This window comes from Photobacterium nomapromontoriensis, from assembly GCF_050336815.1.
GTDB lineage: Bacteria > Pseudomonadota > Gammaproteobacteria > Enterobacterales > Vibrionaceae > Photobacterium > Photobacterium nomapromontoriensis.
Genome location: NZ_JAKJSL010000026.1, coordinates 1 through 57,671 on the forward strand (window position 1 = coordinate 1; position 57,671 = coordinate 57,671).

Consider the following 57,671-nt stretch of genomic DNA (forward strand, 5'->3'; position numbering starts at 1 on the left):
TCATCCAAGCATCCAAGGTCACTTAAACTACTACGGTGTACCAATGAACTCAAAATCACTTAATACGTTCGTTAAAGAAGTCACGAATGCGTGGCTAAAACAACTTCGGAGACGAAGCCAAAGACACGCAATGACATGGCAAAAGTTTCGACGCTTGGTTGATTATTGGATCCCAAAAGTTCAAATTACACATCCTTACCCAGAGAAGCGTTTTGACGTTCGACCCAAGGTAGGAGCCGTATGCGTTAGTAGCGCACGTACGGATCTGTGCGGGGGGTAGCGGGTAACCGCTATTCCTACCGCGACCGAATATTTTGCCTCATCTATTGCAATATCTAGCATGATTTCCTCACCTGGCGGACGTGTTTACCTCGCTACTGGGGTGACAGACATGCGACAGTCTATCAACACGTTAGCCTTGTTGGTCGAAGATGTGTTGGAGCTTGATCCTGTTGGGCCTCATTGGTTTGTATTTTGTAACCGAGGTCGAGATAAGCTGAAAATCCGGCAATGGGATACCAATGGCTTTGGGCTTCATTATCGACGACTAGAAAAAGGGAGGTTCAAATGGCCTCGTCACCCGCAAGACACTCAAGCGTTAGAGGTAACAGCGAGGCAATTACAGTGGTTACTCGATGACCTAAACTGGACAAATGCGGTTGCTCATGAACCTATAAAGGGCTTGAAAATATCATGAAAAGTAAGCGAAAATCGCGCATAACCTGATGTTTTTAATATGCTTATAGTATGCAAGCGGAATTAAAAAATCCTGCGGGCATCACCTCAGAAATCCAAACCTATATCGATGGCTTGGTTCAAAATACGACGCAGCAAATGACTCAGCAATATGAATCTCGTATCGCTGATATGTGGGAGCAGTTTCGACTTGCGCAAGCTAAGCGCTACCTGCCACAAAGTGAGAAGTTCCCAGCCCAAGGAGGCTTGTTCAATGAAGCCGAGTTACTCGCCGATACCCCTCCAAGTAATGATGAACCTGAAACGGGAACTATCACCTATACACGTAAACGAGGGCGTAAACCTATCAACCCAGATCTACCGCGTGAAGTCATTGAGTATGACTTGTCTGAAGAAGAAAAGATCTGTGGCTGTTGTCAGAGAGCATTACATAATATCGGTATAGAAACATCAGAGCAGCTTGAGATCATTCCCAAACAGGTTAAAGTGTTACGTCGTGAGCGTAAAAAATATGCGTGCCGCTACTGTGAAAACCAAGGTGAAGACAGCAAAATTATTACCGCCGCCATGCGTAAACAACCGCTACCGGGCAGCATCGCAACAGCTGGCACATCGTCATGCCGACGGCCTCCCTCTGTATCGTATTGAAAAAGAACTCTCACAGGTCGGGGTTGATATCCAACGAGCCACCCTTGCTCGTTGGATGATAAAAACAGCTGAGCTACTTTCACTCGTTTACCGGCCCATGCACGAAGCCCTCCTCAAAGAATCCGTTATCCACGGTGATGAGACAACGTTGCAAGTTCTTAAAGAACCTGATAAAAAGCGCAAAGTAAGTCCTATTTATGGGCGTACACTAGCCCCGAGCAAAGCACTAACACTGTCGTCTTATTCGAATATCAGCCTGGCGAATGCTGGAAAAGATCACGCATCTTGGTTGTTGGGCCCACTCACGGCGCAAGTTCAAAGATGCATTCGACCTAAGCCCTAAAAAAACAGGGCAAGTCCAGCAAGCACTCAGCTATATCCAAAAGTTGTACGCGATAGAGAAAAAAGCAAAATCTTTATCGGCATCAGAACGGTATGCGCTGCGACAAAGATAGAGCATCCCAATACTCACCGGATTCCATACTTGGTTAGTGAAAGCGGCGGCCAAACTTCTACCACAAAGCCCGATGGGAAAAGCCGTCAGCTATGCGCTAAAGCAATGGCCTTATCTAGAAAGGTACGTTGAAGATGGTGGTTATCCGATAGACAACAATCGGGTTGAATGAGAGATCCACCCGGTCGCCACGGGTCGTAAAGCTTGGATGTTCAGTTATACCCAAAGCGGGACAAATGCCAGTGCGGTCTTGTTCAGTTTGATATTGACCAGCAGAGCGAACAACGTAGAGCCTCATGCTTATCTGCGTAATTACCTCTGCGAGATGAAGATAGTGATGTTGGCGATCTTTTTCCTTATACGTTCAAGTCTTCTCAGTAGCTAGGTGGGTAGAAATACCCGCGACCATTAGCTCCTTTGCCAATTACATTAAGCGTTACGTCAATCTCTGCTTTTTTCTGAAACACATTATCATCACTTTTGTTGGCTTAGAGATATAGTCATTCCAAGCATCCGTATAAACTCGAGGATATCGTCATATCCTTGGAAAGATCGATTAGAAAGGTGGTGTTGATGTAATCAGCACCAAATAAATAGGCGTACTCAAGTTGTTGTTGTCGAACAACTTGTGGACGTGTTCCTTTTTTGCCCATATACCCATATGCCGGTTGTCGTATTTTGTTGTCCAAATTGAGCTTCATCTTGAAACTAAATATCCACTTGAGACAGTGATATGTGAGTTGGAATATTAAGGCTCGTTGTCAGTGAGCGGTATTTTAAAAGCATCGTGCTTGTGCTTGATTTTATTTTGAATGCTTTGGGTGGTTGGTGATCTACGAGAACCCTAGTTCTTTGAGCAAGCGGTAAATATTGGACAGCTTATAATCGACATCAAATACAGATGTCATATAGATTTGGATATGGATCCGTCCACCATTATTTGATTGACTGCATATTATCAATATAGATGGACAATTGTTGTCACTGTCCTGCTGTTAACTGTGATGCCTTCCTTAAGGCTACGAATTTCTATCCTAGCTAAACCGTCACTGAGCTAACTGCTCAGGGTGAGAGCATGAATGCTCACTTTTTACCCACTGCATTGAAGCCAGCCAGTAAAACTTTCTCCAGATAGGGACTGCTCATGGCTGCAATCTTTTGTTTGCGTCGGATACTGGCTTTCTTTGAGCTTTCAGCACGCAGCATGTTCAGAGCCATATGACGCATGCAAGCCATAATTTCGGCGGCATCACCCCGATAAATCTGGCAATCGTCCTCATTCATGGTTGCATCAAGAACCCAGTGCAAGCTATTTTCTATGCCCCAATGACCACGAACTGCCGCAGCAAAACGCTCATTGCTCAGCTCTGCTGAGCTGATGTAATAACGGTACTCCAGCGATTCTTTGCCTGATTTATCAATGCGATAACCAATAGCAACACCAATGCTCGTTAGACCTTTCCAATCAGGAAATTGCTGTGCCAGATCTTTTGCTGGGAGCACATGGTATTCTCTGGCTTCAATGCGCCCATGCTCCTGTTCTATTGCCACATCGGTGGCGACACTTGCAACGGTAGTCTTCTCTGACAGCGCCTGACGCACGGCTTTCGCTAGTGTTTCTTGATTGCCTTTAACCGCTAGCAGGTAGTCACCGCCGTTATCAATGATGGCTGAAGCAATGTTTGTCTGGCAGGCGATTGCATCAATTGATACCAGACAGCCTTTGATATCCAGTAATTTAATAAGCTCCGGTATGGCTGTAATTTCATTCGACTTAGCATCGGTTTTCAACTGGCCGATAACCATGCCATTAGCTGTGGCAAATGCACTGACCATATGAATAGTCGACTGGCGGCTTTCGCGGTCGTAGGAGCCACGCAGGACTTTACCGTCGATAGCGATAAGTTCGCCTTCAGAGCGCTCAGATATCACTTGCATCCAGTTTGTAAAGCACGCCTGAAACTCTGCTGGGTCGAGGCGTGAAACAATACGGGCGATGGTGTCGTGAACCGGCATGCCGCCTTTAAATAGACCTTTTTGCTGGAACCAATCGAGGTGAACTTCACCGAAGTCTTCGATGTCTTCCCTACCCTCGGCACCAGCGATGATGGCGCATACTGCCAAGAATAGAACATCGAATAATGGGTAACTGATTTTGGCTGACTGGCGCGGATCTTTCAGGTCGCCGAAATACTTAGAAAATGCGTCGATGCTCATGGTTATACTCCTGAAAAAGGGAGTATAAGATCACAACTCGATCAGCGGGTCAAATCTGCTGTGATTGGTCGGAAAACGTTCGCGATCTGACCCTGGCTAACGGCTCTTGTGGCTGAGGTGCCAAATCACTTAGGCCATTAGTTTGCTGTTACTGTGCCGAATGAAGTTTGGAGGGTGACGTATGTATGGACGGGTAATCACAGGATGTATTTGGCGGTAGTAATGGATCTTTTCGCTAGAACAGTGATTGGTTGGGCGATGTCGTTATCGCCTGATAGTCGATTGACAGGGAAAGCACTATCGATGGCCTTTGAGTCTCGTGGTAATCCTAAAGGGATCATGTTCCATTATCTGAAATCAGGGTTAAGACGAGGCGGTTGTTCAGTTGGTTAGTTTCTTTACTTTGACGGTGGGTGGCGTCTGATACGTCGGGGGGACATTTTTTCTATAAGAGCAGCGTCTGTTCAGCCATTTATCCTTAGCCTGATTCGAAAGGCTTGGACTTATTTTACGAATGAAATCTATGACGATTTTAATGGAGCCGTCGTTAATAGTCTTATTGATGTTCTACAATAAAGTGTGAGTTTATCAATTCTAAAATACTTTCTCGGAATGGTTCATGAGCTTTGCTGCCCAGCAGTTCTGCGATTTCTTGGCCTGTTGGTGATAAACGATAATAGGTAAAGCTAATCCCCTTTTGCTGGGCTGAAAGTCGGTAGCTGTGATTTTGATAATGGAAGGACAGGAGGGTTGAACAAGCAAATTCTCCTGATTCTAATTCACTTCTAAGAATAAGACCTAGCTCAATTAATATCAGCAGGTCAGAGTAAGGTAAATGAAAATTACCGAGGTTAATCTTCTTTAATGTTGGTGGAAGTAGTGTTGGTAGGTAGTTATGTTTAATTTTGATGGCGGTAAGTAATTTTTTACTTTTATCTATGCCAAAATAACAAGTTAACGTGGATGCTTTATGGAATACTTGTGCTTCTTTATTGGTCATACTTTTAAGTGTATCCAATGTCTTTAGCGATATTGACCCGGGATATGTACATTCTTGTTTTAAAATTCGGCTCCATAGGCGTTGCATTGATGGATTTCGGATGTGTTTGGCTATCAACATGAAGTGTGCTAGCCAGTCTGGATCGATCTCTACCGCTTTTTCTGCATTGCAGCTATCATAGGCAAGTTTGAATATTCTCTCGAGATTTTCTTGTTGGTTAATCTGTTCTTTATTTATTCGTAAGTTACATCGGTCTGATAGTGATACCTTGTCATGTGGTGTAATCAAATGTCCCACAACGATATCTTTTGCGATATGTTCAATTGCTTGTTTGACAGTTTTTTTCTGTCGACGTTGTTCTTCTTTTTTGGGTTCGATAACCTTAACAATCGTGTCAATATCATCTTCGTTCATGGCTAGTCTTCCTTAGACGTGGATGATGTTGTTGTGCCAACCACTTTTAGCTTATGTAATCAAATCAGTGCTAAAGCATGGTTATTCACTATCATTTTTTGATACATTATTATCTTTGATCTCACTGTTAAAATGAGTGAGCCAGTTTAAAAAAATTAAATTTATTATGTTTAGAGTTGTGGATTGTAGGGGCTACTTTGTTGGCATACATATACCAGACCCGCTTAATCCGCAATATCCATTAGGGTTCTTAGCTAAGTATTGCTGATGGTGATCTTCTGCAAAGTAAAATTTGCTGGCTGGTTCAATATCTGTAGTTATACGACGTTGCCCTAAGGCCTGCTGATAGCGTGTTTGACTTTCTAGCGCCGCATGATGTTGTTTAGGTGTGTGTGTATAGATAGCTGAACGATATTGAGTTCCTATATCATTACCTTGGCGCATGCCTTGTGTAGGATCGTGATTTTCCCAAAAGAGCACTAATAATGAATTCAGTGATATGATGGTAGGATCAAAAATCACTCTGACTACCTCGGTATGGCCAGTCTGGCCCGTGCAAACGTCTTTATAGGTCGGATTAGGTGTTAGTCCACCACTGTAACCTACTGCTGTGCTAAATACGCCATGTTGTTGCCAAAATAATCGTTCTGCACCCCAGAAGCACCCCATGCCAATGGTTAGTATTTCCATTCCGGCCGGAATATCATGATTAAGTTTAGTCCCATTCACCGCATGTGTGCTATTGGGGATGATAAGGGGGGTACTTCCTTGCAGGGCCTGATCGGCAGACGGTATCTGGTGTTTGGCGGATGGCATATATGATTTCCCGATTATGTTTGCATGTTCTTTTAACGTAGAAGAAAGATGAGTGACAATCAATGAACATATTTAATCCATTAATTTGTCGGTAAAAGGTTGGCAGTTGAGGCTGTGCTTTGTCAGAATTAACCGAGTTAAATGATAAATAGTAATGATGCGCTTACTGATGAAGTAATAAACAAATGAATAAAGTTATACTGAGATATTGCCTTGCTGCTCTTGTATTAGTTGTGACCTTACCAGTTTCAGCTAAGACAACATTGAAAATTAAGGGATTAAAAGGAAGTTTAGACAGAAATGTTGAAGCTTATGTTTCTGCTATTCCTAAACAGGACTACAGTACCTCGTTGCGTTTTCAGATGCAGTTGGAGAAAGAAATCCGCGATGCACTTAAGGCCTTAGGTCGTTATAACCCAACAATTTCTTTTACTGAGTCTATTGATGGCAAAGATCGTCAACTAATTGTCGACGTTAAAGCTGGTCCCAAAACAGTGATAACTCGTAGTGATATTGTTATCACAGGGATGGCTAAGGATGATCCTGACTTTATTGCTCTGGTTAGGGAAAGTGGTCTTGGGATCGGAAAAACACTTAATCAGGGCAAATATGAAAGTCTGAAATCCTCATTCAGTAGCTTAGCTTTGCGTAAAGGGTATTTTGATGCTGAGCTTAAAGTCAGTAAGTTAGAAGTGGTACCGAGTCGAAATGAAGCCTTTATCATTCTTGAGTATGCTTCAGGCCAGCGTTATAACTTCGGTAAAACCTCTTTCGAAGGGAGTCAAATTGAACTCGACAGGCTTGAGTCTCTTATCCCCTATGAAGAAGGTGACCCCTACTTAGTCTCTTCTTTAGGTGAGTTTAATCAACGTTTATCTAATGTTGGATGGTTTTCATCTATTTTCGTGGGAGGAGATTCCTCCCATCTCGCTGACGGTAGTATCCCTATTAATGTAGCGCTTTCCCCACAAGTAAAAAACCAAGTTGAAACCGGTATCGGTTATTCTACAGATGTTGGTATGCGTCTGAAGTTAAATTGGCGTAAACCATGGCTAAATAGTGCTGGCCACAGTTTGAATGTTAATACTGAAATTTCTAAAATCCAGCCTAAAATTGAGGCGAGTTACAAAATACCGCTGGAAGATGTCCTGAATAATTACTATCAGGTGATAGGTGGGATCCGTTATGTAGATAATCATGACACAGTCAGCACTGAATATAGCCTTGGTCTTGAGCGGCATTGGCGATTGGAGTCAAGCTGGAAGCGCGTAGCCTCGCTTCGATTACTTTATGAGAATTACACTCAAGGCAAGGATGAAAGTGGCGTCTTACATATGGTCGTGCCTGGAATTAGTTACGATAGGATCCGATTGCGCGGTGGTGCTATGCCTACATGGGGAGATAGCCAGCTGATATCGGTGGAATTTTCTGACCCCGCGTTGGGTTCTGATTCGAAGCTGGCTCGCCTACGTGGTCGTACCGCTTGGATTCGAAGTATTGGTGATAATCATCGTGGCATCTTGCGTTTAGATGGTGGTGCCGTTTTTGCAGATCGCCTTGAAGATGTACCGCCATCAATGCGATTCTTTATTGGTGGCGATAATAGCTTGCGAGGCTATAGCTACCAGTCTATCGCGCCAAGAAATGACAAAGGCCTCCTTATGGGAGGGAAGTATATGGCTACCTCAAGCCTAGAGTATCAGTATCGTGTTTACGGTGATTGGTGGGGCGCGATTTTCTATGACTATGGTTCCGCTTGGAATGACAGTCCCGACTGGCTGGCGGGGACCGGGGTGGGTGTTCGCTGGGCGTCACCAGTAGGTCCTATTCGGCTTGATTTTGCTTGGGGTCTAGATAAAGAAAAAGATAAGTTCCAGATCCACTTTATTTTAGGGCCTGAGATATGATTTGGGTAAAACGCGTCACCATTGCAATATTGGCGCTATTATTGGTGTTGGTTATTGCTATCGCTGCTTTGCTGTATACCCCTGCTGGTGTGAAAATTGCTATATGGGGAGCAGAGAAAGCCTTGCCTGCACTATCTGTTGGTGGGAGCCATGGTAGTTTGCTGAAAGGATTCACTCTTGAACAGGTGAATTATCAGGACGAAGCACTCAGACTTGCTGCAAATTCATTAACACTCGATATTGATGACAGTTGTTTGCTTAACTCTGCAGTATGTATTTCAAATTTGACTGTGCAGGGCGTTGATTTCTCGATGCCGACCCTTCCTGCATCGAGTGATAGTGAGGACGAAAGTTCTGAGCCCATCACAGAAATTGCACTGCCATTACCTGTAACTCTTAACCGTCTTGTACTCAATGATATCTCTTTAGATATCCTTGGTAACAAGGTGACATGGCAGTCCTTTTCAACCGCCGCCAGTATGGAAGGAAGCCACCTCACGCTGAAACCGACGGATTGGGAGGGGGTTGAGCTAACATTGGCAAAGTCTGAACCTGAGACTACATCTTCCGTCAAAACAGCCGATCCAGAACCAGCCAAAGCGATAGCCTTACCCAACGTTGTACTACCTTTGGATATTGATGTGCAACGCTTTACTGTCAAGGCATTCAAGCTTAATGGGGATACGCCACAGCAGATTAACTTGTTGGAGTTAGTCGCTCGTGGGCAAAAAAGTGATATCGCTATTGACCAGTTGTTGCTGGATATACCCCAAGCTAAGTTAAATGCAAAAGCTAACGTGACACTGACAGGTGATTATCCATTATCGTTAGATGCTGGGCTCGATATTGCGATGGCTCCACTGAGTGGGCACCACCTTAGCCTGCATGCTGGGGGGAGTGTTGCTGAGTTAAGTATTAATGCTCAGTTGAAAGGTACACTCGACGCGCTTTTGACTGGGCGACTCGAACCGCTGGTCCCGGACTTGCCTTTTGATCTTAACCTAAAAAGTAATCACCTTCAGTGGCCTATCAAAACGAAACCTGATTTTGAGGCGTCAAATTCTCAGTTAGCGGCTAAGGGAAGTCTTAAGTCATATTCATTTACGCTTAAGAGTCAGATTGATGGTAAACCCATGCCTGTCGTTGGTGCGAATCTACAGGGTAAAGGCAGTTTAAGCGATATTAATCTTACCCTGTTAGCCCTCGACTCACTGGGGGGAACCGTCACTGGAAGTGCCAGTGCTAGCTGGAAAGACTTGGTGAATTGGAAAGGAAAGCTAGCATTTAGTCATATTCAACCAGGCCTCGAATGGCAGGGGGTACCCGGAGATCTCAGTGGTCATTTAATCACCTCTGGTGGTTTGACCCGAAAGGGAGGGTGGTATGTCAAATTACCCGACTTAGCCGTTGATGGTACGGTGATGGGGCAACAGCTTGATTTAAATGGTCAGTTGGATGCGAGTGATGTAACCGGAAAAGGTAATCTGGCACTTAAGACTGAAGGGTTATCTATTGCTCATGGGCCGAATAGTTTGACTGCACAGGGCCAGTTGACCAATAACTGGGATATGACCGCAAAGATTAATGCGCCAGATCTGTCGAAATCATTGCCGGATTTACGAGGTAACGTGAAAGGTAAGATCACCATGAGTGGCAAAATGGCAGAGCCTGATCTGGTTGTGGACTTGGTTGGTCAGGCATTAGGCTGGCAAGGTTTAGCCTCATTGTCACAGTTGAAGCTAACTGGGTTTATAAAACCCATGCCGGATCTGCGAGCAGATATTCGCTTAATCGCTTCTAACGGTCATTATGACAGTTTTAAGCTTGATACTTTGTCAATGCAACTGAATGGCACAGAGCAGCACCATCAACTAATGCTTAATCTTAATGCCGAGCCAGTGGGAACTGACCTTCGTCTTTCTGGCTCTCTTGATCGTAAGCATGGATGGCAAGGTATGTTGGAGCAAGGTGTTGTTGAGACCGATATCGGCCCATGGCGACTGAACCATCCAACGGCATTAGGGTATCGCTTTAAAACGCAAATGGTCAGCGTTGCGGCTCACTGCTGGCAACAGAAGCAGGCCTCCTTGTGCTTAACCGATAATTTAGAGGCAGGAACGAGTGGACACGCGAAAGTCGCAGTGAATGGTTTTGATTTTGGCTTAATTGCTAAATACCTTCCCAGTAATATTAAGCTATCCGGCTCTGTTGGCGCGAATGCTGAAGCGACCTGGGCGCCCCAATCTGCACCTTATTTTAAGGCCGCTGTGCGTTTTCCTGCAGGATCGGTGATACAGCAAGAAGAGCCGGATTTTGAACCGCTGACAGTAGGCTGGGACAGTATTACCGTCAATGCTGAGATGAAGCAGGATGTACTGAATGCTGATTGGTTGGTTGCGGTAAAAAATAATGGTGACTTGAGTGGGCGAGCTACGGTGAGTCAGCTGACTGGGGATAAGCAGCTTGAAGCCAACCTCAAGCTAGATCGTTTTATGCTTGGCTTCCTTAAACCTCTACTGATCGATTACCACACCTTTGATGGACAAGTGGATGCTAACCTGATGGTTTCTGGGCCAGTGATGCACCCTGCAGTCAATGGCTTGCTGAAAGTCAGTAATGTAAAAGCGGTAGGGCGTACTGTGCCTCTTGATGTTGAGAAAGCTGACATTACCGCGACCTTCAATGGTTATCAGGCGGTACTGAATGGTGAGGTGATCACCCCGGATGGTAAGCTAAACCTGAAAGGTGACGGGGACTGGCATGATCTTAGCGAGTGGCGAACTCAGCTTAAGGTTAACGGCCGGGAGCTGGAGGTAACGGTGCCACCAATGCTTGCGGTAAAAGTGTCGCCAGATCTGACCATCAAGGCGACCCCTAAACGGGCCGAAGTAACAGGCAGCATTGCTATACCGTGGGGGAGAATCACGGTGGATCAGTTGCCTAAATCAGCTGTCGCGGTATCCAAAGATGAGATTCTATTGAATGCCAATTTGCAACCGATCAAGGAAAAGAAAAAATCCCCCTTTGCAATCAAGACTAATATCTTGGTTCGGATTGGTGATGATGTTCAATTGTCCGCGTTTGGTTTGAAATCCGGGTTAGTGGGTGATTTGAATATTCGTCAGAGTGATAAAGGGCCGTTGGTTTACGGCGAGATCAATCTACGTGATGGTACTTATCGTTCATTTGGCCAGGAATTAGTGATCCGTAAAGGACAGATTTTATTTAATGGTCCCGCTGACCAACCTTATCTATCGATTGAAGCGATCCGAGATCCTAACAATATTGAAAATGATGTAATTGCTGGGATCCGTGTGACTGGGCCGGCGGATGCGCCAAAAGTCGCGATTTTTTCTGATCCAGCAATGCCGCAACAAAATGCACTGTCATATATTTTGCGTGGAAAAGATCTGGACAGCGAATCAGGCGACAGCGGTGATGCGATGACAACAGCGCTGATCAGTATGGGCTTAGCTCAGAGCGGACAGTTGGTTGGCAGTGTCGGAGAGGCTTTCGGGGTCAAGGATTTAGCATTAGACACGGCAGGTTCGGGATCTGAATCTCAGGTAACCATCAGTGGTTATATCGCACCAGGGCTGCAAGTAAAGTATGGCGTAGGGATCTTTGATTCTATTGGTGAATTTACAGTGCGTTATCGTTTGATGAAAGGCTTGTATGTTGAGGTAGTGTCAGGGTTAGATAGCGCGGTTGATCTGTTATATCAGTTTGAATTTAACTAAATCAAATCGGACGGCATTGATAATCGGAGGAGAGACAACGGCGTGAAGGTATTTGTATACGGTACGCTGAGAAAGGGGGAGGTAAATGCCTCCCTCTTAGATGGGGCAATATGCTTAGGAGCCTGCACCCTGCAATCTGGTTTTCGGTTGTTTGATTTAGGTGACTATCCGGCTGCTATTATCAGTTCTGGTGCTCCTGCTTTGGTGGGAGAGGTGTATGAGATCACTGCTGAGACACTGCAAGTACTTGATGCATTAGAAAGGTACCCAGATCTTTATGATCGGGTACCCGTTATGACACCGTTGGGGGAGAGTTGGGTATATACCTATAATGGCTGCCTCGCCAATATTGCACCGATCAGTAACGGTGATTGGTGTCAGACCAAGCACCGTGCTAGTTGAACCTTGGTTGTCGCATTTCCTCGAGCTGGGATCTTTGCGTTGGTTTGGAAAGAGGCGGATTATCTATAACTTATCGGTATCGCATTAAGCAGTGCCTGATAGCTCTCACCATTAAATATATTTTCATAGCCCTGCTTTTTAAGGGCTTGTTCTGCGATACTTGCGCGATGGCCGGAGCGGCAGTAGATGAATATAGGTTGGGTTTTATCGGGGGCGATCTTCTCTAACTGTTCAATATCGTCATGAGGAATATTGATCGCATTTGGTAAATGCCCGTCAATAAATTCCTGATTCGTACGGACATCGACGATCAGCGCTTTCCCCTGCTGGGTTTGTTGATGCTGATGCCAGAACTGTTTTGGCGTCACAACCTCCGCAGTGGCAAGCCCTGAATATGTAGTACAACAAATGATGGCGGCTGCCAATAGCTTTTGCATTGCTATTACCTCTTAATCATATTCCCAAGCTGCAAGTCTCAGGAACATGGATAACTCTCAGAGCGGAGTCAGATTACTTTTTCTGAGCACGCTCGAATGACTCAAGAATTTCATTTCTCGCGGCTGCAGCATCAGCCCAGCCTTCAACTTTAACCCATTTCCCAGGCTCAAGCTCTTTGTAACGCTCAAAGAAATGCGTAATTTGTGCTTTAAGCAACTCTGGAAGATCGTGAATATCTTGAATATGATCATATTCCTTGGTCAGTTTGCTATGTGGTACCGCTACAACTTTTGCATCCTCTCCTGACTCATCGCTCATTTTGAGTACACCTACGGGGCGGCAGCGGATCACTGCTCCTGGAATCAGAGGATGGGGCGTAGGAACCAGTACATCGACAGGATCGCCGTCTAAAGATAAAGTATGGTTTACATAGCCGTAGTTGCATGGGTAGAACATAGGCGTCGACATAAAACGATCGACGAATATGGCTCCAGAGTCTTTGTCCACTTCATATTTGATTGGATCCGCATTAGCTGGGATTTCAATGACAACATAAATATCGTTGGGAAGTTCCTTTCCTGCTGGTACCTGATTAAGGCTCATTGCTTCTTCCTTTTCTTGGTTGATTAATTGTTAATTGCGTTGCAATTATAATAGCAATATCGTTAATTATTTGTCTAACACCAACGGTCGGTAAGTTGCTATAAGCCAAGTACTGCGATTGATATAGGAAAGAACTTCAGGATGGAAAGCAGGCTGCAATACAGCCTGCGGGGATGAAATGGTTTTATTCTGGAAACTCTTTGAGAAACGCGATGACTTTATGGACCATATTGGTTGAGCCAACAAAGAAAGGTACTCGCTGGTGGAGCTCGATTGGTTTGATATCCATGATACGCTGGTTACCGTCAGATGCTTCGCCTCCAGCCTGTTCAATCAGGAAAGCCATTGGATTGCATTCATATAGTAAGCGCAGTTTACCGTTGGGGTATGTTGCCGTACTCGGATATAGATAGATCCCACCTTTTAATAGATTGCGGTGGAAGTCCGCAACCAGAGAGCCGATATAGCGCGAGGTATAGGGGCGGTGATCGTCAGGATTATTTTCCTGACAGTACTTGATATATTTCTTCACCCCCATAGGGAAGCGGATGTAGTTGCCTTCATTGATGGAGTAGATTTGGCCGTTTTCTGGGATTTTCATGTTTTCATGCGATAAGCAGAAGACCCCTAGAGAGGGATCATAGGTAAAGCCATGCACACCGTTGCCTGTGGTATAGACCAACATGGTGGATGAGCCGTATATCACATATCCGGCAGCAACTTGCTGATGGCCCGGTTGGAGAAAGTCCTCTTCTGTTGGCGGGGTACCCACGGGGGATACTCGGCGATAAATTGAAAAAATTGTACCGACAGACACGTTGACATCAATATTTGATGATCCGTCAAGTGGATCCATCAGTACGACGTATTTCGCATTGCGGTTTAGCTCTTTGTTGAAAGTGACGGCTTCGTCTTCTTCTTCACTGGCTACGCCGCAGACTTGGTCCCGGGCTTCGAGGGCGGCTTTGAATTTATCGTTGGCGTATACATCGAGCTTTTGCTGCTCTTCACCTTGGATGTTTTCACCACCGACAGCGCCCGTTATATCAACAAGACCGGCTTTATTGATTTCACGGTTGACGATTTTCGCGGCAAGTTTAATTGAGCCGAGTAGTGAAGAGAGTTCGCCACTGGCATGGGGGAAGTCATTTTGTTTCTCGACAATGAATTCACCAAGGGTTCGGATCTTGGACATATACAATCCTTGCATCATGTTGTCATTGGGGTCGTTAAGTCAGGTACAATGTCTCTAACGGACAATTAAGGTACCCATATTGGCTAGACGCCGAGTTAGTGTGTGTGGTCTATTGGTGTATAAAGAATTGTATATAAAGATCTTTTTTATGGTAACGAAGTAATGCAGAAGCGTGAAGTTATCAAAAACCACCGAGTGAGCCGACAGTTATGCATATCCATATTTTAGGAATTTGCGGCACATTTATGGGCGGAGCGGCAATTCTTGCACGCCAGCTTGGCCATAAAGTGACGGGTTGCGATGCCAACGTCTATCCACCAATGAGTACCTTATTAGAATCTCAAGGTATTGAAATAATTCAGGGTTACGACCCTTCTCAGCTCAATCCTGCCCCTGATCTGGTTGTGGTGGGGAATGCGATGAGCCGTGGCAATCCTTGCGTGGAATACGTACTAAATCATAATCTTCGCTATACCTCTGGTCCGCAATGGCTGCAGGAAATATTACTTCACGATCGCTGGGTACTGGCTGTTGCAGGTACCCATGGTAAAACAACAACGGCAAGTATGCTCGCCTGGATCTTGGAAGACTGTGGTTATCAACCTGGTTTTTTGGTCGGGGGAGTACTTGGAAACTTCGGTGTTTCCGCGCGGTTAGGTGAAAGTATGTTCTTCGTCGTTGAGGCGGATGAGTACGACAGTGCTTTTTTTGATAAACGTTCTAAGTTTGTCCATTACCACCCTCGTACGTTGATCATGAATAATCTCGAATTTGATCACGCTGATATTTTTGATGACTTAAAGGCGATCCAGCGCCAATTCCACCACTTAGTGCGCACTGTTCCTGGTAATGGGCGTATTTTTGCGCCAAAAGGTGTTCAGGCGATTGATCAGACATTAGATATGGGTTGTTGGAGTGAGTTGGAATTTATCGGTGATGATGGCCACTGGCAGGCAAAAAAACACGATGAAGCGGGAAGCTGCTTTGATGTTTATCTTGATGGAACAAAACTCGGCACCGTCGACTGGGCATTGATCGGCGATCATAATGTTAATAATGCACTGATGGCGATTGCTGCAGCCCGCCATGTCGGTGTTACACCAGATCTTGGCTGTGAGGCGCTTGGCTCATTCATTAATACCAAGCGTCGACTTGAGCTTAAAGGTGAGCATAATGGTATCAGGGTTTATGATGACTTCGCCCATCACCCGACAGCGGTCGAGCTGACACTGGGTGGCTTAAGGGCGAAAGTGGGAGAGCAACGGATCTTGGCTGTTCTTGAGCCCCGTTCTAATACCATGAAGCTTGGTGTGCATAAGCATGATCTCGCTCCGGCGCTGGCTGCGGCCGATGAAGTCTTCATTTATCAGCCTGATAATATTCCTTGGTCTGTGGACGAGATCGCTCAGTTATGTCATCAACCAGCTTACACAGAGGCTGACTTAGATGCATTAGTTGCCAAAATTGTGGCGTCGGCTCGTCCGGGGGACAATATCCTAGTGATGAGCAACGGTGGCTTTGGTGGGATCCATGGTAAGTTACTTACCGCATTGGAGGATGCTAGTGGGCACTAATCAGCATGATAGGCGGATTACGCTGGCATGGACAGGAGCGTCAGGTGCGCCGTATGGTCTGCGTTTGCTGGAGTGTCTGTTAGCGGCAGATTATCAGGTCTACCTTCTGATTTCATCAGCTGCACGCGTGGTGTTGGCAACAGAGCATGGCCTTAAGCTTCCATCTGGTCCAGAAGCGGCCAAGCAGGTTTTAGTTAAGCATCTTGGATGTGAGACTGAGCGGCTGGTGGTTTGTGGTAAGGATGATTGGTTTTCTCCCGTAGCTTCTGGCTCCGCCGCACCTAAACAGATGGTGATCTGTCCATGTTCAGCGGGGACGTTGGCTTCCGTTGCCCATGGTTTATCGGATAACTTGTTAGAGCGTGCGGCAGATGTGGTGTTGAAAGAGCGGGGGCAGTTATTGCTGGTGGTGCGCGAAACCCCGTTTTCGACGCTACATTTAGAGAACATGCTGAAGTTGTCTCAGATGGGGACCACGATCATGCCTGCTGCACCGGGGTTCTACCATCAACCTGAAAGTATTGACGATCTTGTCGATTTCATGGTCGCAAGGATCTTGGATCATCTTGGGATTAAGCAGGGATTAGTGCCACGCTGGGGGTATGATCACCGCCAGTGAGTGATAGGCCCGCCATCAATGGTGGGCTTTTTTATCGCTGTCAAATCGTCTTATTCGTCAGAGCTAGTTGTCAGGGAGAGTGTGTTATTTGATCACCAGCACATTGATTGGTGAGTTCTCCACGATCTTCGCCGCAACAGACCCAAGCATAACCTTGTCGAATGTTGATCGTTGATGACTCGGGATGATAATCAGATCGGCCCCGATACCTTTAGCATAATCAAGGATCGTGGTCCAGGTTTTACCTTCGGTAACCGAGTGATGGTGAACTATTTCTGGCGGAATATGTTGTTCAGCAAATACCTTTAACCGATGTTGGGAGTCTTGCAGCATTTTGCGGGCCGCATCTTTAGGAAAGTAACTAGACACCATTGCCATATGAATACCTGGCAGGACATTGAGTAGGTGAATAGTTGCATCGGTATTTTTGGCATGCCAAATTGCAGCTTCGATGGCTTTGTCGGCGAACCCCGGATCATTGAGATCGACTGGAACTAAGATTTGCTTATACATAGCGCCCTCTTTGCTCAAAAAGGAAGGTAACTCTAGATAGAGTGTATACCATTTCGCTGGGCAGGCCTTTTCGTGAAAAAAAAGCCTGCGATATTAAGCAAAGCTAGAGGGTGGCCAGACTAGAGGTGGCCGAGCTGTCTTGCTCGTCGGCGCTGGTTCCAGCCAAACGCACCTAGCAGTATAAGAGTGGGTACGAATACCCACTCTTTTATTGGGCGGTTTGCGGGGAGGCTGACCGTGGTGATCTCCCAATCAAAATCAATGCCAGCCTGTTCAGCAGGGCTATCAAATTCAACCATGTCGACTAATATCTGTTTACCATCCTGACGGAGTATTAAGCCCGTTGATGCGATTCGCTCATCCGGGGAAATTGCCTCTTCGGCAAAAGGCAGCAGAACAGATTTCGATACTAGCTTGCCTTCTAGCGTTTCCCCGTTGACTAAAAGCGCCAGTGGTTGGCCGATATCGAGCTGACCTGCGACATCCGTGATCATCATGCCTGGCATATCATGCTTGGGTGGGTAAACCTTATCCCACCAGAAGCCCGGACGAAACAGGGTAAAGGTGATCAGTAGCAGCGCGATCACCTCCCACCATCGCGTTTGGGTAAACCACCATCCCTGCGTGGCAGCCGAGAAGGTCAGCATGGCGATGATTGCTGACATGACCGTGAGCATGAGGTGCCACCAGGAATCAATATTCATCAAAAGTAGCTGGGTGTTAAAGATGAACATGAAAGGCAGGATCGCAGTCCGGATATCATAGGTGAAGCCCTGAATCCCCGTCCGGATGGGATCGCTTTTCGCTATCGCTGCTGCTGCAAAGGCCGCGAGACCAACAGGGGGCGTATCATCAGCCAGTATCCCGAAATAGAATACAAACAGATGCACGGCGATAAGTGGAATGATCAGACCATGTTGAGCGCCCAAGGTTACGATCACTGGTGCCATCAAGGTAGACACCACAATGTAGTTGGCGGTGGTTGGCAGTCCCATCTCCAGGATCAGGCTGATCAGCGCAGTGAAAAGCAGCATCAAGAGGATATTACCGCCAGAAATGAATTCGACGTACTCGGTCATGACTAGGCCTATTCCGGTTAGGGTGACGACCCCGACCACGATACCTGCGGCAGCGGTCGCGACGCCGATCCCGATCATATTGCGGGCGCCAGACATCAAGCTTTCGAGCAGATCTACAACCCCCTCTTTGCTGGCATCGGATAAGGTTTTTTCCTTCCAACAGCTGCGACGATAATATCTATTTGAGTTGGGGCGCCAGCACGCTCTGCCAATTCGGTGTAGAACAGGTAGAGGTAAGCTGAGGAACCGCTACCAATGAAGGCCAGCAGCCAGTCAGTGGTGGGAATACGATTGCGGGCAGAGTCTTTAAGTGCCGGATAGGCGGTAAATGCCAGAAAGACCGCAAATGCCAAATGGATCGATCGTGCTTCAGTATCATTAAGAATACCAAAGTTAACTATGAAGGGCAGTGGTGAGGCGTACCAGAGTTGGAACAGTGACCAGCAGAGTGGTACAAACCAGAGAATACGTCCAGCCCGTCCCGTAGGGTTCCTTGCTCCTGCATCTGCCTGTGTCACCATATCCTGCGCATCTGTTGACGATAAGGTTGTCTTCGTCATACATCATCCTTTTTCGATGGGCTAGGGAGTCATCATGAAGTGAAAAATCTAGGTATATGAAATCAGCACGTGCCGTGATGGTGGCACATGCTGCATGCTGCATGCTGCATGTTGCTGATTGGAATATGGAGATTATTCTAAATAACCCACTTCTTTGTAGTACTTAACCGCTCCAGGGTGAAGGGGAATCGATAACCCTTCTTTCACCATATCCTCCGGGTTTAAGTTGGCAAAGGCAGGGTGAAGGCGTTTGAAAGTACTGAAATTTTCAAAGACGGATTTAACAAGTGCATAAACGATATCGTCGGAAACATCTGTCGAAGAGACGAGGGTCGCGGCAACCCCGAAGCTGTTGACATCATCACTTGTGCCTTTATACATATCTGCGGGTATTTTGCTCTTGGTATAGTAAGGGTTGCCGGCAATGATTTTATCGATCGCAGGCCCTGTCGCAGAGATTAACTTTGCATCACAAGAGGTAGTCGCTTCTTTGATTGAGCCGTTAGGGTGACCAACAACATAGACAAAGGCATCAATTTTATTGTCACACAGGGCCTGTGATCGTTCAGAGCCTTTGAGTTCTGAGGTGAGTTTGAAGTCAGCATTGGTCCAGCCTATCGCATCCATGACAACCCCCATGGTGGCGCGATCGCCAGATCCCGGATTACCGATATTAACCCGCTTGCCTTTTAGATCCTGAACTTTGTTAATACCTGAATCAGCACGGACGATAATATTGAACGGTTCGGCATGGAGAGAGAACACCGCTCGAAGTTTCTTATAGGGACCTTGTTGTTCAAATTTACTGGTGCCGTTATAGCCGTGGTATTGCCAGTCGGATTGTGCAATACCAAAGTCGAGTTCGCCAGCGCGCATAGTATTGACGTTATAGATGGATCCGCCAGTGGGCTCAACGGAACAACGGACATTGTGAGTTTTGCGGTCTTTATTCACTAGTTTACAAATTGCGCCCCCGGTTGGGTAGTAAACACCGGTGACGGAACCCGTTCCTATCGTGATGAAATTTTGGGCGTTGGCCATCCCTGTTGTCATGACAGCAGCGGTAAGAGCACTGACTTTGATTAATTGTTTTAATGCCATATCGATCCATTTTTGAGTGTTGTTATCCCTAAAGAAAAGTTTTAGCTGGTCATGGGAAATGCCAATGACCCTCCATGGTGTAGTATTTCGAGGATACCAAAAATGGGTAACAATATTAAAGATTTGTTAATTTATTTGAGCTGAAACGTGATAAGCAAAGCTTGTTAAAGCGAAATGAGAGAATAAATAGATATTAATCAATCTGGTGGTAATGGAGAGGAATGTGGAAAACTTTAGTACTGGTGAGCGACTTCGCATTGATACCAGACGGAATGCAAAACAAACAGTCCTGTCTGGTACCGGTAACGACGTTGTTGAACGATTATTTACTGCAATCAAACAGCTCACAGACGGATTCGTAGAGATCTTCCGTTGAAATCGCATTGGTGGGAGTAATGAAGATAGTATCATCGCCAGCAACCACGCCGAGGATACCTTCTGCTTTACCCAGAGAATCCAGCAGGCGAGCAATTACTTGTGCTGCACCTGGACCAGTATGGATCACCACCAGTGCACCATTATAGCCAATTTCCATAACCAGTTCTTTTAATGGACTGCTGGTGGTTGGAACACCAAGCTCAATGGGCAGGCAATAAACCATTTCCATTTTGGCATTACGGGTACGGACGGCGCCGAACTTGGTCAGCATGCGTGAGACTTTTGACTGGTTGATATTATCGAACCCCTGCGCCTTCAAGGCATCAACGATTTCGCCTTGAGAGCTGAATTTTTCTTCTTTTAGAATCGCTTTGAACGCTTTAACTAAGCGCTCTTGTTTATCAGAATTTCGCATAAGTAAATTTCATGTACAGGGACGAAGGAGCTGTATTCTGGCAAACCTTTGGGCTGCAAGCAAACAGAGTTCAAGTAAACTGGTGTGTCTATCACCATTATAGCGCCACAAAGTGAATAAATAACAGATATTATGCACTTTTAACGTAATGAATAGAGTCTATAAAAAGGTGAAATGTTACTGGGATGTGGCACATTTTTTTCATTGCCATGCGCAATATCGCAAACCGTGTTGCATCTGATTGTATTTACTATTGGCTTGCTCTATAACATTTGAATGACCCGTAATATCAAATCATTGATTTTTATTAATTGTGATTTCATATGATTTGGTCTGAAAATTATATACTTCTATATGAAAGGAGAATGAACATGAAAGTTGCTGTAATTGGTGCGGCCGGTGGTATCGGTCAGGCTTTAGCATTGCTGCTGAAAAACCGCCTACCTGCTGGATCTGATCTGGCGCTTTATGACATAGCCCCTGTAACGCCGGGTGTGGCTGCTGATTTGAGTCATATCCCAACCCCTGTATCAATTAAAGGTTATTGCGGAGAAGATCCGACTCCAGCTCTTCAAGGTGCAGATGTTGTACTGATTTCTGCGGGGGTTGCGCGTAAGCCGGGTATGGATCGTGCAGATTTGTTCAATGTGAACGCGGGCATTGTGAAGTCACTGGCTGAGAAAATTGCTGTTGTTTGTCCAAAAGCATGTGTGGGAATTATCACTAACCCGGTTAATACCACTGTCGCGATTGCTGCAGATGTACTGAAGAAAGCGGGTGTTTATGATAAGCGTAAATTATTTGGTGTAACCACGCTGGATGTGATCCGTTCAGAGACATTTGTTGCGGAACTTAAAGATCTTGATCCAGGTCAGGTACGGGTACCTGTGATTGGTGGTCACTCTGGTGTAACGATCCTGCCGTTGCTGTCGCAAGTTGAAGGCGTGGAATTTACCGAAGAAGAAATTAAGGCGTTGACGCCACGTATTCAGAATGCGGGGACGGAAGTGGTAGAGGCAAAAGCGGGTGGCGGTTCAGCAACGCTGTCGATGGGCCAAGCCGCTTGTCGTTTCGGTCTGTCTTTAGTACGCGCTTTACAAGGTGAGAAAGGCCTAGTTGAGTGTGCTTATGTTGAAGGTGACGGTAAACATGCCCGCTTCTTCGCTCAACCCGTACTACTAGGCACAGAAGGCGTTGAAGAAGTGATGGACTACGGTACGCTGAGTGCATTTGAGCAGGAAGCGTTGGAAAGCATGCTAGATACACTGCATGACGATATTGTTAAGGGCGAAGAGTTTGCCGTTAAATAACGGAAGATTTCGCTAGTATCATGTAAAAAAGCGGTCTCAGTTAGGCCGCTTTTTACTATGTATGGCACTATATATGAGTCGCTGGAATCAGTAATAGCTGTCACAGCCAGTATGCAGTTGCGGTTGATCTATAAGATCTGCGCAATGGATATTGATGCGGCGATGATCATCCATTTTTTCAATTATCACCGTGTTGTGATCTTGATCAATATCGATAATTTCGGCGATCCCCTGTTGATATTCAACCCACATACCTAGTTTTAGATCTTTGGCTTGCATAATAGCTCCTCCAAGGATCCTGGTGATCCTCGTTGGTTTTATTCTCGATTATTAAACTATAGTTCAGCGCTGTGTATAGTTGGCCTGACAGGCCGAGTAATAGGAAATCTGGAGTGGGCGGGTAGGAAGAGCAATAGCCTGCCAGCAGGCGCTAGCAGACTTTATCATTGTCGTTAATGGTTTATTTTTTGCGGTGAACAGCCAGATGCGCAAGCGCTACGAGAGCGGCTTTGTAGTCACTATCAGGGATGGTAGCCAGACTAGCAATGGCTTTTTCGGCTTCTTCCTCGGCACGCTGTTGCGTGTATTCAAGTGAGCCAACGTCATGCATACAAGCGAGAATAGGCTGTAGCTTATCAAGGCCGTTGCCTTGCTCGATCGCTTCACGGATCATCGCCGCTTGTTCAGCATTGCCGTGCGTCATTGCATGTAGTAACGGTAGCGTAGGCTTGCCCTCGGCCAGATCATCCCCGACGTTCTTGCCCATTTCCTTACCATCAGCGTTATAGTCCATGACATCGTCAATCAGCTGGAATGCCGTGCCTAGATAGCGGCCGTAGTCTTGCAATGCAGTTTCAATATCCTGTGGGGCATCGACCAGGATCGCTGCGATCTGCGTGGCGGCTTCGAACAAGCGTGCGGTCTTGGAATAGATCACCTGCATGTAATTATCTTCGGTAGTATCTGGATCATTACAGTTCATGAGCTGCTGAACTTCACCCTCGGCGATCACGTTAACGGCTTCACTCATGATATCGAGGATCCGTAAAGATCGTAGGCTGGTCATCATCTGAAAAGAACGGGTGTAGATATAGTCACCGACTAACACGCTAGCTGCATTGCCAAACATGGCATTGGCGGTTGCTTTGCCTCGGCGCATATCTGATTCATCAACCACGTCGTCGTGTAGCAGTGTGGCGGTATGAGTAAATTCGATAAATGCGGCCGCCGTGGTGTGTTTTTCACCCTGGTAGTTAAGCGCTCTGGCGGCAAGGATTGCAAGCATCGGACGGAGGCGTTTTCCCCCACCGCTGACAATGTAGAAACCGAGTTGATTGATGAGGGCTACATCTGAGTTCAGTTGAGCCAGTATCTTCGCGTCAACGGCTGCCATATCATCGGCAGTGAGCGCTTGGATAGCGTTGAAATCCATGGTACATCCAGCAAAGTAGTGTGCCGTAGCCGGCGAATTGTTAAGCTTGCTGGCTGATTATCAACCTCATTGCCATCGACATTGTGAACGAGAGAGTTCGTGCTGGTGTGCGATTACAATACCGCTTCCACGCTCGTCAAAATGGCTTGCATCATCAGGATTTGTTAATCAGCCGCGATAATTATTTATCGAATATTACACTAAAAAAGCCCAATCTTCATAATCTCGATTGTGTTTAAATCAGTGACTTTTATTCTTGAGCACCTTTTCACCAATTTTCTTTGCACAAGCGCTTGCCAGTAGCGCCATTTTCACGTAACATTCGCGCCCTATTGATGACAAGATTAAGCGCATACCCATTGCCCAAAATATACGTGGCAAATGGCCTATGCGGACAAGCGGAGTAAGACATGTACGCTGTTTTCCAAAGTGGTGGTAAACAACACCGTGTAAGCGAAGGCCAGACCCTACGCTTAGAAAAACTAGACGCTGAAACTGGCGCTAGCATTGAATTCGACTCAGTTCTTCTAGTTGCTAACGGCGAAGAAGTTACTGTAGGCGCACCTTTTGTAGCTGGCGGTAAAGTAACTGCTGAAGTAGTTACTCACGGTCGTGGCGATAAAGTTAAAATCGTTAAGTTCCGTCGTCGTAAGCACTCTCGTAAGCAAGCGGGCCACCGTCAGTGGTTCACTGAAGTCAAAATTACTGGCATCAGCGCTTAATAACAGGAGAATTAAAAGATGGCACATAAAAAAGCTGGCGGTTCGACTCGTAACGGCCGTGATTCAGAAGCTAAACGCCTAGGTGTTAAGCGTTTCGGTGGTGAATCTGTACTTGCAGGTAACATCATCGTTCGTCAACGTGGTACTAAGTTCCACGCTGGTACTAACGTAGGTTGCGGTAAAGACCACACTCTATTCGCTCTATCTGATGGTAAAGTGAAGTTCGAAGTTAAAGGTCCTAAGAACCGTAAATTCATTTCTATCGAAGCTGAATAATTTCAGATTCGACATGAATGATAAAGCCCTGCCTACTGGCGGGGCTTTTTGTTATTGGAGGCACTATGCCAAAACAGAGCCCCATACAAGGGATGGCGCTGGCATTGGTGACAGCGGTATTCTGGGGCGCTCTACCTATTGCGATGAAGCAAGCCGTAGAGGTCATGGATCCATTCACGATTGTTTGGTACCGTTTTGTCGCTGCCTCATTAGGGCTGGGCTTATGGCTTGGATTTCGCCGTCAATTGCCAGCCGTTAACGCGCTGAGTGTATCTGGTGGGTTATTTTTGCTGTTTGCTAGTCTTGGCCTTGCAGGTAACTTTGTACTGTTTAACAGCGCATTAGAGTTTCTGAATCCCCCTGTCGTTCAGGTGATTATTCAGTTGGCTCCAGTGATGCTCTTATTGGCCAGCGTCTGGTTGTTTAAAGAGTCACTCGGGCGCCATCAGGTTATTGGCGTCATTGGGTTACTTTCCGGCTTATTGTTATTTTTCAATGAGCGTTTAGCGGAACTGTTTACCAGCTTAAGCGGCTATACAACCGGGGTGTTGTTAGCTGTGCTTGCTGCAGTCGTTTGGGTGGTGTATGCATTGGCGCAAAAAGCCATGCTTAAGCAATTCACCTCACCGCAGATCTTATTGATGATCTATGTGATCTGTGCAGTGATGCTGACGCCGTTGGCCACTCCTTCAAAGATCCAACTGATGGATCTGCGCCAGTTGGGTATGTTGATGTTTTGCTGTATCAATACCCTAGTTGGTTACGGAGCGTTTGCTGAAGCGATGGCTCGCTGGCAGGCTTCACAGGTGAGTGCGGTTATTACCTTAGCACCGCTGTTTACTATAATTTTTGTTGATCTTGCTAGCCTCGTTTGGCCCGAATTTATTGCGCCAGTGGCGCTCAATAGCCTCGGCTATCTTGGTGCCATGGTAGTGGTGGGCAGTGCCATGTTCAGTGCTATTGGTCATCGTTTTCTGCGCCCGAAATGCAGTTAACATGAAGCGTGAATGGTTTTTTCAATCACTGAAAAGGCCGGAGAAGCGTGACATTTGGTAGTACAATAGGTTAATAGCATCTTGGATGGCTGGTGCTACCGGGATGGACAGTTTTAACGCCACAGTGCGGAGAAAAAAATGAAGTTTATTGATGAAGCTGTTATTCGCGCCGATGCCGGTGACGGTGGTAACGGCGTAGTAAGTTTTCGTACCGAAAAATACATCCCTAAAGGCGGTCCTGATGGTGGTGATGGCGGTGACGGTGGCGATGTTTACCTATTTGCCGATGAAAACTTTAATACCCTGATTGACTACCGTTTTGAGCGTTTTCACGCCGCTGAACGTGGCGAAAACGGTCGTGGTGGTAACTGTACGGGTAAACGTGGTGAAGATAAGGTACTAACCGTCCCTGTTGGTACACGTGCGATTGATGAAGACACCGGTGAAGTGATTGCCGATCTGACTGAGCACGGTATGAAGGTGATGGTTGCTAAGGGTGGTTTCCATGGTTTGGGTAACACCCGTTTTAAATCATCGGTAAACCGTGCACCTCGTCAGAAGAGTATGGGCAGTAAGGGTGAAGTGCGTCATTTACGGCTTGAGTTGCTGCTCTTAGCTGATGTGGGCATGTTAGGTTTACCAAATGCGGGTAAATCAACCTTCATTCGCTCTGTATCCGCCGCTAAGCCGAAAGTAGCTGATTATCCGTTTACTACCCTAGTACCAAGCTTGGGCGTGGTACGCGTTGATTCAGACCGTAGTTTCGTGGTTGCTGATATCCCAGGCTTGATTGAAGGTGCTGCTGATGGTGCTGGTCTAGGTATTCGCTTCTTGAAGCACCTTGAGCGTTGCCGTGTGTTACTACACATGATTGATTTATTACCAGCTGATGGTTCTGATCCGGTAGAAAATGCCTTCACGATCATTAATGAGCTAGAGCAATACAGCGATAAGCTAGGTAACAAGCCTCGTTGGATCATCTTTAACAAAGCGGATCTTCTGGATGAAGAAGAAGCACAGGAAAAGATCAATGAGGTACTTGATGCATTGGCATGGGAAGATAAGTACTACCGTATTTCGGCGCTTAACCGTATCGGTACTAAAGAACTGACTTATGATCTGATGACTGCGATTGATGCGATGCCGAAGACGAAGTTTGAGGCTGAAGAAGAAAAAGCAGAGAAAGTTGAATTCAAGTGGGATGATTACCACGCTGAGCAGCTGAAGAAAGCTCAGGATGAAGACGACGATGATGATGATTGGGATGATTGGAATGAAGATGACTACGATGTAGAGATCATCTACAAACCGTAATCTTCTTGCATACCATCACGATAGAAAGCCGCTCATAGAGCGGCTTTTTTTGTGTCTAATCAATCTAAAATGTATCAAATTGTATGATAATCCATCGAGTAGATCACAGTATGGCAAAAGGAATGGAAATGCAGGTGGAGAAAGCCCCGTTAACTGAACCGGAACAACGGGAAGTGTCACGGTTATCAGTATTGGCAGGGCAACGGTTGTTACAGCATGGTGCGGAAAGCACATTGGTGATGGAGGTTGCTCGACGATTAGGATTAGCGTTGGGAGCAGAGAGCGTAGAGGTTTCCCTCTCAGCCAGCTCCATGGTATTGACGACATTGAATCATGGCCGCTGTATCACGACAGCCCGGCGCTGTCAGGATCGCGGGATCAATATGGGGGTGGTGACGGAGATCCAGCGCGTGTGTATTCTGGCCGAACGCGGGATCCTCGATATCAATGAGGTGCATCAGCGACTTGAGCGGATCACTCCGGTGCGATACAACCGCTACTTGGTGATCGTGATGATCGGCTTGTCATGTGCCTCGTTCAGCCGCTTAGCGGGTGGGGATTGGCCGGTTTTTGCCCTGACCTTTTTGGCCTCTGCGGTAGGGATGTTTGTCCGTCAGGAGATCGCCCATTGCCATTTTAACCCACTGCTCAATTTTGGTGTTACTGCATTTGTCACGACCATGATCTCAGGATTTGGTCAGGTATATCAAATCGGTGAAGAGCCTTTTCTGGCTATGGCCTCGTCGGTACTGATGCTGGTGCCCGGCTTCCCGTTGATCAATGCTATTTCAGATATGGTGAAGGGCTATGTCAATATGGGTATCGCCCGCTGGACCATGGCTAGCTTGCTGACGCTGTCGACCAGTATGGGGATTATTGCCGCTATGAATGTGTTAGGTGTATGGGGGTGGCTATAATGCTATCGGTGACTTTTTTGCTGGCACTGCTCAATGACATGTTTTTTGCCATGATCCCTGCGGTTGGTTTTGCCTTGGTGTTCAATGTCCCGTCTAAGGCATTGAAGTACTGTGCGCTAGGGGGGGCATTAGGTCATGGCTGCCGTTTTGCATTGATGCACTGGGGTATGTCGATCGAGTGGTCGACCCTGTGTGCTGCCACATTGGTCGGTATGATTGGTGTCCATTGGTCGCACCGTTTTCTGGCCCATCCAAAGGTGTTTACAGTGGCTGCAATGATCCCGATGGTACCTGGTGTCTTTGCTTTTAAGGCAATGATAGCATTGGTTGAAATTAACCATCAGGGGTTTACGCCTGATCTATTGGCGGTGTTGATTGAAAATGTACTGAAAGCGGTGTTTATTGTTGCCTCGCTTGCCATTGGCTTGGCGATGCCGGGTTTGCTGTTTTATCGTCGGCGTCCTGTGGTATAACGGTGCGACGCAACGAATACAAAGGAGAGCTCATGAAGATCAGTATGGTCGCGGCAATGGCGAATAATCGTGTGATTGGTAAAGATAATGCTATGCCGTGGCATCTGCCTGCCGATTTTGCCTGGTTCAAAAAAGTCACTATGGGTAAGCCTGTTGTGATGGGGCGCAAGACGTTTGAATCGATTGGTCGGCCATTGCCGGGGCGACAGAATATCGTGATCAGTCGTAATCCTGAGTTTCAGGCTGACGGTGTCACTGTTGTGGCGGATATAGCGGCGGCACAAGTGGCTGCTGGTGTGGTGGATGAGTTGATGATCATTGGTGGCGGCAGTATTTATACTACTTGCTTACCTGACGCTGATCGCTTGTACCTGACGTTTATTGAGCTCACGGTTGATGGTGATACGTGTTTCCCTGATTGGGGGCAAGGTTGGCAGGAAGTACACCGAGAGTCATATCTGGCAGACGAGAAAAATGCCCATGACATGCAGTTTGTGATCTTAGAACGTACCGTATAAATTGAGGCGAGAGACAAAGGCGTTTTGTCTCTCGTTTCGATTGCCCATGGCCGAGAGGGTCAAGTTAGGCGTAATAGCGGCTAACTATGTACAGATACTAGGCATGTACCGGACAAGCCTGCTCGAAGCGTGCACCGTCTTCCCAACGCAATAACGTCATACTGTTACCCCACACGCAGCCAGTATCAAGCCCGATGACGTGGTCATCTTCATAACCTTCCAGTGCCGCCCAGTGGCCAAAAATCATTTTTTTACCCAGTGGTGCTCTTGGCAGAGAGAACCAAGGCGTCAGGTTTTCTTCCCCCGCTTGATCCGGTGCCAGTTTACATGCCATATCCAGACGGCCATCAGTATGGCAAAAACGCATTCGAGTGAAGGCATTAATGATAAAGCGGTAGCGTTCAATGCCAATCATTGATGGAGACCATTGGTCCGGCCCATTGCCATACATGTTTTCCAGCAGCCAGAGATAATTATCTCCTCGCAGAATATGCTCGATCTCGTGGGCGCAGTCTCGTGCCTGAGGTAGATCCCATTGCGCAGGCAGCCCTGCGTGGCTCATAACAAATGGATGCAGTGGATGTTCGGCTAAGAGCGGCTGTTGGCGAAGCCAGTGCAGCAGTTCATCGCAGTCGGGTGCATCAAGGATCGGTTGAATTTTGTCTTTGGGCTTACTGGAAGCAAGTCCGTTGGCGACGGTGAGCAGGTGGAGATCATGGTTGCCGAGTACGGTTGTTGCTTGGCTGCCGAGGTTTTTGATAAAGCGGAGTGTTTCCAGTGACTGAGGTCCTCTGGCAACCAGATCTCCGGTTAGCCAAAGCTCATCATGACGGGGATCGAAATTGGCTTGATCTAGTAACAGGTACAGATCATCCAAACAACCCTGAATGTCTCCGACAAGGTAGGTCGACATAGGTGTCCTTTAGTGGAGAATATTGGGTATTGAGAGTCGAAACGGTTCAACTTCAGCCTGAAATTCCTCGCCATGCTCATTGGCCATAACATAGTGACCTTGCATGACGCCGAGTGGCGTTTCGATAACAGTACCACTGGTATAGGTGTATTCATCATTTGCAGCGATGGTTGGTTGTTCGCCTACGACCCCTTCCCCTTTGATAACCAGTTTTTTACCGTTGGCATCGGTGATTAACCAGTAACGACTTAGCAGTTTTATCGAGCCACTGCCGAAATTGGCGATGGTGATGGTATAGGAAAAAACGTAGCGCTGATTGTCTGGTTCAGATTGGCTTTCGACGTAGTGAGTAACAACTCGGCATTTGATGGTTGGCGTCACATTCGTTGTCATAATTATGCTTCCTTTCTGACGAGGGTATCAGGAAAACCTGATACCCTGATGCGGCAACGTGATGGTGTGTCGCGCTTAGTTGTTGCTGTGGTTGGCATCCAACCAGTTAGCCATCGCAACAAATTGTTCTAGCGTCAGATTCTCTGGGCGTAGGGTCGGGTTAATACCGAGTTCAATCAGTTGCTCTTCAGTTAACAGTGCCTTGTAGCAGTTACGAATGGTTTTACGGCGCTGGTTGAAACCTTCACGACATACACGGTCTAGCCACTTAAGGTTAGTACATGGATGCGGTAATGTTTCATATGGCGTTATACGAACAACGGCAGAATCCACTTTTGGTGCTGGGATGAACGACTCTGGCGGTACTTCCAATACAGGTATAACGCGAGAGTAGTATTGTGCCATCACCGTTAGTCGACCATAGGCTTTGCTGCCAGGGCCTGCTGCTAAACGGTTAACAACTTCCTTCTGTAGCATGAAATGCATATCTTGGATATGTTCATGGAACGAGAAAAGGTGAAACATTAGTGGTGTTGAGATGTTGTAAGGCAAATTACCGAAAATACGCAGCTTATTATTTTCTTTAATTAGCTGGGTAAAGTCGAAGCGCATGGCATCGCCTTCATGAATGGTTAATTTACCACTCAGATCGGGATGATTGCGCAGACGCTCTGCCAAATCGCGGTCAAGTTCGATAACGGTGAACTTATCGACCATCTTACCGACTGGTTCTGTGATAGCACCTAGACCAGGGCCGATTTCTACCAAATTTTGACCAGGTAGTGGATTGATTGATGACACAATGCCATCAATAATGTACGGATCGTTCAAAAAGTTCTGACCAAAGCGCTTACGCGCGCGGTGGCCTAAATGGACCTGATCGCTGCTCATGTTTGTTTTTCTACCAATTCAAGGGCGTGCGATAGCGCTGTCCAAAGGCTACCGGTGTCCGCCTGTCCGGTACCTGCAAGTTCCAGTGCGGTACCATGATCTACTGATGTTCTGATGAAGGGCAGGCCTAACGTAATGTTGACTGATTTACCAAAGCCTTTGAATTTTAGCACTGGTAACCCTTGATCGTGATACATAGCCAGTACCGTATCGGCATCGGCCAGGTATTTTTCCTGAAAAATGGTATCAGCCGGTAAAGGGCCAATTAAATCCATTTGTTCTTGCTGGCGGAGTTGTTCAAGCGCGGGAGTGATCACCTCGATCTCTTCGCTGCCCAAACAACCATCTTCGCCTGCATGTGGATTGAGTCCACAGACATAAATTTTGGGTTTGGCAATACCAAACTTACTGACTAAATCTGCATGTAAGATCCGGATGATCTGCTGTAAACGCTCAGCGGTAATTGCTTTAGCGACGCAAGCCAGTGGTATATGCGTTGTCACCAGTGCCACTCGGAGGCCTTCGGTAGCCAGCATCATCACGACCTGAGCCGTTTCTGATTGCTGAGCGAAAAACTCGGTATGGCCACTGAATGATACGCCAGCACGGTTGATCACCCCTTTGTGTACTGGGCCGGTGACGACAGCTGCGAATTCGCCGCTCATGCAACCTTGAGTGGCATGGGTCAGGGTTTCGAGCACATAGTGGCTATTTAGCTCGTTGAGCTTGCCAGCTTCTACCGGTACTGCCAAATCATGATTGGCAATAACCAGCGTTCCCGCTTGATGCGGTTGGGCTGGCTGCCGAGGATCATAGTGAATCACGCTTAGCGGTAAATTTAACTGAGCTGCACGTTCTACCATAAGCTGGGCGTTAGCACAAATGACCAATTGATGTGGCCAACTTTGTTGAGCGAGTGCCAGCACCAGATCCGGCCCGATACCCGCTGGTTCCCCTGGGGTAATTGCGATACGTTTAACCTTGGTCATTATTATCTTCCGGTTGCTCGATAAAGGCTCCTGCACGTAGCTCTTGAAGCCAAGCCTGCGCTTCTTCGTTGAACTTGCGACTAAATAGGATCCGGTATGCCCGGTTCTTTACTGCGGCATCGGTACGGTCAACGTTACGACGGTCAAGCACCTCGACGATATGCCAGCCATGTACTGTTTTGAATGGCTTACTGATCGTGCCTTCAGGCAAGGTTTCTACTTTTTCTTTGAACTCTGGTACGTAGAGATCCGGCGTCTGCCAGCCAAGTTCGCCGCCATTGGCTGCGGAGCCCGGATCAGCACTCAATGCTTCGGCAACATCAGCAAAGCTGCGTTGACCTGACATGATTTCTTTGCGGGCTTCCATCAACTCTTTCTTCGCCGCTTCATCGCTGAGGATCACCGACGTTTTTACCAAGATGTGGCGTGCGTTGACTTCCGTGACTGAGACGGTTTCCAATCCTTCGACATGGTTGACTTTTAGAATATGGTAGCCAACTCCGCTACGGAATGGACCAATGATGGCACCGTCACCTTGGCCGTTGATCTGATCAGCAAAAATGGTTGGCATTTCTTCTTTGCGCATCCAGCCCCATTCACCACCTTGTAGGGCTTTAGGCCCCTTCGAGTAGCTGTAAGCCAGATTGGCAAAATCAGCGCCATGCTTTAATTCGTTAACCAGCTGTTGAGCTTCCTTGGCCACTTTATCGCGCTCTTCCGCAGAGGCCCCTTCATCAACCCGCAGTTGGATATGGCTGATATTATAGCGCACACCCTGTTGCTCTTGTTTACTGAGCTGCTTGGCCAGCGTTTCGACTTCCTGTGGCAGGATATTGATCCGGCGGCGAACCTGAATCGTGCGGGCTTCGCTGGCGGTTAAGTCTCGGCGCATTTGCTCGCGAAAAGCCGGGAAGCTGATGTTGTAACGAGCCAGTTCTTGCTGGAGCTGGGCAACCGTCATTTTGCGATCGGCTGCAATTTGTGCAATGGCTTGATCTAAACGAGTATCATCAATTCGGATGCCAAATTGTTTGGCTTGCTGAAGTTGCAGGGCTTCAATGATCAGTTGATCCATGATCTGCTTTGACAGAATATCATCTGGCGGCAGCGGTTGGTTTTGACCTGCTGCATTCATGCGTACCGACTTCAGCATGGCATCCACATCACTTTGTAGGATCACACTGTCGTTCACGATAGTGACCACTCGGTCAAGCTCCTGAGGGGCTGCAACAGTACCAGCGGTAAAGCTCAGTAACACAATACCAAGCAGACTAGACTTCCAATTATTCATAGTTCTTTTCCATTGTGCGCAGGGCGCGTTTCAGCTATTAGCAGGAAGGCGAAGCCTTCCTGTCAAATTAGTTATTGAGGTAGAACGGACGACCATAGGCGATAGCATTACCATCGCTGGTTGAGCCGATAGGGGCCACTCCGGTCAGGCCAAGTAAACTGAACGAGATACTAAAGTTCTGTTCATATTCAGCCGGGCTCGTCGCCACATTCGATCGTGTCTTGAGGTATTCGTTGTAGCCCAGGCTGATCATCCAACAGGCCGTGCGGAAGTTCAGTGTGATCTGGCCCTCCAACATCTGGTTTTCTGTCAGATCGTGGTAATAATCGCCGCGCAGTGTCACTCCGTCGTAGATCGGGAAGCCGGTGGAGAAGCCAAGCTGAGAAATACCGTCTTCGGTATAGGTATTGAGCTGTGCCTCATCTTGGATATTGTCCAGCAGGTACTCTTTAGATATATAACGGTAGTTTAACTGGTTGAAGACATTGCCTTCTCGGTACTCAATCGCCCCGTTGATAAACTGGAGATCTTGTTTACTGGCGTCATATTGCAGACCGCCGTGGAAGAACAGCCAGCTGTTGTAGTTAAAGTCAGATTCAAAGGCGGTGGCTGAATAGTTCGGGCCAGCCTCGTTACCATCTTGTAGGTTGCGGCCTGAGTCATTGAGATAGAAAATTTGACCTGCCGACAGGTTAAACCGCTCAACAAGATTACTATCGAAGTAACGTGTCGTCGCCCCCACCGTAAACTGGTTGGCGGCGGCGATACGGTCAACACTCGAATAACGCTTGTCACGGAACAGGCCGTAGAAATCGGTCTGCATCAAAGTGGTATCGTAGGCATCATAGATGTCTTTCTGATTGACATCTTTCACATACAAATACTGAATTTGAGGCTCCAGACTCTGGGTGTAGTCTTCGCCCCATAGCTGGGTGTCACGCTCAAGGTAAATGCCGCTGTGGATGCGCACACTTGGGATCATCCGAGAAACGTTCTCTTTGAGATCCAAGTTCTTGTCAATCAGCTCCTGACTATTGGGATTAAATTGCTGATTGTAGTAGGTATACATCAGCTTGGCTTCAGACGTGACGGACCACCACGGTGTGGCATACGGCAGTGTCAGGGTCGGTTCCAAATGGACTCGATCTGCTGATGGCTTGTCCGGGTTATCATTTTCAAAGCGACTGATGCTGCTGTTGAGGCTGAAGTTCAAGTCATAAGGCATGTCAGACTTGTAGTAATTGGCCTCAAGCTGCGGCATCAAACGGTAGTTTGATGAGACCCCCAGAGTCAGCGGCTGGAAGTTACGTACCCGTAGCGTAGAATCCCAGTTGGTATCGCGGTAAGACACTTCTGCCGTTTGTAGCAGGTTGTTGTCTTCACGCTCACCAATGCTGGAGTCGATATCTGAAAAATACGTTGCATCACTGACTTTGCTGTAATCAACGTCGAACAGCCAGTGAGCCCGATAAGTGCCGCGATGTTCCCAGTTGAAACCCCAGCGAGCCTCATTGGTTTCAGATTTCTGATCATTGGCCAGATATTCACCTTCCAGACGACCAGTACCGGAAGCGTTGAGATAACGGAACTCGGAATTAAGCTGAAGACCGCGATTACTCATGTATCTTGGCGTAATCGTCATGTCATAGTTGGGGGCAATATTCCAGTAGAACGGTGTTTCCAGCTCTATACCATCTCGTGAACCATAGCTGATCGAGGGATACAGGAAACCGGTTAGACGTTCTTTACCAACAGGTACGCGCATGTATGGCAGGTAGAAAATAGGGACATCGGCCACTTCAAAACGGGCATTGTACAGATCGGCAAATGGCGAGTCAGTTTCACGTTCGATGCTGGTGGCAGAGAACTGCCAGCTTTTATCACCCGGCGGACAGGTTGTGAAGGTGCCATTTTTCAAACGGTAGTAAGAAATGCCATTCTTGGTAACGCGCTCGGCTTCGCCACGGCCAGCTTCACAGGTCATGTTATAGACCGCATTGTCCATTTGTGAGTCTTCGGTATCCAGATCGCTCTGGATACGATCAGAATGGACTTCAATCGTACCATCACTGAAATAGACGTTACCTTCTGCCGTCACGATGTTCTCGGGCTGGCGTAGGGTTGCCTTGTCTGCGACCACGACACGATCCCCTTGGGTAAGGATTACATCGCCTGAATAAGTAAGTTTCTTATCATTAAGGGCTTCTGCATGATTAGCGGTGACTTTGATCGGCTCATTGTTTGGATCGGCCAACCGGTCTTGCGGAGCAATACAGACACCACGCATTACCGCTAGTTCATCAGTATCATCACTGACCGCAGAATCGCTATTGGTTGCGTCATGGGTTGCAGGAGTCGCATACGCCACTATCGGGCTGGAGAGTGCCAGGCTGATCATGGTGGCCAATAAGCTGCGGGAGGTTGATGACATCTAACTAAACATTCCTGTAAAAAAAGTTTTTAATACATTTATTATTGCTGGTCGGGTTTTCACAAGCATTCCCGATAAATGCCAGCTATGATAATGCAAATTCAACCCGACGGCATCTTTTGAGGTGATTGTTTCGGGTTTTGAGCGATATAAACATTTCTAAATTTAGCAAATTACCAGAGAGTAGCGAATGCAAGTTTGGGGCAAAATCTTAGGGGCATTTTTTGGCTTCCTCCTTGGTGGACCATTTGGTTTGTTGTTAGGCCTCTTTTTGGGGCATAAGTTCGATAAAGCGCGATCAATGGTTTACCGAGGTGGTAGTTTTGGTGGTTTTGGCGGGGGATCGGCCACCAATAGCGAGCGTCAGGCCCAATTTTTCCATGCTGCCTTTGCCGTTATGGGGCATGTTGCGAAGGCGAAAGGCCGAGTGACTGAGGATGAGATCCGAGTCGCTAGCGCGATTATGGATCGTATGGGCCTACAGGGTGAATCGCGCCGTCAGGCTCAGGAGGCGTTTCGTGAAGGCAAAGAGGATGATTTTCCTCTTGAAGAGATTTTACAGCAGGTTCGTCAGAGTGCGGGCCGAACTGATTTGATGCAGTTTTTCTTGGAGTTGCAGATCCAGGCGGCTTTTGCTGATGGATCGTTGCATCCGAGTGAACGTCAGTTATTGCATGTGATCGCTCGTTTCCTTGGTTTTTCGGAGCAGCAGCTGGAGCAGCGTCTTCACATGCAGGAAGCTGCGTTTCGCTTTCAGCAAGGGGGCTTCCATCAGCAGTACCAGCAGCAGGGTAGTTACCGTCAACCGCCGACGCGGGATCAATTGGCGGATGCATACGAAGTGTTGGGCATCAAAGAAGATGCGACAGCCCAAGAGCTTAAGCGTGCTTACCGCAAGCAGATGAATGAACACCATCCAGACAAGCTCGCTGCAAAAGGGTTACCGCCAGAAATGATGGAGCTGGCTAAGCAGAAAACTCAAGAGCTGCAGGCTGCCTATGATTTGATCCGCAAGGAGAAAGGGTTTAACAAATAGGCAGGCATTGGTAGCGTGGGATTGAGCACATTCGATCTTATCTGATGGTACCGAAAACGAAAAAAGCGAGCGTCTAACAACGCTCGCTTTTTTTATTTTTGTGTCGCCTGCAAAGTGTTTAGTGGCGCCTCAGGGAAAAATTCGCAAGGGGCGAACAAGTGCATAGGCTCACCAGTTGACGGGTGGAAAAAGCTTAACTCAGCGGCATGCAGTTGTAGGCGGGGAGCCATCGCCTTGGCTTCCTCATGGGCATAGAAACCATCACCCAATATAGGGTGGCCAATGGCTAACAAATGTACCCGAAGCTGGTGTGAGCGGCCCGTGATAGGGCGTAGGTGGACCAGGCTCGTATTCTTGTCGCGAGCCAGTACCTGATAGTGAGTCACTGACGGTTTACCGTCCTCAAAGCAGACTTTTTGCTTCGGGCGGTTAGGCCAGTCACAGATCAGCGGCAGATTAATCGTACCGGACGGTTGTTCAACATCCCCCCATACCTTGGCGTAGTATACTTTCTCTGTTTGGCGTTCGCGAAACTGAGCTTTAAGTTGACGCTCTGCATGCTTATTCAATGCCAACACAATCAGGCCTGATGTTGCCATATCCAGTCGATGGATGATCTGAGACTCAGGATAATCTCTGAGAACGCGTGAGAATACACTGTCATAAAAGGCCGGATCGCGGCCCGGATTGGACAGCAGTCCCGAAGGTTTGTTGACGGCAATAATATCGTCATCAAGATAGAGGATATCCAGCCACGGATCTTGTGATGGATGGTAATCAAGCTCGGGCAATTTGTTCATCGTACGCCTGGTCAACGGTCAACTGGGTTGGAAGGGCGGCGATGATAGCACACTTGCGATATCCTCCCAACGATCCGGGTTAAAGATTCTATAGGGAAGCAGATAAACTCGCAGGGATAAAAAAAGCCGCCGAAAATGGCGGCTTATTATGGCGCGGAATGTTAACCGTGGCTCACGACAATCAGGCGTAGTGAGTCCAGCTGGATCTGTGCTTTGCTGATATAACCTGTCAGCTCTGTGATCTGGTTTTCAAGCAGTTCAAGTTCGTCATCACGGATGTTCGGGTTGACCGCTTTCAGTGCTTGCAGGCGAGTCAGTTCCGCACGTAACGTGGTTTCCATTTCATTCTGGGCATTATCACGAACCGTAACCAATTCGGTAGCAACGGCTTTCTCAGCAAACTCAATCAGGGTATGCACATCTTTCTGTACTGAGTTAACCAGCTTGCTGCCAAGGTGGCGGTTGACTGGGCTAAGTTGGCGGTTGAAGCCTTCGAACTCGACATTGCTTGATAGGTTATTCCCTTTGGCATCGAGCAGAATACGAATGGGTGTCTGTGGCAGGAAGCGGCCGATCCCGGACTGTTTTGGTGCTTGCGCATCCACCACATAGACTAGCTCTAGCAACAGGGTACCAACAGGCAGCGCTTTGTTTTTCAGTAGTGAGACGGCAGTCGTACCGACACCTTCTGATAGTAGCAAGTCAATGCCACCTTGGATCATTGGGTGCTCCCAGCTAATGAAATGCAGATCTTCACGCGACAGGGCGGTATCGCGGTCAAATGTGATAGTACAGCCGTCATAAGGCAGGCCAGGGTAGCTGGCCACCATCATGTGTTCAGACGGTGTCACCACGATCGCATTTTCGCCGCGGTCATCTTGATTCAAGCCGATGGTATCAAACAGGCCGAGGGCAAATGTCACTAAGTTTGTATCGCCATCTTTACTGCTGATTTGCTCAACCAGATCTTGAGCCTTATCGCCGCCATTAGAATGGATTTCCAGTAGGCGGTCGCGACCTTGTTCTAACTTGGCTTTCAACTCGTTGTGCATGGCAGCACTACTCACGATTAGCGTTTCTAACTGCTCGTTATCGGGCTTGTCATTGGCCAGCAGGCTGATCAGATCATTGCTGAAGGCATCATAGATTGCACGACCGGTCGGGCAGGTTTCTTCAAATGCATTTAAGCCTTCGTTATACCAGCGAGCCAGCAGGGCTTGAGACGTGCCTTGTAGGTGCGGCACGTGGATCTCGATATCACGTTTTTGACCGATACGGTCAAGACGGCCAATACGTTGTTCCAGTAGGTCAGGATTGTTCGGTAGGTCAAACATTACCAACTGGTTAGCAAACTGGAAGTTACGGCCTTCTGAGCCAATTTCAGAACACAGCAATACCTGTGCGCCGTCATCCTCTTGCGCAAAGTAGGCTGCGGCCTTATCACGCTCGATGATTGACATACCTTCATGGAACACGGTTGCTCGGATCCCTTCGCGTTCACGCATTGCTTGCTCGAGGATCAGTGCGGTTTGAGCGCGAGAGCAGATCACCAGTACTTTTTCCTGACGATTGGCTTTTAGCATGTCCAGTAGCCAGTTAACTCGAGGGTCGAAGTGCCACCATGTTGCTGACTCGCCTTCGAACTCCTGATAGATATCTTCAGGGTAGAGCAGTTTGACGGCTTTTTGCTCGTCACTCATTTTACCGCCCATCATGCCAGCAACGCGCATAGCGGTCTGGTATTGCGTTGGCAGAGCCAGTGGGTACATGTTGAGATGACGCTGTGGGAACCCTTTGATCGCTGCACGGGTGTTACGGAAAAGTACGCGGCCCGTACCGTGACGATCCATTAGATTGTCGATCAGCTCATGACGAACAGTCGTTTGCTGCTCATCATTCATGTCACCCGATTCCATCATGCTTAGCATGGCGGCGATGTCTTGTTCTGGCAGTAGTTCAATTAAGGTTTGCTTCGCTTTATCATCCAGTTTTTCACCAGATAGCAAGCGTGATACGGCATCGGCTACCGGAGCGTATTGGCGCTCTTCCTCAACGAAAGCTTGGTAATCGTAAAAACGGTCAGGGTCGAGTAGGCGCAGACGAGCAAAGTGGCTCTCATGGCCCAGTTGCTCAGGGGTTGCTGTCAGCAACAGAACGCCTGGGGTTTTCTCGGCAATTTCCTCAACCACTTGGTATTGGCGGCTAGGTTTGTCCTCGCTCCACTCTAGGTGATGGGCTTCATCGACAACCAACAGATCCCAGTCCGCATCCAGTGCTTGCTCAAAGCGGCGACGGCTCTTACGTAGGAAGTCGAGTGAGCACAGCACATATTGTGCCGTATCGAATGGGTTGGCAGCGTCAGCATACGACTCAACACAGCGCTCTTCGTCGAAAATAGAGAAATGCAGATTGAAACGGCGCATCATCTCGACCAGCCATTGGTGTTGGAGGGTTTCCGGTACCAAGATAAGAATGCGCTCTGCGCGACCAGAAAGCACTTGCTGGTGGATGATCATACCGGCTTCAATGGTTTTACCCAATCCCACCTCATCGGCAAGCAGAACGCGAGGGGCATAGCGACGGCCGACTTCATGAGCGATATACAGCTGGTGCGGGATCAAGCCTGCACGCATGCCACACAGGCCGCGAAGTGGGCTTTTGTGCTGCTCATACTGGTTTTTCAGTGCGCGGTAGCGCAAGGCAAAACGGTCCATCCGGTCAATTTGGCCAGCAAACAGCTTGTCTTGTGGTTTGTTAAAGCGGATCTGGTGGCAGAGGAAAATTTCACGTAGTTTGACGTTTTCTTCCTCGGTGTCGGTACGGGTGCCTTCATAAGTGAGTACCCCGCCAGCTTCTTCGATACGCTCTACTTTGAGCGACCAACCTTCATGGCTTTCAACCACATCACCGACATTAAACATTACGCGGGTCACGGGTGCATCATTGCGTGCGTAGAGGCGGTTCTCTTCACTGGCGGAGAACATTAAGGTCACGGTACGGGCATCGACTGCCATGACCGTACCTAAACCCAGATCACTTTCAGTATCACTGATCCAACGTTGACCCAAAGCAAATGGCATAGTGGTTAAAACCTTCTAATTATTTGAAATTAATGAGAATGCGAAGCCGATGCCCCAGCATATTTGAACTACACTCAAAGTAATACAGCACTATTGGTTAGTGACCGCCTGCGGTTAAGCAGGGTTGTTGAGATATAAGTGTAAGCCAGAATCTGCATCGGTAAAAAAGGGGGGTAATGTTACTGCATGCCGTGAACAAGGTCACGGTCAAAGTGTTAAGAATATCCCAAACTGTTATTGTCACATTTATTTCATATTCTCCGGTCTTAATAGTAACCATCTCGCTTCGGCGGGCAGCAGAAAAACAATGGTGATTACACCGTTATTTCGTTACCAAGGAGGAACTTATGGATGACGTTCAAAGGAAAGTTTTCGTACTTGATACCAATATTCTGCTTCATGAACCTCTCGCCATCTACTCGTTCAAGGAGCATGACGTCGTTATTCCGATGACAGTGCTTGAAGAGTTGGATCGTATCAAAGATAGCAAGCGGGATGTCTCGCGTGATGCTCGGGTGGCGATCAGAGCGCTGGAAGATATTTTCCATGATGCAACACCGGAGCAGATAGCCGACGGGATCCCGATCAGCAAGCAGGGAGAAGCGCTCGGCACGATTGCAATCTTTGCCGATTATGAGGTGACCGAGACCGTTCATGCTTTCGCAGATAAGGCTGGTGATAATCGGATCCTTAATGGGGTGCTGTATCTACAGGCGCAGTATGCCCCTCGCGACGTGGTATTGATCACTAAAGATATAAATATGCGGTTACGCGCCAAGGGCGCAGGGGTTATCTATGTTGATGACTACCGCTCTGATCAGCTGATTGATGATATAAAAATGCTGACCAAAGGTTTCCACCAGTTTTCTGGCAGTTTCTGGGAGCGGGTGGGCGAGTGCCATTCCATCAAACAGGGGAGCTCCACCTTACATACATTACCCTCGAATTTATTTGAAAGTCCCTTCATCAACCAGTACTTGATTGATGAAGGAACGGATTTTGCCGCTCGGGTACAAGAGATAGAGAGTGGTAGCCTGATGTTGAAAGACATTGGTCATGAGCGTTTGATGCATCGTCAAGCGTGGGGGATCCACCCAAAGAATATTTATCAGGGGATGGCGCTGGATGCGTTACTGGATCCGGATATTGAGCTGGTGATCCTGACTGGCCCTGCGGGCTGTGGTAAAACAATTCTTGCGATGGCGGCAGCGTTGGAGCAAGTGATTGAAAAAAGTATGTACGATAAGATCATCGTTACCCGTAATACCCCGGAGATCGCAGAATCCATTGGTTATCTGCCTGGCACCGAAGAAGAGAAAATGTTGCCATGGTTAGCGGCGGTAACTGACACGATGGAAGCCTTGCATAAGCATGATGTTTGTACCGATGGCTCGATGAAATATATTTTTGATAAGGCTAATATTCAGTTCAAATCCGTCAACTTTATGCGGGGGCGCTCAATTCAAAACACCTTTGTTTTGCTGGATGAGTGCCAGAACTTAACCGCGTCACAGATCAAAACCATCATTACCCGTTGCGGTGAAGGCACTAAGCTGGTGTGTTCCGGCAACCTAGCACAAATCGACTCCAGCTACCTGTCGCCCGTCACCTCCGGGCTAACCTATATTGTTGAGCGCTTTAAAAACTTTGAAGGCAGCGCCAATGTTTATTTAAACGGCGTAGTTCGCAGCCGTTTGGCAGAATTTGCCGAAGAAAACCTATAAATTTACTCTAAGCCGAGGATGGTAGAATACCCTCTTCCATCCTCAATCCCGCACTTTTTCGTTCCTACCCCCTTAAAACTCGCCCCTGATTTTTCTTGTGTCTCGAATTTTTTACTCGCCACTCGCCACTCGCCACTCGCAAACTTGTCCTTAGTCCCTTTTATTCCACCCCTAAATACTGCTTCAGCGCGTTATTTTCCGGTGTGGTCAGCATAGGATAGGTTGCGCCGAACACTTTGATCTCTCCCGCATCGATAAACGCGCATTTATCAGCGATCTTTAATGCATCTTCAGGGCTGTGGGTCACCATGAGGACGGTAATGTGTTGTTCTTTGGCGAGTTGCTGAACCAAGGTTAGCATCTCTTTGCGTAAGGCTGGATCAAGCGCAGAAAAGGGTTCATCAAGCAGCAATAGTGGACGTTGGCGGATCAAACAACGGGCGAGGGCTACACGCTGGCGCTGACCACCTGATAGTTGTTCGGGCAGTCGATCAAGGTAGTCCTGCAGACCGACTCGGGCGGCAGTGGCAGCGATATGGGCTTTATCATCATGGCTGAGTTTGAGGCCGGGATGCAGACCGAGGCCGATATTTTCAAACACACTCAGGTGCGGAAAGAGGTTGTGCTCCTGAAACAGGATTGACAGTGGCCGCTGTGACGGATGTTGGTGAGTGATTGTTTCACCATCGATCAGCAGAGTGCCGCTATCTGGTAATAGGAATCCTGCCACCATCGCCAGCAAGGTACTTTTTCCTGCGCCGCTTGGGCCAATCAAGGCCACGATATCCCCTTTATTGGCCGTCAGATCAAAGCTGAGACACGTTGGCTGGCGATGACGGTCAGTGTGGGGGTAACGGTGAGTCAGTTGTTGCAGTGTTAGCATGATGGCGTCCGGATAAGCAGTTTTTCAACCAAGGTAAAGAGTCCCAGGCTCAGGGTGAGCAAGATCAGGGCGGCCACAGCCGCAGCATCCATCTGATAGCTTCCCAGTAGCTGGAACAGGTAGAGCGGCAGTGTCTGAAAATCCTGACTACCAAACAGGGCGATCGCCCCGAGATCCCCTAACGAGAGGACAAACCCGATCGCCAATGCTTGGGCGATTGGTTTACGCAGTGCCCGCCATTCTACGAGTTTTAAGCGAGAGAATCCGGTCATGCCAAGGCTGTGGCATAGCGGTTCATATTGTTGGGCAACATGGAGCATCGGCTGACTGAGGGTTTTCAGTACATAAGGGAGTGCCATCAAGGCGTTCACCGTAACTACCACCCAGAACGCGGCAGCCAAGGCATCGGTGTACTGACGCAACAGCAAGAAGATCCCGGTACTCAGCACCAAGCCTGGTGTGACTAAAATTATGGTGCCGAGAAGCTCTAGGCCATCAGCTCGCCAACGCTGTTGTTGTAATTGCCATTGACGGCTGGTAAGTAAAATGCTGAACCCGCCGAGCAGTGCCAGCGTACACGAGAGAGTCGCGATTTGTAATGAGTGAAGTACTGCTTGCCATAGTGCAGGGGTAGTGAGCTGGATCAGGATCTGCGTATTTAGGCCTGAGACGAGCACGGCGACTAATGGTGGCAGCACCAGCAGCAGGGCAAGGACTATCCAGCCGCTATCCCAGCAGCGGCTGGCGAAGCTGTCGAATTGTACGAGTCGATGGTGGGTTACCGACTGGCTAGATGTGGCAAGGGGTTTGGCAAAACGCTGGCTCAACAACACTAGGCTGCAGCAAAGCAGCATTTGCCATAGCGCGAGGATCGCCCCACCAGCGAGATCAAAGTCGTAGCGTAAGGCCTGATAAATCGCCAGTTCGATGGTAGTGGCTTTCGGGCCGCCGCCCAATGCCATGATCACCGCAAAGCTGGTAAAGCATAACATGAACACCAACCCGATGACGTGCGGTAGCTGTTGACGCAGCCGCGGCCAGGCAACAAAGCGAAATTGTTGCCAGCTAGACAGCCCAAGGTGGGTTGCGAGCTGATGCTGATCAAAAGGGATCCCTTCCAAACTTTGGTAGAGCAATCGGGTCGCCAGTGGCAAATTGAGAAAAACATGTGCTAGCAAGATCCCTTGCAGGCCATATAGGGAGACCCCGTCTTGCCAGCCCAGAGCGGTCAGCCCTTTCATGATCAGGCCATTGTTGCCATAGATTGCCAGTAAGCCAAATACCGCCACCAGTACCGGTAACACCAGTGTCATGGCAAACAACCTCAGTAGCAGTACTTTGCCGGGGAACTGTCGGCGATACAAGGCATAGGCCACTGGAATGGCGGGTAGAATGCTGAGCAGCGTTGACAGTAGGGCCTGAGTGAAGGAAAACCCGGTGACGTGACGTAAGTATGGGTCTTGCCATAGTGACAGAATATCGAGGTCGCGGGCTTCATTGATCAGCGCCCACAGGGCGCTGATCACTATGCTGGCGATAAGCCCGGCGGAAAACAGGCCGGGTAGATAAGTGGTACGACGGGTGTACAAAGTAAGTGCCTACTATGGGTAATAGCTACTGAGTAAGAGCCTGTTGCCACTCTCTGATCCAGCTGCGACGGTTTTTTGCAACCTCATCTGCGGTGAATTCCAGAGATTTGACAGGCAGAGTTAATTGTTTGAAACCGGTGGGTAGTGTCTGCTCTATGACCGGATACATCCAGTTACCGGTAGGGATCACTTGTTGAAACTCAGGGGTCAGGATAAATGCCAGAAACTGATCAGCCAGTGCGTCATTGGCTCTGTTTTTTAGCTTGGCCGCGACTTCTACCTGCATGTAATGACCTTCGCTGAAATCGGCCGCTTTATACTTATTCTCGCCTTCCGCAATGATGTGATAGGCCGGTGAGGTGGTGTATGACAGCACCATATCAGACTCGCCCTTGAGGAACATGTTGTAGGCTTCGGACCAGCCCTTGGTCACGGTAACGGTTTTCTTTGCCAGTTGCTGCCAGGCTGCTGATGCCTTGTCGCCATAGACGGATTTCATCCACAACATCAGGCCCTGCCCCGGGGTAGAGGTGCGAGGATCCTGATAAATGATATTGATATCATCACGCTTGAGCAGCTCTGCCAGGCTTTTCGGTGGTGTGGTCAGCTTGGTGCTGTCATAGACGAAAGCGAAATAACCGTAGTCGTAGGGAACAAATGTAGTATCCGTCCAGCCCATTGGGATATTGACCTTGCTGGTATCGACGTGATGTTCGGCCAGAAGGTCGGTTTTTTTGGCTTCGCTGATCAGGTTGTTATCCAGCCCCAGCAGGATATCGGCTTTGGTGTTTTTGCCTTCGAGGCGAACCCGATTAAGGATCGAGACGCCATCATCCAGCGCCACGAATTCGAGGTTGCAATTGCATTGGGCTTCAAAGGCTTTTTCAATCGCAGGTCCTGGCCCCCAGTCTGATGCAAATGAGCTGTAGGTATAGACGGTCAGGGTGTTATCGGCCGCCCATACAGAGCTGGTCGCTAAGGAAAGGGTCAAAAGAGGAAGTAATTTTGTCACTATGCGCTCCTGATTCTCTTGCATCCGGCAAGAGGACATATAAAGGGGGCACAGGGTTGAGAACATCCAGCATCGTGCTGTGAGTGATAAGGGCGATCTATCGCTGTCTCAATTCCTACGCCAGTACTAACTGGATCAGGTTCAGTGGGTCTTGCAGATGCAATCTCAGCCGTTCGATTGTTTCGCGTTGTCGCGTCAGTGTTGGCGGGCTCCCCAATGAGAACAAGCGTTATTGTAATGTGCTATTGAGCGGGTTGCCAGCACCACGCATTAGTTGGGCTCGTTCAGTGCCCAGTTGTAGTCGTAGCTCACCTTATTGAGTTGGATCGGAGTGCCTTTACGATAGGTGTTGAGGTGAGCTTGTAGTTGTGTTTTGTTGCCAAAATCACTGCCATACCAGTCGTAGATAGAGGATAAACGCACCGTATCACCAGCTGGGCTGACTCCTTTACTGCTATTAATAAAACGGCGAGCTGATAGTTCGAGCAGGGATTCGTGATTGCTGGCGGTAAAGGCCTGCGGTTGAAGATCCGGACAGCCGAGGCTGGCACAGTTAACCGCATAGTGAATACGAGGATCATGCCAGATGGGGCGCAAGATTCGGTGTTCAATATCATTTAAAGAGAGTGTTTTATTGTTGATGGTGATGAGCTTTTCATTCCACGGCCCAAAGCTGAAAAATCCGCCTAGTTTGGTGATCGATTGCAATGGATAGTTATCGAGGATCACTTGTACCGTCAGGGCATTATACACATTCACCCAGTAGGCAAATTGTTCATCACGGTTAAGCTGGCGCGGATCGAGCGTCGCCAGTTCACGGAGGTAGCGATTGAGCGCGTATTTGTCATCATCACTGACGGCACGATAGCGGAACAGGGTCTGGTTGGGCTTCACCACCAGATAGCGATCCAGTAACTGCTGCCAGCGTTGGTGATCAACCGTCTGTTGGCTGGTGGCCTGAGACGGTTGCCAGTAGGCCCACAAATCCGCTTTAGGCGCGGCCCAGCTTGCGGCTGATAGGAAAACAAAACAGAGGGTAAGTAACAGGCGCATGGTTGGCCATCCTTGTGAACGTGATTGGTGATAACGGCTTATTGAGACTATACATGACCTGACTAATGGCTGGTTTATTTCATGTCATCCGATGGGCGAGGCTGTTTATCGGTAATCGGCGGCAGTAAAAGCCCCGGTCAGTGCAGATGCCGGGGCTTTTGGATTGTGACATGCTATGTGGTCACCAAGGTGGCAACTTATCGATAGTTAGGCCAGAAATGTCGGGATTTTACTTTCAAAATCGGCAATTTTGGCTTCATGCTGCAACGTCAGGCCAATGTTATCTAGCCCATTAAGCAGGCAGTGACGACGAAATTCATCAATCTCAAAGCCATACTGCTTACCGTTGGCACTCACCTGCATCGCCTCTAGATCGACGGTTACCTGCGCCCCTTCATTGGCGGTGACGAACTGGAAAATCTCATCCACTTCCTGTTCGCTCAAACGGACGGGGACCATTTGGTTATTGATCGAGTTGCCATAGAAAATGTCGGCAAAACTTGGTGCGATCATTACTTGGATCCCGTAATCGGCCAGCGCCCACGGGGCATGCTCGCGGGATGAACCACAACCGAAATTCTCGCGGGCGAGCAAAACGGTGGCCCCCTGATAGCGGGGGGCGTTCATGATAAAATCAGGGTTGGGCTGCTGACCGGCATCATCAAGAAAGCGCCAGTCGTGGAACAGGTGCTGACCAAAACCGAGACGGGTTACCTTCTGCAAAAATTGCTTGGGGATGATCGCATCGGTATCGACATTGGCCGCATCCAGAGGAACCACCAAGCCAGTATGTTGTTTGAATCCTGTCATTGTCTTGTTCCTTCTGTTAAGCGGTGATGGCGTCGTGTTCAAGCTCGCGGATATCCACAAAGTGACCGGCACATGCTGCAGCGGCTGCCATGGCCGGGCTAACTAAATGGGTACGGCCATCACGGCCCTGACGACCTTCGAAGTTGCGGTTACTGGTTGACGCACAGCGCTCGTGCGGCCCCAAGCGGTCGTTGTTCATCGCCAGACACATCGAGCAGCCCGGCAAACGCCATTCAAATCCCGCCTCGATGAAGATCTGATCCAAGCCTTCTTGCTCAGCTTGTGCTTTGACTTGCTCCGAGCCCGGAACGACTAGCGCTTGTATATTGGCGGCGACTTTGCGGCCTTTGGCGACGGCAGCGGCGGCACGCATATCTTCAATGCGCGAGTTGGTGCATGAGCCGATAAAGACCTTGTCGATGCAAAAATCAGACAGTTTCTTGCCTGCTTCCAGCCCCATATAAGCCAGTGCTTTTGCCGCCGATGCCTGCTCAACCGGATCGCTAAAACCGCTTGGGTCTGGGATCGGTTGATCAACCGCAATCACCTGACCGGGGTTGGTTCCCCAAGTGATTTGAGGTTTGATGTCTTTCGCATCAAGGGTGACGACGTGATCAAACTCGGCACCGCTATCGGTTTTCAGGGTATCCCAGTACGCTATAGCAGCGTCGAAATCGGCCCCTGCTGGTGAGAACTTACGGCCTTTGATGTAGTCGTAGGTGGTTTGATCCGGAGCGATCAGGCCTGCTTTGGCGCCTAATTCAATGGCCATGTTACATACTGTCATCCGGCCTTCCATGGTCAGATCAGTGATCGCCTCACCACAGAACTCGACCACATAGCCTGTTCCGCCTGCTGCGGTGGTTTTGCCTATGATCGCTAGCACGATGTCTTTAGCAGTGATCCCCGGTGCCACTTTGCCTTTGACTTCAATTTTCATGGTTTTGGCGCGCGCTTGTTTTAGGGTCTGGGTGGCGAGCACATGCTCAACTTCCGAGGTACCAATCCCAAACGCTAATGAGCCAAAGGCACCATGGGTGGCGGTATGGGAGTCGCCACAAACGATGGTCATTCCCGGCAGGGTGATGCCCAGTTCAGGGCCCATAACGTGGACAATTCCCTGATATTTATGGTTCAGATCATACAGAGTGACCCCAAATTCTTCGCAGTTTTTGGCCAGTGTCTCCATCTGGATCCGAGCCATCTCCCCACAGGCGTTGATGTCTTTAGTCTGGGTCGAGACATTGTGATCCATCGTCGCGAAAGTCTTGCCTGTCTGGCGCACTTTACGGCCTTTCTCACGCAGGCCGTCAAAGGCCTGTGGTGAGGTCACTTCATGGACTAAATGGCGGTCGATGTAGAGGATTGGATTTTCCCCCTCGGCCGCAACGGCAACGTGGGCATCGTAAACTTTTTCATATAGCGTCTTGGGCGCTTGGGTATTCGACATTGCTGTTTGCTCCTCGTTGCTGGATTAAGCTTGGTAGATGTACTGGGCGATCTTGTCACCCATTTCGCTGGTGCTCAGGGCTGGGCGGTTGCCGGCCAGATCTGCCGTCAACTCACCTGCTTCCAATGCCTGTGACACCGCACGTTCAATCGCCCGTGCTGCCGGTTCTTCACCCAGGCTGTAACGTAGCATCAGTGCTGCCGATAAGATTTGGGCTACTGGGTTAGCAATGTTCTTACCAGCGATATCGGGTGCTGACCCCCCTGCTGGCTCGTACATGCCAAACTTGTCTTGGTTGAGGCTGGCCGATGGCAGCATCCCCATAGAACCAGTGATCATTGCGCACTCATCGGAGATGATGTCGCCGAAGATGTTCGAGCACAGCATGACATCGAACTGCGACGGATCTTTGATCAACTGCATGGTCGCGTTGTCGATATACATATGGTTCAGGGTGACTTGCGGGTATTCTTTTGCTACTTCTTCGACCACTTCACGCCACAGGATCGAGCTCTGCAGAACGTTGGCTTTGTCGATGGAATAGACGTTCTTTTTGCGCAGCATCGCCGATTCAAACGCGATACGGGCGATACGCTCGATTTCATAACGGTGGTAGATCTCAGTATCAAAAGCCCTCTCTTGTGGGCCTTCGCCTTCACGCCCTTTGGGCTGACCGAAGTAGATTCCGCCGGTCAGTTCACGCACAACTACAATGTCAAAGCCACGCTCGGAAATATCGGCACGTAGGGGAGAAAAAGCTTCCAGGCCACTGTGGATTTGGGCTGGGCGTAAATTACAGAACAGCTGGAAGTGCTTACGTAACGGTAGCAAGGCACCGCGCTCAGGTTGATCGTTAGGTGGCAGGTGTTCCCATTTCGGGCCACCGACCGAGCCAAACAGAATGGCATCGGATGCTTCACAGCCTTTCATGGTCGCTTCCGGCAGTGGGCAGCCATGGTTATCGATGGCGATCCCACCGACATCGAACTCATCACACTCAAGGGTGAAGTCGAATTTTTCCTGTACTGCGGCCAACACTTTGTGGGCTTGCTGCATTACTTCTGGGCCAATACCGTCACCCGGTAGAACCGCAATCTTATATGTACCTGCCATGGTTATACTGTCTCCATTTGAGATTTCTGTTTAATTTCTGCAATTTGATCGGCGCGATGAATGCTGTTGATTACATGGATCAAGGCTTGGCCAGAGGCTTCGACAATGTCAGTGGCTAAACCAGTTCCGTGATATTTACGCCCCTTGTAGTTAGCAATGATATCGGCCTGTCCCAGACCATCTTCACCTTCGCCCTTGGCGGTCAGGTCAAATTTATCCAGCACGATGTCGTAGCCGGTCAGGCGATAGATACACTGATAAAGCGCATCGACCGGACCGTTGCCGACAGCGGCCTCGCATTTTTCTTCATCACCACATTGAAGTTTGATGGAGGTGGTCGCCATGATGCTGCCTGACTGCACGCTCAGGTAGTTAATCTTGAAAAAGTCATCTTCGTCGCGAAGATTGGAGAAGTGCATTAGGGCTTCGAGATCGTAATCAAATACCTGACCTTTGCGATCTGCCAGCTTCAGGAAGTCGGCATACAGCGCATCCAGGTTATACTCGTTTTCGGTATAGCCCAGTGTTTCCATGTGGCTTTTCACTGCCGCGCGGCCTGAGCGGGAGGTCAGATTCAACACCTGATTTTTCAGTCCGATGGATTCCGGAGTCATGATTTCATAGGTGTTTTTATTTTTTAGCATGCCGTCTTGGTGGATGCCGGAAGAGTGGCTGAAGGCATTGCCCCCGACAATCGCTTTATTGGCTTGAACTGGCATGTTACATAGCTGGCTGACCATCTTGCTGGTGCGATGGATTTCTTCGTGCTTGATGTTGGTATGCACCCCAAGAAAATCGGCGCGGGTTTTGATGATCATGGCGATTTCTTCTAGCGCACAGTTACCCGCTCGCTCGCCAAGGCCATTGATAGTACCTTCGATCTGCCGGGCCCCTGCTTGCACTGCCGCCATGGAGTTGGCCACTGACATACCAAGATCGTCATGGCAATGGACTGAGATGATCGCCTTGTCGATATTGGGGACCCGGTTAAATAGCTGGGTGATGATGCCGCCAAATTCGTTCGGTAAGGTATAGCCGACGGTGTCAGGGATATTAATAGTGGTGGCCCCGGCATGAATGGCTGCTTCGACCATCCGGCACAGGTTCTCGATAGGGGTACGGCCCGCATCTTCACAGGAAAACTCAACATCATCGGTGTAGTTTCTGGCACGTTTTACAGCTGCAACGCCCATATCAATGACGTCATCATAGCTGCGGCGCAGCTTGTCCTGAACATGTACGGTTGAGGTTGAGATAAAGGTGTGGATCCGGAAGGCTTCAGCAACCTTGAGGGATTCGGCGGCAACATCAATATCATGTGCGACCGCGCGTGATAGGGCACAGACTCGGCTATTTTTGATGTGTTTTGCAATGGTCTGGACCGATTCAAAATCACCTGGCGATGAGACCGGGAAGCCCGCTTCGATCACATCGACCCCTAGGCGTTCTAGGGCATAGGCGATCTGCAGTTTTTCTTTTACCGTCAAACTGGCAGATAGCGCCTGTTCGCCGTCACGCAAAGTAGTATCGAAAATTATGACCTGATCTTTCATTGCTACATCCTTTCGTTAGCCTGCCTGTATTGGCACTGTCTGCATCCGCTGCGCTGGCTCTGTAATATGAAAAAACCCGCGCAGGCTGCGCGGGTTTTTTAAATTCTTAGTGGTGTTTCCCACTCATAAGCTACCCGCGCGAATTATTCACGATAAGGAGGAGGCTTAAGAGAAGAGAGAAACCTGTTTTCATAATTGAAATAATTCCACGAAGTTGATTAACAAATGAATACCAAATAGACAGCGTCATCGTCAACCACTAATTGCATGATTATCGTTTTTTATGGTTATTAAGTGGGTTGTAGGCAATTTTGGTGACAAATCAGACCAGTTGTATTCAGTGTGGTACAAAATGGCAGGCGGTTGAAATAGAGCGTATTTCTGTGGGTGTCACGATAAAAATGTAGGAATGATGTTAATGACACGTCAGGCGTTGAGGTTATGACGTATAGTGAGATTAACCCGATGACTGCACCCAAGGAAGGTATAGGCTCATGCTGAATAAAAGAAAATGGCTGATCTTACCCGCCGTTCTGGCGGGGATAGTTATCTTAGTTTTGGCAATTAACTTACGCCCATCACCGGAGATCAAACCGGCTCTTGAGCGTCGTCGGCCAGTGGATGTCATTGCATTGCAGCAGCAGTTGTTTGCCCCACAGGTTGTTGGATTTGGCCGGGTTGCCCCCAAGGTCGAATGGCAAGCTATCGCCGAGGTGTCGGGCAAGGTGGTCTATCGTCATCCGGATCTGGCCAAAGGCAGGGTGATGGATGCTGGCAGTGTGCTGCTCAAAATTGATCCGCTGGACTATGAACTGCGGCTAGCCCAAGCTGAGGCCGATGTCAGCTCCACCCAAGCCCAGTTGGCAAAATTGGCACAGCAAGCGCTGAACCTCAAAACTACCCGTCAGATTGAACAGCGTCGGTTGGCACTTAGCCAGAAGGAGCTGGCACGCAAGCAAGAGCTGCGCAGAAAAGGGCTGACATCGCAGTCAGCAGTTGATTTGGAACAACACACCGTGTTGGCGAATCAGAAAGCGCTGCAAGATATCGAAAACCAATTGATTGTCCTACCGAATGAACGCAAGGTGACACTGGCGCAACTGGAGGTTAATCAGTCTCGGGTCACGGAAGCCAAACGAGCGCTGGCAAAAACAGTGATTGCTCTACCGATGGATGCGCGGATCTCCAATGTTGAGATAGAGCAAGATCAGGTAGTGAATAGCCAGCAACTGATGGTATTGGCGCATGGTATTGAAACGGTAGAAATTGATGCTCAAATTGCACTGCATGATATGCAAATATTGGCTTCAAGTTTAACCCAATATACCGCGCACGCCGATGGTCTCCCCCGGGCTGATCAGCTCGATCTCAAGGCTTCTATTGCGTTATCCAGCGGACGTTTTACTCAACAGTGGCCGGCGAAGGTGGCGCGGATCAGTGATACCGTGAATGCCAGCCAAGCTACGGTGGGGGTGATCTTAGAGGTAGATCAGGATTACCGTCAGTTAACCCCTGAATCGGCTCCGCCACTGGTCAATGGAATGTTTGTTGAGGCCCGTTTGAGTGGGCAGCCAAATTTACATTGGGTGATCCCTGAGCGAGCCCTTCATGGCGATAAGGTGTATGTGGTTACTGCCGATAATAGCCTCGCAATTTTGCCTGTGACCGTCTTGTTTCGGCGAGATGGGCAGGTTGCCATTGCCGGAGAGTTGCAGCATGAACAGTTCTTAGTAGTGAATGATCTGCTGCCAGCGGTATCCGGTATGGCACTCAGGGTCGTGACCCGTAATGGTCTTCCCGTTATTGCCGATGCGGATCAGGAGCCGTCATTATGATCCGCTACTTCTCTCGCCATCCCACTGCCGCAAATTTATTAATGCTCACCTTGCTATTGCTGGGGGTGGTTTCTCTGCCACAGATTAAACGTGAAACGTTCCCTGAATTTTCTCCCGCGTACATCATGGCGACCGTTGTCTATCCCGGCGCCTCTCCGCAGGAAGTGGAGGAAAACCTCTGCATGCGGATGGAAGATGCCGTTGACGGATTGGCCAATATCCGTGAAACCCGCTGTGAAGCGGTGGAAGGGTCGGCATCCTTGATCCTTAAGCTAACCAACAGTGATGTAGTACCACGGATGCTGGTGGATGTTCAGACCCAGATCAACGCCATCAATGATTTTCCGGCCGATATTGAAGCACCGATGGTGCGTGAGTTGGACTGGAATGAGCCAGTGGTTGATGTGGCGATCAAAGCCGATACCAATTTGCCGCACCTCAAAGCGTATGCCGAGCAGCTAAAGCGTACCCTGAAGTTGGATTACGGTGTTTCGTTGGTGGCGGTCAGTGGTTTTTCAAAGCACCAGATCCGGGTTGAGGTTAGCGAAGTTGCGATCCGGCAATTGGGGGTCAGTGTCAGTGATATCGCCACCAAGCTGAGCCGGCAGAATATCAAATTGCCGAGCGGCAGTATTGAGCTGTCTGATCGGAACTTATTACTGCGGTTTGATGAGCAAAAAATCACCCCGGCAACCATTGCCGCGACGGTGATAGGGGCCGATAGCCAAGGGGCGGTGATCCGGCTGGGGGATGTTGCGACTATTACTGACCGTTTTGCGCTCGATGAACAGAAAGTTCTGTTCGATGATACAGCATCGGCAATGCTGCGGATCAGCAAAAATAAAGCCGATGATGCGCTGCGGATCAAAGAACGGGTGGTGGCGTTTGTTGAGGCGGAGAACTTACGTGCGCCGACAGGTGTGACCCTGACTCTGACCAATGATCTGTCCTCGTTGTTGTGGGATCGCCTGACCATGATGGTTAAAAACGGCATGCAGGGGGTGGTATTGGTTTTTGCGGTGATGTGGCTGTTTTTTTCGTTCCGCTATTCGTTCTGGATAGCGGCAGGGTTACCGGTCGCCTTCCTCGGTAGCTTGTATCTGATGGCTGCGTTCTCTTTATCCATCAACATTATGTCGCTGGTGGGGCTGCTGATGGCCATTGGGATCATGATGGATGATGCCATTGTGATTTCGGAATCCATTGCATCGCACATTGACCGTGGTCAGAAAATACAGGAGGCAGTGTACAACGGGGTCAAAAAAGTGTTGCCCGGCGTTGTCTCATCCTATCTGACGACAGTTTGTATCTTTGGCAGTTTGATTTTTCTGGAAGGGGAAATGGGGGCGGTACTGCGGGTGGTTCCCCAAGTGCTGATCCTAGTACTGACCTTGAGCTTGGTTGAGGCGTTTCTGATTTTACCTAACCACCTTAGCCATTCATTACAAAAGCAGCAGCAAGGCAGCCAATCGCCATCGTGGAAGCAACGCTTTCTTGCTCGGTTTGATCATTTTCGTAATGTTAGGCTGGTACATTGGGTTGGCACGGTGGTGGAATGGCGCTACTTGTTTGTTGGCAGTGTATTAGGTGTGTTGTTGGCCTCTTTTGCCTTGCTTGCCGGAGGCGGGCTGAAGTTTGTCGGCTTTCCTGAGCTGGATGGCGATATAGCAGAAGCACGGATCATCTTACCGCCGGGTTCAACCTTGCAGCAGACCGAGCAAGTGGTTGAAGAGGTGGTGGTCTCCGCCAAGCGGGTCGGGGCGCAGTGGAGTGAGCGCAATGAAGGGGGCTCTGCCTTAGTCAGCAATATTACCGAACAGTTTAATTTTAACGCGGATGCCGATGAGAATGGCCCCCATGTGGCGACAGTGCGACTGGATCTGCTCAGTGCCGAGCAGCGCAATAGCCTGATCGATGCGTTTATTGAAGCTTGGCGCGAAGATGTCGGGGTATTGGCTGCACCTGTGGCATTGGTGTTTAAGCAGCCGCAAATGGGGCCGGGCGGGCGGGCGATTGAAATCCGGATGCAACATGATGATCTGGCCATGCTGAAAGCGGCATCAATCGAAACCCAGCGCTTCCTGAATGCATTTAGTGGGGTTTCTGGTGTGTTGGATGATATGCGAATGGGGAAGCCGGAAGTGCTGATCACCTTACGTCCAGGCGCTGAGTCTTTTGGCGTTGATGGCCAGATGATCGCGGCTCAGTTGCGTTCAGCCTACTTTGGTCAGACGGCTGATGACATTCAGGTGGGGGCGGAAAATATTGAAATTGAGGTGATGTTCGACAAAGCGAGAGCGGCGAATTTACAAACCTTAGCCAGCTTTCCTATTATTTTGGCTGACGGAAGCCAGATCCCGTTGGCCTCCATTGCCAGGTTGTCACACCTGCGCAATTACGTTCGGATCCAACGGATTGATGGCCTACGGACTCTCAGTGTGTACGGTGACCTACAAGAAAGTGTGCTGAGTGCCACCGAGGTACTGCGCCTGTTTCGTACAGAGCTGATACCACAGTTGCTTCTGCGATATCCTGGGCTACGGTTTAATTTTGAAGGTGCAGCAAAAGATACCGCCCAAACGGGCCAGTCAATGGCCACCGGATTTATGCTTGGGGTATTTGGGGTGTTTGTGATTCTGAGCTTTCAGTTCCGGAGCTATACCGAACCGTTTGTGGTGTTGTTGGCGATCCCGCTGGCCTTAATTGGGGTGTTCTGGGGCCATTGGTTGCTCGGTCATCCGCTAAGCATGCCCAGTATGATGGGGTTTGTGTCACTGGCCGGAGTGGTGGTTAATGATTCTATTTTGCTGGTGCAATATATCCGCCATCACCTAGACGCGGGGGATGAGATCAAGCGATCGGTGGTACTGGCTAGCCGTGAGCGATTTCGGGCTGTATTTTTGACCTCATTGACGACGGCGGCAGGCTTATTGCCACTGATGCTGGAAACCAGCTTGCAGGCGCAGGTGATCAAGCCCTTGGTGATTTCAATTGTGTTTGGGATTTTTGCCTCGACCTTGCTGGTGCTGTTTATGATCCCTGCTGCCTATGTCATTTTGGCCGATTTTAAGTTGATCCATCGCCATGAAGATCTTGTCGAAATATAACAAAAATACCCTCATGGCATGAACGTAGTGAGGCCGATAATAGGTGTCGGTTATGACGTAATTTCTTACACTTTATATTATGCTGTTTAGGGGCGGTTTTACCGTTGTAATAACGGGCTTTTTAAATCTGGTCTTACCACAAAAATGGTGAAATTGTGAGATTACAGAGTTGCCTTTTTTTGCATCAGATGTAGACTTCTCTGCTGAATAGGCTTACAGGTGTAAGCTTAATTGGCAGAGTAGTTATGGCTAAACGTGAATTTCATATCGTCAACCGTATTCGTTCTCAAATTGAGCGTTTAGGTGGGCAGGTTGCATTGCGTCATCAGGTGGCTGAAAAGTGGCAAGATATCAGCTGGGCAGAGTTTGGTGAGCAGATCCACCAACTGGCTTTGGCAATGCTTGGACATGATCTGAAAATACAGGACAAGGTTGGGATCTTCTCTAATAATATGCCGCGTTGGACTGTGGCTGATTTTGCGACCTTGTATAACCGTGCCGTAACTGTGCCTATTTATCCAACGAATACCCCACAGCAGGCCGCTTATATTATCAATGATGCCGGGGTCCGCATTTTGTTTGTTGGCGGACAAGCACAACTAAAGGCTGCCGTTGAAATCGCGCCTGATTGCCCGCAGTTAAAACATATTGTTGTGATGGACAGCAGTATCACATTGATTGATCATCCATCAGTTATCAGCTACGACGCGTTTGTTGCGATGGCTGCTCCCGAGGCGGAAGCTGAGCTGGCACAGCGTCTTGATGATGCAGCGATGGATGATCTACTGACATTGATTTATACCTCAGGTACCACAGGTACACCGAAAGGTGTGATGCTCGATTATGCCAATATCGGCTCACAGCTAGAAGGCCATGATCAAAAGCTGGCTCTGGATGAGGGCGATGTGTCACTGTGTTTCTTGCCGCTATCGCATGTGTTTGAGCGAGCATGGACTTTTTACGTATTGCACCGTGGTGGAGTGAACTGTTAT

General features: G+C 48.5%; 51 protein-coding genes, 3 pseudogenes and 1 riboswitch (1 of these 55 running past the window's edge). Of the genes and pseudogenes, 24 read left to right on the plus strand and 30 right to left on the minus strand.

Annotated features, from left to right (window positions below; translation table 11 throughout):
• From L4D12_RS10575 to L4D12_RS10595, 5 genes and pseudogenes are all read left to right on the plus strand, one after another.
• The coding region (locus tag L4D12_RS10575; RefSeq protein ID WP_428447806.1) for a hypothetical protein at positions 1 to 280 on the plus strand (280 nt) is incomplete at its 5' end.
• Between the two features lie 60 nt (positions 281 to 340).
• Positions 341 to 697, plus strand: coding sequence for an IS66 family insertion sequence element accessory protein TnpB (gene tnpB, locus L4D12_RS10580; RefSeq protein ID WP_428447807.1), 357 nt, complete (start codon positions 341 to 343; stop codon positions 695 to 697).
• Positions 698 to 747: 50 nt separating this feature from the next.
• Positions 748 to 1,344, plus strand: coding sequence for an IS66 family transposase zinc-finger binding domain-containing protein (locus L4D12_RS10585; protein ID WP_428447808.1), 597 nt, complete (start codon positions 748 to 750; stop codon positions 1,342 to 1,344).
• Positions 1,235 to 1,687, plus strand: coding sequence for an IS66 family transposase (locus tag L4D12_RS10590; protein WP_428447809.1), 453 nt, complete (start codon positions 1,235 to 1,237; stop codon positions 1,685 to 1,687). Before L4D12_RS10585 ends, L4D12_RS10590 begins: the two co-directional genes overlap by 110 nt.
• Positions 1,608 to 1,970: pseudogene (locus L4D12_RS10595) on the plus strand (IS66 family transposase). The gene L4D12_RS10590 and the pseudogene L4D12_RS10595 overlap by 80 nt, the downstream one beginning before the upstream one ends.
• Here the strand turns inward: L4D12_RS10595 and L4D12_RS10600 are convergent.
• Together L4D12_RS10600 and L4D12_RS10605 are read right to left on the minus strand one after the other, a co-directional pair.
• Positions 1,914 to 2,096, minus strand: coding sequence for a hypothetical protein (locus L4D12_RS10600; RefSeq protein ID WP_428447915.1), 183 nt, complete (start codon positions 2,094 to 2,096; stop codon positions 1,914 to 1,916). The pseudogene L4D12_RS10595 and the gene L4D12_RS10600 sit on opposite strands and share 57 nt — an antisense overlap.
• Before the next feature lie 785 nt (positions 2,097 to 2,881).
• Entirely contained in the window at positions 2,882 to 4,015 is a 1,134-nt protein-coding gene (locus L4D12_RS10605) for an ISAs1 family transposase (RefSeq protein WP_428447810.1), read from the minus strand.
• A 114-nt stretch (positions 4,016 to 4,129) separates the two neighbouring features.
• On the opposite strand from L4D12_RS10605, the pseudogene L4D12_RS10610 reads away from it, so the two are divergent.
• Positions 4,130 to 4,363 (plus strand): annotated as a pseudogene (locus tag L4D12_RS10610) (DDE-type integrase/transposase/recombinase); the annotation flags it as partial.
• Between the two features lie 208 nt (positions 4,364 to 4,571).
• On the opposite strand, the gene L4D12_RS10615 reads toward L4D12_RS10610, so the two are convergent.
• Together L4D12_RS10615 and msrA are read right to left on the minus strand one after the other, a co-directional pair.
• Positions 4,572 to 5,429: a TIGR03899 family protein gene (locus tag L4D12_RS10615; protein ID WP_428447811.1), complete on the minus strand. Its 858-nt coding sequence runs from the start codon at positions 5,427 to 5,429 to the stop codon at positions 4,572 to 4,574.
• Between the two features lie 192 nt (positions 5,430 to 5,621).
• The gene (gene msrA, locus L4D12_RS10620) at positions 5,622 to 6,245 is read right to left on the minus strand and encodes a peptide-methionine (S)-S-oxide reductase MsrA (protein ID WP_428447812.1); all 624 of its coding nucleotides are present in this window, start codon (positions 6,243 to 6,245) and stop codon (positions 5,622 to 5,624) included.
• Positions 6,246 to 6,430: 185 nt separating this feature from the next.
• Here msrA and tamA point away from each other — a divergent pair, with 185 nt between their 5' ends.
• From tamA to L4D12_RS10635, 3 genes are read left to right on the plus strand one after another with little or no spacing between them, the layout of a single operon-like run.
• A complete protein-coding gene (gene tamA / locus L4D12_RS10625; protein ID WP_428447813.1) occupies positions 6,431 to 8,152 on the plus strand; it encodes an autotransporter assembly complex protein TamA in 1,722 nt (573 codons plus the stop codon).
• Positions 8,149 to 11,892, plus strand: coding sequence for an autotransporter assembly complex protein TamB (tamB, locus tag L4D12_RS10630; RefSeq protein ID WP_428447814.1), 3,744 nt, complete (start codon positions 8,149 to 8,151; stop codon positions 11,890 to 11,892). Before tamA ends, tamB begins: the two co-directional genes overlap by 4 nt.
• Before the next feature lie 42 nt (positions 11,893 to 11,934).
• Complete coding sequence (locus tag L4D12_RS10635) at positions 11,935 to 12,294, plus strand: gamma-glutamylcyclotransferase family protein (protein WP_428447815.1); 360 nt, start codon at positions 11,935 to 11,937, stop codon at positions 12,292 to 12,294.
• Between the two features lie 59 nt (positions 12,295 to 12,353).
• Here L4D12_RS10635 and L4D12_RS10640 read toward each other — a convergent pair whose 3' ends face one another.
• The 3 genes from L4D12_RS10640 to fbp form a co-directional block, all read right to left on the minus strand.
• Positions 12,354 to 12,731 carry a rhodanese-like domain-containing protein gene (locus L4D12_RS10640; RefSeq protein WP_428447816.1) on the minus strand — a complete coding sequence of 126 codons (378 nt, stop codon included), beginning with the start codon at positions 12,729 to 12,731 and terminating at the stop codon, positions 12,354 to 12,356.
• Between the two features lie 73 nt (positions 12,732 to 12,804).
• A complete protein-coding gene (gene ppa / locus L4D12_RS10645; RefSeq protein WP_428447817.1) occupies positions 12,805 to 13,335 on the minus strand; it encodes an inorganic diphosphatase in 531 nt (176 codons plus the stop codon).
• 184 nt (positions 13,336 to 13,519) lie between these two features.
• Entirely contained in the window at positions 13,520 to 14,530 is a 1,011-nt protein-coding gene (fbp, locus tag L4D12_RS10650) for a class 1 fructose-bisphosphatase (protein WP_428447818.1), read from the minus strand.
• A gap of 209 nt (positions 14,531 to 14,739) precedes the next feature.
• On the opposite strand from fbp, the gene mpl reads away from it, so the two are divergent.
• Both mpl and L4D12_RS10660 read left to right on the plus strand, forming a co-directional pair.
• Positions 14,740 to 16,104: a UDP-N-acetylmuramate:L-alanyl-gamma-D-glutamyl-meso-diaminopimelate ligase gene (gene mpl, locus L4D12_RS10655; RefSeq protein ID WP_428447819.1), complete on the plus strand. Its 1,365-nt coding sequence runs from the start codon at positions 14,740 to 14,742 to the stop codon at positions 16,102 to 16,104.
• Positions 16,094 to 16,723, plus strand: a complete 630-nt coding sequence (locus L4D12_RS10660) for a flavin prenyltransferase UbiX (RefSeq protein ID WP_428447820.1) — start codon at positions 16,094 to 16,096, stop codon at positions 16,721 to 16,723. Before mpl ends, L4D12_RS10660 begins: the two co-directional genes overlap by 11 nt.
• Positions 16,724 to 16,807: 84 nt before the next feature.
• On the opposite strand, the gene L4D12_RS10665 is transcribed toward L4D12_RS10660, so the two are convergent.
• The 5 genes and pseudogenes from L4D12_RS10665 to argR all read right to left on the minus strand — a co-directional run bounded on the left by L4D12_RS10665 (position 16,808) and on the right by argR (position 20,769).
• The gene (locus L4D12_RS10665; protein ID WP_428447821.1) at positions 16,808 to 17,236 is read right to left on the minus strand and encodes a universal stress protein; all 429 of its coding nucleotides are present in this window, start codon (positions 17,234 to 17,236) and stop codon (positions 16,808 to 16,810) included.
• Positions 17,237 to 17,355: 119 nt separating this feature from the next.
• Positions 17,356 to 18,462, minus strand: a pseudogene (locus L4D12_RS10670) (DUF3394 domain-containing protein); the annotation flags it as partial.
• Complete coding sequence (locus tag L4D12_RS10675) at positions 18,429 to 18,875, minus strand: hypothetical protein (RefSeq protein WP_428447822.1); 447 nt, start codon at positions 18,873 to 18,875, stop codon at positions 18,429 to 18,431. The pseudogene L4D12_RS10670 and the gene L4D12_RS10675, both read right to left, overlap by 34 nt.
• A gap of 132 nt (positions 18,876 to 19,007) precedes the next feature.
• Complete coding sequence (locus tag L4D12_RS10680; protein WP_428447823.1) at positions 19,008 to 19,976, minus strand: TAXI family TRAP transporter solute-binding subunit; 969 nt, start codon at positions 19,974 to 19,976, stop codon at positions 19,008 to 19,010.
• A gap of 322 nt (positions 19,977 to 20,298) precedes the next feature.
• Positions 20,299 to 20,769, minus strand: coding sequence for a transcriptional regulator ArgR (gene argR / locus L4D12_RS10685; RefSeq protein WP_428447824.1), 471 nt, complete (start codon positions 20,767 to 20,769; stop codon positions 20,299 to 20,301).
• Positions 20,770 to 21,140: 371 nt separating this feature from the next.
• Here argR and mdh point away from each other — a divergent pair, with 371 nt between their 5' ends.
• The gene (gene mdh, locus L4D12_RS10690) at positions 21,141 to 22,079 is read left to right on the plus strand and encodes a malate dehydrogenase (RefSeq protein ID WP_428447825.1); all 939 of its coding nucleotides are present in this window, start codon (positions 21,141 to 21,143) and stop codon (positions 22,077 to 22,079) included.
• An 87-nt stretch (positions 22,080 to 22,166) separates the two neighbouring features.
• Here the strand turns inward: mdh and L4D12_RS10695 are convergent, their stop codons facing one another.
• Both L4D12_RS10695 and ispB read right to left on the minus strand, forming a co-directional pair.
• A complete protein-coding gene (locus L4D12_RS10695) occupies positions 22,167 to 22,358 on the minus strand; it encodes a hypothetical protein (protein WP_428447826.1) in 192 nt (63 codons plus the stop codon).
• A 181-nt stretch (positions 22,359 to 22,539) separates the two neighbouring features.
• Positions 22,540 to 23,511 carry an octaprenyl diphosphate synthase gene (gene ispB, locus L4D12_RS10700; protein ID WP_428447827.1) on the minus strand — a complete coding sequence of 324 codons (972 nt, stop codon included), beginning with the start codon at positions 23,509 to 23,511 and terminating at the stop codon, positions 22,540 to 22,542.
• 410 nt (positions 23,512 to 23,921) lie between these two features.
• Between ispB and rplU the strand changes: the two genes are divergently transcribed.
• The 7 genes from rplU (at position 23,922) to folA (ending at position 28,726) form a co-directional block, all read left to right on the plus strand.
• On the plus strand, positions 23,922 to 24,233 hold the full coding sequence (gene rplU / locus L4D12_RS10705) for a 50S ribosomal protein L21 (protein ID WP_039456406.1): 312 nt from the start codon (positions 23,922 to 23,924) through the stop codon (positions 24,231 to 24,233).
• Positions 24,234 to 24,251: 18 nt separating this feature from the next.
• On the plus strand, positions 24,252 to 24,509 hold the full coding sequence (gene rpmA / locus L4D12_RS10710) for a 50S ribosomal protein L27 (RefSeq protein ID WP_428447828.1): 258 nt from the start codon (positions 24,252 to 24,254) through the stop codon (positions 24,507 to 24,509).
• Positions 24,510 to 24,574: 65 nt separating this feature from the next.
• On the plus strand, positions 24,575 to 25,504 hold the full coding sequence (locus L4D12_RS10715; protein ID WP_428447829.1) for a DMT family transporter: 930 nt from the start codon (positions 24,575 to 24,577) through the stop codon (positions 25,502 to 25,504).
• Between the two features lie 138 nt (positions 25,505 to 25,642).
• Positions 25,643 to 26,818: an Obg family GTPase CgtA gene (cgtA, locus tag L4D12_RS10720; RefSeq protein WP_428447830.1), complete on the plus strand. Its 1,176-nt coding sequence runs from the start codon at positions 25,643 to 25,645 to the stop codon at positions 26,816 to 26,818.
• Between the two features lie 110 nt (positions 26,819 to 26,928).
• Entirely contained in the window at positions 26,929 to 27,735 is an 807-nt protein-coding gene (locus tag L4D12_RS10725; RefSeq protein WP_428447831.1) for a threonine/serine exporter family protein, read from the plus strand.
• A complete protein-coding gene (locus L4D12_RS10730; protein WP_428447832.1) occupies positions 27,720 to 28,208 on the plus strand; it encodes a threonine/serine exporter family protein in 489 nt (162 codons plus the stop codon). The genes L4D12_RS10725 and L4D12_RS10730 overlap by 16 nt, the downstream gene beginning before the upstream one ends.
• Before the next feature lie 32 nt (positions 28,209 to 28,240).
• Positions 28,241 to 28,726, plus strand: a complete 486-nt coding sequence (folA, locus tag L4D12_RS10735) for a type 3 dihydrofolate reductase (RefSeq protein ID WP_428447833.1) — start codon at positions 28,241 to 28,243, stop codon at positions 28,724 to 28,726.
• A 97-nt stretch (positions 28,727 to 28,823) separates the two neighbouring features.
• On the opposite strand, the gene apaH is transcribed toward folA, so the two are convergent.
• The 6 genes from apaH to lptD all read right to left on the minus strand — a co-directional run bounded on the left by apaH (position 28,824) and on the right by lptD (position 35,634).
• Positions 28,824 to 29,639, minus strand: a complete 816-nt coding sequence (gene apaH / locus L4D12_RS10740) for a bis(5'-nucleosyl)-tetraphosphatase (symmetrical) ApaH (RefSeq protein WP_428447834.1) — start codon at positions 29,637 to 29,639, stop codon at positions 28,824 to 28,826.
• A gap of 9 nt (positions 29,640 to 29,648) precedes the next feature.
• Complete coding sequence (gene apaG / locus L4D12_RS10745; protein WP_428447835.1) at positions 29,649 to 30,032, minus strand: Co2+/Mg2+ efflux protein ApaG; 384 nt, start codon at positions 30,030 to 30,032, stop codon at positions 29,649 to 29,651.
• 75 nt (positions 30,033 to 30,107) lie between these two features.
• Positions 30,108 to 30,923, minus strand: coding sequence for a 16S rRNA (adenine(1518)-N(6)/adenine(1519)-N(6))-dimethyltransferase RsmA (gene rsmA / locus L4D12_RS10750; protein ID WP_428447836.1), 816 nt, complete (start codon positions 30,921 to 30,923; stop codon positions 30,108 to 30,110).
• Complete coding sequence (gene pdxA, locus L4D12_RS10755) at positions 30,920 to 31,912, minus strand: 4-hydroxythreonine-4-phosphate dehydrogenase PdxA (RefSeq protein ID WP_428447837.1); 993 nt, start codon at positions 31,910 to 31,912, stop codon at positions 30,920 to 30,922. The genes rsmA and pdxA overlap by 4 nt, the downstream gene beginning before the upstream one ends.
• Positions 31,899 to 33,203 carry a peptidylprolyl isomerase SurA gene (gene surA, locus L4D12_RS10760; RefSeq protein WP_428447838.1) on the minus strand — a complete coding sequence of 435 codons (1,305 nt, stop codon included), beginning with the start codon at positions 33,201 to 33,203 and terminating at the stop codon, positions 31,899 to 31,901. Before surA ends, pdxA begins: the two co-directional genes overlap by 14 nt.
• Positions 33,204 to 33,270: 67 nt before the next feature.
• Positions 33,271 to 35,634 carry an LPS assembly protein LptD gene (gene lptD / locus L4D12_RS10765; RefSeq protein ID WP_428447839.1) on the minus strand — a complete coding sequence of 788 codons (2,364 nt, stop codon included), beginning with the start codon at positions 35,632 to 35,634 and terminating at the stop codon, positions 33,271 to 33,273.
• Between the two features lie 190 nt (positions 35,635 to 35,824).
• Here lptD and djlA point away from each other — a divergent pair, with 190 nt between their 5' ends.
• Positions 35,825 to 36,670: a co-chaperone DjlA gene (djlA, locus tag L4D12_RS10770; protein ID WP_428447840.1), complete on the plus strand. Its 846-nt coding sequence runs from the start codon at positions 35,825 to 35,827 to the stop codon at positions 36,668 to 36,670.
• Between the two features lie 92 nt (positions 36,671 to 36,762).
• On the opposite strand, the gene rluA is transcribed toward djlA, so the two are convergent.
• Positions 36,763 to 37,470: a bifunctional tRNA pseudouridine(32) synthase/23S rRNA pseudouridine(746) synthase RluA gene (gene rluA / locus L4D12_RS10775; protein ID WP_428447841.1), complete on the minus strand. Its 708-nt coding sequence runs from the start codon at positions 37,468 to 37,470 to the stop codon at positions 36,763 to 36,765.
• 161 nt (positions 37,471 to 37,631) lie between these two features.
• Complete coding sequence (gene rapA, locus L4D12_RS10780; protein WP_428447842.1) at positions 37,632 to 40,550, minus strand: RNA polymerase-associated protein RapA; 2,919 nt, start codon at positions 40,548 to 40,550, stop codon at positions 37,632 to 37,634.
• Positions 40,551 to 40,897: 347 nt separating this feature from the next.
• On the opposite strand from rapA, the gene L4D12_RS10785 reads away from it, so the two are divergent.
• Positions 40,898 to 42,274, plus strand: a complete 1,377-nt coding sequence (locus L4D12_RS10785; RefSeq protein ID WP_428447843.1) for a PhoH family protein — start codon at positions 40,898 to 40,900, stop codon at positions 42,272 to 42,274.
• Positions 42,275 to 42,434: 160 nt separating this feature from the next.
• Here L4D12_RS10785 and thiQ read toward each other — a convergent pair whose 3' ends face one another.
• The 8 genes from thiQ to leuA form a co-directional block, all read right to left on the minus strand.
• Entirely contained in the window at positions 42,435 to 43,157 is a 723-nt protein-coding gene (thiQ, locus tag L4D12_RS10790) for a thiamine ABC transporter ATP-binding protein (RefSeq protein WP_428447844.1), read from the minus strand.
• Positions 43,151 to 44,746 (minus strand): thiamine/thiamine pyrophosphate ABC transporter permease ThiP, encoded by a 1,596-nt coding sequence (gene thiP, locus L4D12_RS10795; RefSeq protein WP_428447845.1) that lies wholly within the window; start codon positions 44,744 to 44,746, stop codon positions 43,151 to 43,153. Before thiP ends, thiQ begins: the two co-directional genes overlap by 7 nt.
• Positions 44,747 to 44,771: 25 nt before the next feature.
• On the minus strand, positions 44,772 to 45,758 hold the full coding sequence (thiB, locus tag L4D12_RS10800) for a thiamine ABC transporter substrate binding subunit (RefSeq protein WP_428447846.1): 987 nt from the start codon (positions 45,756 to 45,758) through the stop codon (positions 44,772 to 44,774).
• Between the two features lie 95 nt (positions 45,759 to 45,853).
• A riboswitch (TPP riboswitch) is annotated at positions 45,854 to 45,984 on the minus strand.
• 44 nt (positions 45,985 to 46,028) lie between these two features.
• The gene (locus L4D12_RS10805; protein ID WP_428447847.1) at positions 46,029 to 46,811 is read right to left on the minus strand and encodes a DUF547 domain-containing protein; all 783 of its coding nucleotides are present in this window, start codon (positions 46,809 to 46,811) and stop codon (positions 46,029 to 46,031) included.
• Positions 46,812 to 47,018: 207 nt separating this feature from the next.
• Positions 47,019 to 47,621 (minus strand): 3-isopropylmalate dehydratase small subunit, encoded by a 603-nt coding sequence (leuD, locus tag L4D12_RS10810; protein WP_428447848.1) that lies wholly within the window; start codon positions 47,619 to 47,621, stop codon positions 47,019 to 47,021.
• A 16-nt stretch (positions 47,622 to 47,637) separates the two neighbouring features.
• Positions 47,638 to 49,071 carry a 3-isopropylmalate dehydratase large subunit gene (leuC, locus tag L4D12_RS10815; RefSeq protein ID WP_428447849.1) on the minus strand — a complete coding sequence of 478 codons (1,434 nt, stop codon included), beginning with the start codon at positions 49,069 to 49,071 and terminating at the stop codon, positions 47,638 to 47,640.
• Positions 49,072 to 49,095: 24 nt separating this feature from the next.
• Positions 49,096 to 50,184 carry a 3-isopropylmalate dehydrogenase gene (gene leuB, locus L4D12_RS10820; RefSeq protein ID WP_428447850.1) on the minus strand — a complete coding sequence of 363 codons (1,089 nt, stop codon included), beginning with the start codon at positions 50,182 to 50,184 and terminating at the stop codon, positions 49,096 to 49,098.
• Positions 50,185 to 50,186: 2 nt separating this feature from the next.
• A complete protein-coding gene (gene leuA, locus L4D12_RS10825; protein ID WP_428447851.1) occupies positions 50,187 to 51,737 on the minus strand; it encodes a 2-isopropylmalate synthase in 1,551 nt (516 codons plus the stop codon).
• 494 nt (positions 51,738 to 52,231) lie between these two features.
• Here leuA and L4D12_RS10830 point away from each other — a divergent pair, with 494 nt between their 5' ends.
• The 3 genes from L4D12_RS10830 to L4D12_RS10840 form a co-directional block, all read left to right on the plus strand.
• A complete protein-coding gene (locus L4D12_RS10830) occupies positions 52,232 to 53,572 on the plus strand; it encodes an efflux RND transporter periplasmic adaptor subunit (protein ID WP_428447852.1) in 1,341 nt (446 codons plus the stop codon).
• Positions 53,569 to 56,679, plus strand: coding sequence for an efflux RND transporter permease subunit (locus tag L4D12_RS10835; RefSeq protein WP_428447853.1), 3,111 nt, complete (start codon positions 53,569 to 53,571; stop codon positions 56,677 to 56,679). Before L4D12_RS10830 ends, L4D12_RS10835 begins: the two co-directional genes overlap by 4 nt.
• A gap of 245 nt (positions 56,680 to 56,924) precedes the next feature.
• Positions 56,925 to 57,671: the 5' portion of an AMP-dependent synthetase/ligase gene (locus L4D12_RS10840; RefSeq protein WP_428447854.1), read on the plus strand. The gene runs 1,071 nt beyond the window's last position; the window shows 747 of its 1,818 coding nt (coding positions 1-747); it begins with the start codon at positions 56,925 to 56,927; its stop codon lies off the right edge, out of view.

What these genes read in the sequence shown, in the direction of transcription:
- tnpB (WP_428447807.1), top strand. Translation starts at nt 341, where the DNA reads ATGATTTCCTCACCTGGCGGACGTGTTTACCTCGCTACTGGGGTGACA.
- L4D12_RS10585 (WP_428447808.1), top strand. Translation starts at nt 748, where the DNA reads ATGCAAGCGGAATTAAAAAATCCTGCGGGCATCACCTCAGAAATCCAA.
- L4D12_RS10600 (WP_428447915.1), bottom strand. Translation starts at nt 2,096, where the DNA reads ATGAGGCTCTACGTTGTTCGCTCTGCTGGTCAATATCAAACTGAACAA.
- L4D12_RS10605 (WP_428447810.1), bottom strand. Translation starts at nt 4,015, where the DNA reads ATGAGCATCGACGCATTTTCTAAGTATTTCGGCGACCTGAAAGATCCG.
- L4D12_RS10615 (WP_428447811.1), bottom strand. Translation starts at nt 5,429, where the DNA reads ATGAACGAAGATGATATTGACACGATTGTTAAGGTTATCGAACCCAAA.
- msrA (WP_428447812.1), bottom strand. Translation starts at nt 6,245, where the DNA reads ATGCCATCCGCCAAACACCAGATACCGTCTGCCGATCAGGCCCTGCAA.
- tamA (WP_428447813.1), top strand. Translation starts at nt 6,431, where the DNA reads ATGAATAAAGTTATACTGAGATATTGCCTTGCTGCTCTTGTATTAGTT.
- tamB (WP_428447814.1), top strand. Translation starts at nt 8,149, where the DNA reads ATGATTTGGGTAAAACGCGTCACCATTGCAATATTGGCGCTATTATTG.
- L4D12_RS10640 (WP_428447816.1), bottom strand. Translation starts at nt 12,731, where the DNA reads ATGCAAAAGCTATTGGCAGCCGCCATCATTTGTTGTACTACATATTCA.
- ppa (WP_428447817.1), bottom strand. Translation starts at nt 13,335, where the DNA reads ATGAGCCTTAATCAGGTACCAGCAGGAAAGGAACTTCCCAACGATATT.
- fbp (WP_428447818.1), bottom strand. Translation starts at nt 14,530, where the DNA reads ATGTCCAAGATCCGAACCCTTGGTGAATTCATTGTCGAGAAACAAAAT.
- mpl (WP_428447819.1), top strand. Translation starts at nt 14,740, where the DNA reads ATGCATATCCATATTTTAGGAATTTGCGGCACATTTATGGGCGGAGCG.
- L4D12_RS10665 (WP_428447821.1), bottom strand. Translation starts at nt 17,236, where the DNA reads ATGTATAAGCAAATCTTAGTTCCAGTCGATCTCAATGATCCGGGGTTC.
- L4D12_RS10675 (WP_428447822.1), bottom strand. Translation starts at nt 18,875, where the DNA reads ATGACGAAGACAACCTTATCGTCAACAGATGCGCAGGATATGGTGACA.
- L4D12_RS10680 (WP_428447823.1), bottom strand. Translation starts at nt 19,976, where the DNA reads ATGGCATTAAAACAATTAATCAAAGTCAGTGCTCTTACCGCTGCTGTC.
- argR (WP_428447824.1), bottom strand. Translation starts at nt 20,769, where the DNA reads ATGCGAAATTCTGATAAACAAGAGCGCTTAGTTAAAGCGTTCAAAGCG.
- mdh (WP_428447825.1), top strand. Translation starts at nt 21,141, where the DNA reads ATGAAAGTTGCTGTAATTGGTGCGGCCGGTGGTATCGGTCAGGCTTTA.
- L4D12_RS10695 (WP_428447826.1), bottom strand. Translation starts at nt 22,358, where the DNA reads ATGCAAGCCAAAGATCTAAAACTAGGTATGTGGGTTGAATATCAACAG.
- ispB (WP_428447827.1), bottom strand. Translation starts at nt 23,511, where the DNA reads ATGGATTTCAACGCTATCCAAGCGCTCACTGCCGATGATATGGCAGCC.
- rplU (WP_039456406.1), top strand. Translation starts at nt 23,922, where the DNA reads ATGTACGCTGTTTTCCAAAGTGGTGGTAAACAACACCGTGTAAGCGAA.
- rpmA (WP_428447828.1), top strand. Translation starts at nt 24,252, where the DNA reads ATGGCACATAAAAAAGCTGGCGGTTCGACTCGTAACGGCCGTGATTCA.
- L4D12_RS10715 (WP_428447829.1), top strand. Translation starts at nt 24,575, where the DNA reads ATGCCAAAACAGAGCCCCATACAAGGGATGGCGCTGGCATTGGTGACA.
- cgtA (WP_428447830.1), top strand. Translation starts at nt 25,643, where the DNA reads ATGAAGTTTATTGATGAAGCTGTTATTCGCGCCGATGCCGGTGACGGT.
- L4D12_RS10725 (WP_428447831.1), top strand. Translation starts at nt 26,929, where the DNA reads ATGGCAAAAGGAATGGAAATGCAGGTGGAGAAAGCCCCGTTAACTGAA.
- L4D12_RS10730 (WP_428447832.1), top strand. Translation starts at nt 27,720, where the DNA reads ATGGGGGTGGCTATAATGCTATCGGTGACTTTTTTGCTGGCACTGCTC.
- folA (WP_428447833.1), top strand. Translation starts at nt 28,241, where the DNA reads ATGAAGATCAGTATGGTCGCGGCAATGGCGAATAATCGTGTGATTGGT.
- apaH (WP_428447834.1), bottom strand. Translation starts at nt 29,639, where the DNA reads ATGTCGACCTACCTTGTCGGAGACATTCAGGGTTGTTTGGATGATCTG.
- apaG (WP_428447835.1), bottom strand. Translation starts at nt 30,032, where the DNA reads ATGACAACGAATGTGACGCCAACCATCAAATGCCGAGTTGTTACTCAC.
- rsmA (WP_428447836.1), bottom strand. Translation starts at nt 30,923, where the DNA reads ATGAGCAGCGATCAGGTCCATTTAGGCCACCGCGCGCGTAAGCGCTTT.
- pdxA (WP_428447837.1), bottom strand. Translation starts at nt 31,912, where the DNA reads ATGACCAAGGTTAAACGTATCGCAATTACCCCAGGGGAACCAGCGGGT.
- surA (WP_428447838.1), bottom strand. Translation starts at nt 33,203, where the DNA reads ATGAATAATTGGAAGTCTAGTCTGCTTGGTATTGTGTTACTGAGCTTT.
- lptD (WP_428447839.1), bottom strand. Translation starts at nt 35,634, where the DNA reads ATGTCATCAACCTCCCGCAGCTTATTGGCCACCATGATCAGCCTGGCA.
- djlA (WP_428447840.1), top strand. Translation starts at nt 35,825, where the DNA reads ATGCAAGTTTGGGGCAAAATCTTAGGGGCATTTTTTGGCTTCCTCCTT.
- rluA (WP_428447841.1), bottom strand. Translation starts at nt 37,470, where the DNA reads ATGAACAAATTGCCCGAGCTTGATTACCATCCATCACAAGATCCGTGG.
- rapA (WP_428447842.1), bottom strand. Translation starts at nt 40,550, where the DNA reads ATGCCATTTGCTTTGGGTCAACGTTGGATCAGTGATACTGAAAGTGAT.
- L4D12_RS10785 (WP_428447843.1), top strand. Translation starts at nt 40,898, where the DNA reads ATGGATGACGTTCAAAGGAAAGTTTTCGTACTTGATACCAATATTCTG.
- thiQ (WP_428447844.1), bottom strand. Translation starts at nt 43,157, where the DNA reads ATGCTAACACTGCAACAACTGACTCACCGTTACCCCCACACTGACCGT.
- L4D12_RS10805 (WP_428447847.1), bottom strand. Translation starts at nt 46,811, where the DNA reads ATGCGCCTGTTACTTACCCTCTGTTTTGTTTTCCTATCAGCCGCAAGC.
- leuD (WP_428447848.1), bottom strand. Translation starts at nt 47,621, where the DNA reads ATGACAGGATTCAAACAACATACTGGCTTGGTGGTTCCTCTGGATGCG.
- leuC (WP_428447849.1), bottom strand. Translation starts at nt 49,071, where the DNA reads ATGTCGAATACCCAAGCGCCCAAGACGCTATATGAAAAAGTTTACGAT.
- leuB (WP_428447850.1), bottom strand. Translation starts at nt 50,184, where the DNA reads ATGGCAGGTACATATAAGATTGCGGTTCTACCGGGTGACGGTATTGGC.
- leuA (WP_428447851.1), bottom strand. Translation starts at nt 51,737, where the DNA reads ATGAAAGATCAGGTCATAATTTTCGATACTACTTTGCGTGACGGCGAA.
- L4D12_RS10830 (WP_428447852.1), top strand. Translation starts at nt 52,232, where the DNA reads ATGCTGAATAAAAGAAAATGGCTGATCTTACCCGCCGTTCTGGCGGGG.
- L4D12_RS10835 (WP_428447853.1), top strand. Translation starts at nt 53,569, where the DNA reads ATGATCCGCTACTTCTCTCGCCATCCCACTGCCGCAAATTTATTAATG.